Source organism: Cellulomonas sp. NPDC057328 (genome assembly GCF_042667215.1).
Taxonomy (GTDB): Bacteria; Actinomycetota; Actinomycetes; order Actinomycetales; family Cellulomonadaceae; genus Cellulomonas.
On sequence record NZ_JBHUZW010000006.1, the window covers coordinates 1 to 57,671 of the forward strand.

Consider the following 57,671-nt stretch of genomic DNA (forward strand, 5'->3'; position numbering starts at 1 on the left):
GGGCGGAGCGGCGGCGCGTCGAGCGCGTCGATCGACTCGATGAGCGTCATGGCATGGCCCCCGGCGACGTGACGTGCGGTGCGGTGCGCGTCAGAGCGTGACGTCGACGCGGACGGTGCTGCCGGCGGGCGCGTACGGCACGAGATTGCCCTCGACCGGCGTGCCGTCGACCACGAGCCGGCCGCGCGAGCCGCGCGCACCGGAGTTCGTCACCGCGATCTCGTACGTCGCCCCGCGGGCGACGCGCGTGACCGTGAACGACGGGACGTCGGGCCCGATCTGCGGGTCGACGACGAGGCCGTCGTACCCGGGACGGACGCCGAGCAGGTGCTGCGACACCGCGACGAAGTTCCACGCCGCCGTGCCGGTCAGCCACGAGTTCTTCGCCTCGCCGGCGCGCGGCGCCTCCTTGCCCGCGATCATCTGCGCGTACACGTACGGCTCGAGCCGGTGCACGTCGCTGATCTCCTCGCGGTACGCCGGGGTGATCCGCCTGTAGTAGTCGAACGCGCGGTCGCCGCGGCCCAGGACCGTCTCGGCGATGATCACCCAGGGGTTGTTGTGGCAGAAGATGCCGCCGTTCTCCTTGTACCCCGGCGGGTAGGTGGAGACCTCGCCCAGCTCGATCTGGTAGGTCGTGTAGGCGGGGTACTGGAGCACCAGCCCGTGCGGCGTGCCGAGCATCTCGCCGACCGAGTCGAGCGCCTGGACGGCGGGCGCCTCGGTGTCGTCCGGGCCCTCGCCGACGCCGATGCCCGCCATCACGGCGAAGCCCTGCGGCTCGATCCAGATCTTGCCCTCGGGCTTCGCGTCCGTGCCGATCGGGTTGCCGAAGTAGTCGTAGGCACGCAGGAACCAGCGGCCGTCCCAGCCGTGGTCGAGCACCGCCTGGCGCACCTCGTCGACGACCTTGCGCGCCTGCGACGCGACCTCGCCGAGTCCCCGCCGCTCGGCCAGGTCCGCGTACTCGGCGCCGTAGAGCACGAACTGCGCGGCGATGAAGACGGACTCCGCCGCGCCGCCGCCCTTGTTCTCCGTGGTCTGGAACGACTCGCCCGGCTCGGTGGAGAAGCAGTTGAGGTTGAGGCAGTCGTTCCAGTCGGCGCGGCCGATGAGCGGCAGGCCGTGCGGGCCGCGGTGCTGCACCGTGAACTCGAACGAGCGCGTGAGGTGCTCGAACAGCGGCACCTCGGAGCCCGGCTCGTTGTCGAACGGCACGGGCTCGTCGAGGATCGACCAGTCGCCCGTCTCCTTGACGTAGGCCGCGGTGCCGGCGATGAGCCACAGCGGGTCGTCGTTGAAGCCGGAGCCGATGTCGTTGTTCCCGCGCTTCGTCAGCGGCTGGTACTGGTGGTACGCCGAGCCGTCGGCGAACTGCGTCGACGCGATGTCGATGATGCGCTCGCGCGCGCGCTCCGGGACCAGGTGCACGAAGCCGAGCAGGTCCTGGTTGGAGTCGCGGAAGCCCATGCCGCGGCCGATGCCGGTCTCGAAGAACGACGCCGAGCGCGACATGTTGAACGTGACCATGCACTGGTACTGGTTCCAGATGTTGACCATCCGGTCGAGCTTCTCGTCGCCCGAGCGGACGGAGTACGTCGACAGCAGGTCCGTCCAGTACGTGCGCAGCGCCTCGAACGCGGCGTCGGCCTGCTCGGCGGTCGCGAAGCGGCCCAGCAGCGCGTGCGCCTTCTCCTTGTTGACGACCTGGTGGGCGTCGTCGGCCCACTTGGCGTCCTGCGGGTTCTCGAGGTAGCCGAGCACGTAGACGAGGTCGCGGGACTCGCCCGGTGCCAGCGTGACCTTCACCGAGTGCGAGCCGATCGGGTACCAGCCCGACGCGACGGAGTTGCCGGACTCGCCCGCGCGCGGCACCGCGGCCTCGCCGAGGCCGTTGTACGCGCCGACGAACGTGTCGCGGTCGGTGTCGAAGCCGTCCGCGCGCGTGTTCACGCCGAAGACGGCGTAGTGGTCGCGGCGCTCGCGGTACTCGGTCTTGTGGAAGATCGCGGACCCGTGCGGGCCGTCCTGCTCGACCTCGACCTCGCCGATGGAGAGGTTGCGCTGGTAGTTCGTCTGGTCGTCCTGCGCGTTCCACAGGCAGAACTCGACGAAGGAGAAGAGCGAGACGGTCTTCTCGGCGTCGGACGTGTTGGTGACCGTGACCTTCTGCACCTCGGCGTCCTCGCCCAGCGGGACGAAGAACAGCGTCGAGACGCGCAGGCCGCCGCGCTCACCGGTGATCCGGGAGTAGCCGAGGCCGTGCCGGGTCTCGAAGTGGTCGAGCTCCGCCTTCACCGGCAGCCACGACGGGGTCCACACGTCGCCCTGGTCGTGCACGTAGAGGTAGCGGCCGCCCGCGTCGGCGGGGATGTTGTTGTAGCGGTACCGCGTGAGGCGCCGCATCTTGGCGTCGCGGTAGAAGGAGTACCCGCCGGCCTGGTGCGACAGGAGCGAGAAGAAGCGCTCCGACCCCAGGTAGTTGATCCAGGGGTACGGGGTGTGGGGCGTCGTGATGACGTACTCGCGGGCCTCGTCGTCGAAGTGGCCGAACCGCATGGCATGCCTCTCGCGTGCTCCGTCGCACGTGACCGCGGACGCGGGGCGGCACCGGGCGGTGCGCGCCCAGGTCAGCGGCCCTGCTCGGGTACCTGGTCGTGGTCTGTGGTGCTGTGCGGAGTGGTCCCGCCCCGCGGTCCCGCACGGGTCGTGGACCGTGCGGTGCGAGAGCGCTCCCACGCCTGCTGTCGGACAGCATAGCCGCCGGTGGCCCGGCCCGGAACGGGTCGGCACCTTTCACCGCTCGTGCCGGTGCGGCGGCGACGCCACCCCGCGCGTCGTCCGGACGGGTGACGGGCGCCCGGCCCGGTCGAAGCGCTTGCCCGACCCTGCCGCAGACGACGGGTGGGCGCGCGTCGACGGGTCGCGCGGGCCACCGCTCGAGCTGGACCGCTCCGGCTAGGTCGACGTGGCGTCGGCGACGGGCACCCGGTCGGCGTGGTCGTCGGCGGGGCGTCGGGTCCCGCGCGCGAGGCGGACCCCCACGACGAGTGCGAGCACCGCGACCGCGGAGGCCGTCGCGAAGAGCGCGGCGTACCCGCCCAGCTGCGCGATCACCACCGCCGCGAGCGCCGGCGCCAGGGTCTGCGGCACGTTCGTCGCGACGTTGTAGAGCCCGAGGTCCTTGCCGGCCGACGCGCCGCCCTCCGGCAGCACCTCCGTGACCAGCGCCGTCCCCGACGCCACGTGCGCGCCGAACGCCAGCCCCTTGAGCACCGCGAACACGGCCATGCCCGCGACCGTCGGCACGGCCACCGGCACCAGCAGGGCCGCCGCCAGCAGCGCGCACGAGCCGACGAGGAACGGCGTGCGCGTCCCGACGCGGTCGCTCCACCACCCGGTGACCAGCACGGACACGAGGATCGCGCCGAACGCCGTCGCCGTCAGGACGCCCACGACCCGGCCCGCCTCGGGGGCCGGCAGGCCCACGTGGTCCGTCAGCACGTACAGCTGGTACTGGTACACGAGGTGGTAAGCGAGGACGAACAGCAGCCGGGAGACGAACGCCTCGGTGAACCGGCGCTCGCGGCGCGGGTCGACCAGCAGGCCGCGCCAGAAGGGCGCCTGGGCCGCCACGACGGGCGGTGGTGCGGCGTCACCGGCACGGCGGCGCCGGCCGTCGACGACGACGAAGGCGGCCGTCGCGAGCACGACGACGAGCGCCACCGCCGCGTACGCGGTGCCCGGCCGGTCGGTCGCCCGCCCCACCGTGAGCACCGCCACCGCACCGCCCGTCACGGCGCCGAGGCCGATCAGCCCGTAGGCACGGCCGCGGCGCGGCGCCGGCACCTCGTCGGGCACGACCGCCGACGTCGCGACGTCCAGCGCGTTGAGCGCCACCTGCGCCACCACCCACAGCGCGGCCAGGGCCGCCACCGATGACGCCTCGCCCAGGCAGAGCAGCGCGACGGCCGCCGCGAGCGCACCCCCGACGGCCCACGGCACGCGCCGGCCGTGCCGCCCGCGCGTGCGGTCGCTCAGCGCGCCGACCAGCGGCTGCGCGGCGATCGTCAGCGCGAACGACAGCGTGCTGACGAACCCGAGGGCGCGGACCTTGTCGTCCGGGGCGAGCGCCGCGACCTGCGCCGGCAGCAGCACCACCAGCACCGCGGCGTACGCGCCCGCCAGCGCGCAGGCCACCACGGCGAGCGACCCGACGAGAGGAGGGCGCGGGCGCACGCGTCCGCCGTCGGTCCCCACCACGCCGCCACGGTAACCCCGGTCCGGGGCCTGTTCGCGTCGCCCGTCCGGGGGCGACCGGCGCGGGACGGACGATCCGGGCACCCGCCGGACCACTACCGTGGGCGCGTGCTGCTCTCCGACCGCGACATCCGTGCCGAGCTCGAGCAGGGCCGCGTGGCCCTCGACCCCTACGAGCCCGCGATGATCCAGCCGTCCAGCATCGACGTGCGGCTCGACCGGTACTTCCGGCTGTTCGACAACCACAAGTACCCCGTCATCGACCCGGCCGCGGAGCAGCCCGACCTCACGCGGCTCGTCGAGGCGGCCCCGGGCGAGCCGTTCGTGCTGCACCCCGGCGAGTTCGTCCTGGGGTCGACGTTCGAGCAGGTCACGCTGCCGGACGACGTCGCGGCGCGGCTCGAGGGCAAGTCGTCCCTCGGCCGCCTCGGGCTGCTCACGCACTCCACCGCCGGGTTCATCGACCCCGGCTTCTCCGGCCACGTGACGCTCGAGCTGTCCAACGTCGCGACGCTGCCGATCCTGCTGTGGCCCGGCATGAAGATCGGCCAGCTGTGCTTCTTCCGGCTGTCGTCGGCCGCCGAGCAGCCGTACGGGTCGTCGGCGTACGGCTCGCGGTACCAGGGGCAGCGCGGGCCGACGGCGTCGCGGTCCTGGCAGGGGTTCCACCGGACGGAGGTCTGACGTGGCCGGCCTGCCCCCGCTGCCGGTGCGCGACCCCGCGCTGGCCGACAAGCACCTGCTCGCCCTGCCCGACGGCGTCGAGCCCGACGAGGTCGAGGTGCTCGCGTCCAGCCGCTTCCGCAACGTGCGGTGGGAGGACGCGGCCCCGGAGGCGCCCGCGCGCACCGGCGTGCTGCCCGCGGTGACCGCCGCGCTGGGCATCCGCACGGTCGCCGACCGCGCCGCGGGGCCGCGCGCCCTGCGGCTCGCGCGCCTGTCGTCGCTCGCCGGGCCGTACGCGGTGCGCGTCGAGGACGCCGTGGCGCTCGGGCTGCCCGGCTCCACCAGCACCGTCTGGGTGCTCACCGCGCCGCGCGAGCGCGGCGAGCGTCCCTGGCCCGGCGGCGACCGCGACGGGCTCAAGCGCGCGTTCCCCGACGGGCTGCCCGTGCGCGAGGAGGAGCGCGTGCTGCAGTGGCTGGTCGCGGCGGCGCGGCGGCTCGGCGGCGCGGTGCGCACGCAGACCGGCGCGGTCCTCACGCCCGACCCCGACGCGTCGACCGACCTCACCGTCCTCACCGCCCGGTGGCTCGAGCCGGACCACGTCCTCGCGCTCGTGCAGCGCGTGCAGCCGCGCGCGTACCTGTCCGTCGCGACCCCGGGCTCGTGGGCCGGGCCGGCGTCCCGGACCGGGCGCGGGTCGCAGGGCGCCGTCGGCGGCTCGCCGGAGCGCGGCGGCTCCGGCCTGCGTGCGGCGCTCGAGCGCCACGGCGTCGCCGACGAGGAGGAGCGGCACCGCCTCATGGCCGAGGCCGACGCCTACGACGAGCTCATGCTCGCCGCGCCGCCCGCCGCCGAGGCGTTCGGCGTGCTCGTCGACCTGGGCGTCGACGGCATGCTCGCGGTCGAGGTGTCCGCGCACGAGCAGCTGCCGCCGCTGCTCGAGGGTCTCCCGTGGGTCGCCGACGGCGTCGTCGCGTACCGCGTGCGCTGGGAGCCGCGCGAGATCGAGCAGATCGAGCAGGAGCGCCCGACGCTCGAGCACCGCGTCGCGCGCAGCCGGTCCGCGCCGCTCGTGTCCGCGGTCGCGCGCGTGCTGCACGCGGAGCTGGGCGGCGAGATCGCCGACGAGGCCGACTTCCTGGTGGACCCGGCGGACCTCTGACGCCGGGCAGCGCCCCCGGCCGTCGAGGCGCCCCCGCCGTCGAACCGGCCGCCGTCGAACCGGCCGTCGTCGAACCGGCCGTCGTGCAGCGCTCCGGTGCGGTCGTGCTGCACGACGGCCGGGTCGCCGACCGGCGAAGGGCGGACGGGCGGGGCTGAAGCGGGGGGGCGGCGGGACGCGTGTCCGGGTCCTGCCCGCTCGGGATGCCGGGTCGCGCGGGCGCAGGTAGACACGACGCATGGGAGCTCTCGTGCGATCTGCAGCGCTGGGCCTGGCGGCCGGCGGACGGGCGGCGGTCGGGGTGGCGGTCCCCGTGCTCGCCGCGACGGAGGGGAAGCGGGGCGTCGGCGCGGCGCTCGCACGCACGCTCGCGCGGACCGCGATGGTCGGCGAGACCGTCACCGACAAGCTGCCGGGCCTGCCGAGCCGGCTCGTCCCGCCGATGCTGACGGGTCGCGTCCTGTCCGGGGCCGGCGGCGCGATCGCCCTCGCGCTCGTCGAGCGGCGCAAGGTGCCCGCCGTGGTGCTCGCGGGCGTGGCCGGGGCCGCCGGCGCGTTCGCCGGTGCGGTGGGCGGCGCGTCGTGGCGCGAGTGGGCGGCGGACCACGGCCCGTCGTTCCTCAGCGGCCGCGGCGCCGGGTTCGCCGAGGACGCCCTCGTGCTGTCCACCGCCAACAAGCTCGTCGCGACGTCCCGCTGACGCGCCACCGAGCCGACCACAGCCCCGCCACCGGCGGCACGACGCACAGCCCCGACGCCGCGGCCGCACGCCGGCCGGCTGGGTCCGGCATCGTCGCCGACCGCCCGTCCTCACGACCCGACGCCCACGACCACCGACGACCACCACGACAGGAGCGCACCGTGGCCGACCAGTACACGATGACGGACCCGATCGCCCAGTACCCGCAGCCGGAGATCCCCGAGCAGACGCTCGACGGTCCCGGCCTCGACGCCGACCTCACGCCCACCGCCGACCACGGCTTCGACACCTACCGCGGCAGCGGGCGGCTCGAGGGTCGCAAGGCGCTCGTGACCGGTGGTGACTCCGGGATCGGACGGGCCGTCGCGGTGGCGTTCGCCCGCGAGGGTGCGGACGTCGTGCTGTCGTACCTGCCCGAGGAGCAGGAGGACGCCGAGGTCGTGCGGCGCCACGTCGAGGAGGCCGGGCGCCGGTGCGTCCTCGCGCCCGGGGACGTCTCGGACGAGCAGGTCGCGCGCGGCCTGGTGCGGACGACCGTCGACGAGCTCGGCGGCATCGACGTGATCGCGAACATCGCGGGGCGTCAGCAGCACGTCGAGGACCTCGCGGAACTGACGAGCGAGAGCTTCGACCAGACGTTCCGGACCAACGTGCACGCGCTGTTCTGGATCGTGCAGGAGGCGCTGCCGCACCTGCCCAAGGGCGCGTCGATCATCAACACGAGCTCCATCCAGGCGTACCAGCCGTCGCCGAACCTCGTGGACTACGCGACGACGAAGGCCGCGATCAACACGATCTCGAAGGCGCTCGCCGGGCAGCTCGCGCCCAAGGGCATCCGCGTCAACGTGGTCGCGCCGGGCCCCGTGTGGACGCCGCTGCAGGCCGCGGGCGGTCAGCCGCCCGAGGCGCTGCCCGAGTTCGGCGAGCAGACGCCCTACGGCCGCGCGGGCCAGCCCGCCGAGCTCGCGCCCGCGTTCGTGTTCCTCGCCTCGCAGGAGTCGAGCTACGTCAGCGGCGCGACGATCGCGGTGACGGGCGGGATGCCGACCCCGTGATCGACGACGCGACGCTGCCCGACTCGCTGACGGCGGACGACGGCATCCCGGGGTCGGGGCGGCGCGACGCCGACCGGCTCCGGGCGCCGGCGCCGCGCGAGGACGGCTACGTCGCGCTCCGCTCGTACGCGGCGATCGGCGACGGCCGCACCGTCGCGCTCGTCGCCGAGGACGGCCGCATCGACTGGTTCCCGGTGCCGGTGCTCGACGCGCGACCCGTGTTCGCGGCCCTCCTCGACGCCGACCAGGGCGGACGCGTCGAGCTCGCGCCGACCGTCCCGTTCGAGGTGGCGCGCGAGTACGTGCCCGGGACGAACGTGCTGGTGACCCGGTTCGTCACCGGCACCGGCGAGGTCCGCGTCACCGACGCGATGACCACCGGCGTCGCCGGGCGGCTGCCGTGGTGCGAGCTGGTGCGCCGCGTCGAGGGTGTGCGGGGCAGCGTCCCGATGGCGTGGCGCGTCGCACCGGGGACGATGCTCGGGACGGCGTCGCCGTGGGTCCGCCGGACGCGGCGCGGGCCGGTCATCACGGTCGACGGCGTCTCCGTCGTCGTGGCCACGCTGGGCGAGATGACGACGCACGTGGACGACCGCGAGGTCGCGGGCGTGCTCACGACGTCGCCCGGCTCCCGGCACGTGCTGGGACTCGCGGGCACGCGGGACGAGCCGGTGTTCGTGCCCGACCCCGAGCTCATGGACGCCGGCATCGAGCGCACCGTCGAGAACTGGCGCGTGTGGACGCGCGAGTTCCACTACGACGGGCCGTGGGCGCAGGCCGTGCAGCGCAGCGCGCTCGCGCTGAAGCTGCTGGTGCACGCGCCGACCGGCTCCATCGCGGCCGCCGGGACCACGGCCCTGCCCGAGTCGTGGGACGGCGGCAAGAACTGGGACTACCGCTACGCGTGGGTGCGCGACGTCGCGTACGTGGTGGACGCGCTCACCCGGTTCGGCCTGCGCGAGGAGACGCACGCCGCGATGAGCTGGACGCTGCGCACCGTCGCCAAGCACCCGCCGTCGGTCTTCTTCACGCTCGACGGCGAGCTCGCGCACGGCCGCGCCGAGCGTGACGTCCCCGGCTGGCGCGGCATCGGACCGGTCGTCGACGGCAACCGGGCGTCCCGCCAGCTCCAGCTCGGCAGCTACGGCGACCTCATGGGCGTCGTGCGCACCTACGTCGACGCGGGCAACCTCCTCGACGCCGAGACGGGCCGGGTCCTCGCGGGCGTCGCCGACCGCGCCTGCGACGCCTGGCGGCAGCCCGACGCGGGCATCTGGGAGCTGACGGACGCGCACCGGTACACGTCGTCGGCGCTGGGCTGCCGGCACGCGCTGCTGTGCGCGGCGCACCTGGCCGACGAGGGGCACCTGCCCGGCGACGCCGACCGGTGGCGCGCCGAGGCCGACGCCATCGCCGCGTGGGTGCGCGCCGAGTGCTGGTCCGACGCGAAGGGTGCGTACGTCATGCACCCCGGCACGGACGCCCTCGACGCGTCGGTGCTGCTGTTCGTCGACCAGGAGTTCGACACGCCGGAGCGGCTGGGCGCGACGCTCGACGCCGTCCGCGCCGAGCTGGGCGCCGGGCCGCTGCTGTGGCGGTACTCCGGCATGCAGGACGAGGAGGGCACGTTCGTCGCGTGCGCGTTCTGGGGCGTGCGCGCCGCCGCCCTGCTGGGCCGCCTCGACGAGGCACGGACGTGGATGGACGAGCTCCTCGAGCAGGCCAACGACGTCGGGATCTGGAGCGAGATGATCGACGCCCGCACGGGCGACTTCCTCGGCAACGTGCCGCAGGCCCTCTCGCACCTGGCGCTCGTGCACGCCGCGCTCGCGGTCGGCAGCGACGCCGACGCGCACGTCGTCGACCCCGAGCAGGCGCCGTACCCGCCGCCCGAGGAGCCGCCGGAGCACCCGCAGACCCGCTCGCGGGACCCGTGGCGCTCGGCGGCCCCCACCGGCACCTGAGCGGCACGCCCGCGGTGGCCTAGCGTCGGGGCATGGCCTGGCAGACCGTCTCCTCCCGCGTCGTGTACGAGAACCCGTGGATCGTCGTGCGGGAGGACGACGCGCGCGCGCCGGACGGCAGCCCGGCGCTCTACGGCTGGGTCGAGCTCCGGCCGTCGGTCTTCGTGGTCGCGCTGACCGACGACGACGAGGTCGTGCTCGTGACGACCGACCGGTACACGACCGGACCGGCGTCCGTCGAGGTGCCTGCCGGCGGCACGGACGGGCAGGATCCGCTCGTGGCCGCGCAGCGCGAGCTCGCCGAGGAGGCCGGGCTCGTCGCCGCCGAGTGGGTGCACCTCGGCGTCACCGAGGCGCTCAACGGCATCGCCCGTGCGCCCGAGCACGTCTTCGTCGCCCGCGGCCTCGCCCCCGCCGGCGACGCGGCCGCGACCGCCCACGAGCAGGCCCACGAGGGCATCACGCAGGTGCGCACAGTGCCGTTCACCGAGGTGCTCGAGATGGTCCGCGACGGACGCATCCGCGACGGCGAGACGGTCACCGCGCTCGCGCTCGCGGCCCTCCACCTGGGCCGCCTCACCTGACGCCCGCCCGGACGGCCGGGGGCGCACCGCACGCGACGAGGCCCACGCCGAGTGCGGTAGGTCCCGCCGAGTGCGGGTGGTGCACCTGCCGCGCTCGGTGCGAGGTACCGCGCTCGGCGGTCGGCGGGCGCCCTCCGGCAGGTCCACCGCGTGCGCCCACTTCTCACCGAGTGCGGTACGTGCGTCACGACTGCGGTGGTCGTGACACCCGCACTCGCGACGCATCTACCGCACGCGACGAGGCCCACGCCGAGTGCGGTAGGTCCCGCCGAGTGCGGGTGGTGCACCTGCCGCGCTCGGTGCGAGGTACCGCGCTCGGTGGTTCGCTGCGACCGTCCCGCGATCGGTGGACCGGCGTGGCCGTGCCGTGCCCGGCGGACCCGTGCGCCGGCCGGGCTCGCCGGCGCCCGGCGTCAGACGCGCTGGGCGCGCTCCAGCCGCGCGTAGCGGCCGCCCGCCGCCATGAGGTCGTCGTGCCGGCCGACCTCGACCACGCGCCCGGCCTCCAGCACGACGATCCGGTCGGCGTCGCGGATGGTCGACAGGCGGTGCGCGACCACGAGCGTGGTGCGACCGCGCATCAGCCGCGTGAGGGCGTCGCGCACGAGCGCCTCCGACTCGGGGTCGAGCGCGGACGTCGCCTCGTCGAGCAGCAGCACGCGCGGGTCCCGGACCAGCGCCCGGGCGATCGCGATGCGCTGGCGCTGCCCTCCGGACAGGCGCGCGCCGCGCTCGCCGACCACGGTGTCCCAGCCGTCGGGCAGGGCGTCGACGATCTCGGCGGCGTTGGCGTCCTCGAGGGCCGCCCGCACGCGCGCGTCCGGCACGTGCCCGAGCCCGTAGGTGACGTTGTCGCGGATCGACCCCTCGAACAGCACCGACTCCTGCGGCACCACGGACACGTGCCGGCGGAACGTGCGCAGGTCGAGCGTGGCGGCGTCGACGCCGTCGAGCAGCAGCCGCCCGGACGTCGGCCGGAGGAACCCGAGCGCGAGGTTGAGCACGGTGGACTTGCCGGACCCGGACGGCCCGACGAACGCGACGGTCTCGCCCGGGCGCACGTCGAGGTCGATGCCGTCGAGGGCGTGCGCGTCGGCGTCGGGGTAGCGGAAGTGCACGGTCTCGAACGTGAGCCGGCCCTCGACGGCGCGCACGGCGGCCTTGCCGGCGTTCTGCTCGACGTCGGGCTCGGCGAGCACCTCGGCGATCGAGCGCACCGACTCGGTGCCGCGTGCGGCGACCGGCAGGAGCATGAGCAGCTGCGTCACGCCGCCGGTGATGAGCGCGAAGTTCGACGACAGCAGCACGACCTGCCCCGCCGTGACGGGGAACCACCCGGTGAGCGCGGCCGCCGCGGCGAGCACGAGGCAGCCGACGCCGAGCAGCTGCAGCCCCACCCACGACAGCGACGCGAACCGCCCGTTGAGGACGTCGAGCTCGTACCCGGACGTGCGCACGCCCTCCGCGCCCTCGGCGACGCGCTCCTGGGCCGTGGCCTCGAGGCCGTGCGCGCGGGTGATCGGCATGAGCGTCGCCATCTCGCCGACGCGCGCCGAGAACCGCTCGACCTGCTTGCGGAACGCCTCGTTGCGCTCGCGCGAGCGCCGTGCGAGCCCGTACCGCAGCAGCACGGCGAGCGGGATGGTCAGCGCGTACACGGGCAGGAACTGCGGCACCGACGTCGCGGTCGTCACGACGGCGCCCATGACGACCATCGACGAGGACAGCAGCGGGTGGGTGACCTGCTGCAGCATCAGCTCGACGTTCTCGACGTCGCGCACGACCTTGGTCTGCACGATCGACGCGGACGTGCGCGTGTGGAAGCCGATGGACAGGCTCTGCAGCCGCGCGGCGAGCGCGTTGCGCAGGTCGGCGCCGATCTGCCGGACCGCGCCCATGAAGAGCTTCGTGTACATGACGTGGTTCGGGTAGTTCTGCAGCAGCGCGACGAACGCGACGGCCGCCCACAGCCACAGCTCGCGCAGCGGGCCGCCGGCGACGACGACGTCGATGACGCGGGCCGTGATGAACGGCATGAGCCACAGCGGCGTGTCCTTGAGCGCGAAGAAGAACACCGCCGCGCCGACGCGGCGGCGGTGCATGCGCAGGAGGCGGAAGACGGACCGGACGGGGTGCTGCCCGTCGACGTCGACGGACGTTCGCCGCGAGGCGGGGGAGGTCACCGGCCCATCCTCACCCGCGCCCGGCCGCTTGGAAAGCGCAGTCCGCCATCCGGGGTCCGCCGCCACCCCTCCGCCACCCGGCCGCCGCCCCGCCGCCGTTCCGCGCCGACTGCGGTACATGCGTCACGAGTGCGGTAGTCGTAACCACCGCACTCGATGCGCATGTACCGCAGTCGGCGTGGGGGTGGGCGCGGGGAGTGGGGGCGGCCGGAGGGGCGGCGGGGGAAGGGGTCAGGCCTGGGTGACCGTCGTCGTGCTGCGCAGGGCGCGGTCCGCGCCCGGGTGGCGGCGCGGGCCGGTGAGCTCCACCTCGGCGTGCAGCACGTCGCCCTCGCTCGAGCCGCCGACCTGCACGCCGATCGTGCCGGGGTCGACGACGCGCACCAGGTCGACGCCGGTGTACGCGGTCAGGTCGGCGGGCACGGTGAACGTGACGCGCCGCGCCTGCCCGGCCTCGAGCGGCACGCGCACGTACCCGGCGAGCTGCTTGACCGGCCGCGCGACGTCGGCGACGGGGTCGGACAGGTACAGCTGGACGACCTCGGTGCCCGCGCGCCCGCCCGTGCACGTGACGGTGACGGCGACCTCGAACGCGCCGTCCGTCGGCACCTCGCCGGGCGTGACCGTCAGGTCGTCGTACCGGAACGTCGTGTACGACAGCCCGTGCCCGAACGGGAACGCCGGGGTGGGGTCGAGGTTGCTGATCTTGTCGAGGCGGCGCGTCAGCGCGGGCCCGAGGTACGTCTGCGGCCCGCCGCCGGGGTCGCGCGGCACCTGCACGGGGAGCTTGCCGCTGGGGGTGACGCGTCCGCTCAGCACGCCGGCGACCGCCCCGGCGCCCTCCTCGCCCGGCATGAACGCCTGCACGACGGCCGCCGCGCGCCCGGTGTACGCGCCCAGTGCGTACGGCCGCCCGGAGACGACGACGAGCACGACCGGCGTCCCCGTCGCCAGCACGGCCTCGACGAGCTCGTGCTGCACGCCGGGCAGCCGCAGGTCCGCCGCGTCGCAGCCCTCGCCCGACGTCCCGCGCCCGAACATGCCGGCCCGGTCGCCGACGGTCAGCACGCACACGTCCGCGTCGCGCGCGGCCCGCACGGCGGCGTCGACGCCACCCAGGTCGTCGCCCACCACGTCGCACCCGCGCTCGTGCACCACCTCGACGTCGCCGAGCTCGGCGCGCAGGGCGTCCAGGAGCGACGGCACCTCGACGCCCATGCCGAGCTCGGGGTGCCGCGGCAGCACGTGGATCGGGTACGAGTAGCAGCCGAGCAGCACGCCGGGGTCGTCCGCGGACGGCCCGACGACAGCCACGCGCCGCAGCGGCGCGCCCGCACCGGCCCCCAGCGGCAGCACGCCGTGCGGGTTGGCCAGCAGCACCACCGACTCCTCCGCGAGCCGGCGCGCCAGGTCGCGGTTCGCGGGCGGGTCGAGGTCCACGGGGTCGTCGTCGGGGGCGCCGCCCGGAGCCGTGCCGTCGGGCAGCGGCGCGTCGAGGAGCCCGAGCTGCGCCTTCTGCCGCAGCACGCGCCGCACCGCGCGGTCCACGGACGCCTCGTCCAGCCGCCCGTCGCGCACGAGCGGTGCGAGCTCGCCGAAGCACATGGTGTTCGGCAGCTCGACGTCCATGCCGGCGCGCAGGGACCGCGCACCCGCGTCGGCCGCGTCCGCCGCCACGCCGTGCGCCGTCACGAGGAACGCGACGGCCCAGTAGTCCGACACGACGGTGCCCTCGAACCCCCACGTGTCCCGCAGCAGGCCCGTGAGCAGCGACGCCGACGCGGCGACCGGCTCGCCGTCGAGGTCGGCGTAGGAGTTCATCACCGACCGCGCGCCGCCCTCGCGCACCGCCATCTCGAACGGCGGCAGCAGGACGTCCGCGAGCTCGCGCGGCCCGACCGGCACCGGCGCGTGGTTGCGCCCGCCGCGCGAGGCGGAGTACCCGACGAAGTGCTTGAGCGTCGCGACGACGCCCTGCTCCTCCATGCCGCGCACGTACTCGGTCGCGAGCGTCGCCACCGTGTACGGGTCCTCGCCCATCGTCTCCTCGACCCGCCCCCAGCGGTGGTCGCGGACGACGTCGAGGACGGGCCCGAGCCCCTGGTGCACGCCGAGCCGGCGCAGGTCGCGCCCGATCGCCGACCCCACCGCGTGCACGAGCTCCGGGTCGAACGCCGCGCCCCACGCCAGCGGCGTCGGGTACACCGTCGCGCCGTACGACGTGACGCCCGTCAGGCACTCCTCGTGCGCGATCGCCGGCAGCCCGAGCCGGTGGTGCCCGACCAGCTCGCGCTGCGTGCGCGCCAGCTTCGCGCGGCCCTCGTCGGCCGGCACGGGGTCTGTGCCGAGCACGCGCGTGAGGTGGCCGAGCCCGTGCTGCGCGGCCGTCGGGAAGTCCGGGCGCCGGGCGCCGAACGTGTCCTGCATCGGCGCGACGACCTCGCCCGCACCGCGCCGGTCGAACCAGTACGAGCCCAGCTGGGCGAGCTTCTCCTCGAGCGTCATCGCGTCGAGCAGCAGCGCGACGCGCTCGTCGACGGGCAGGCGTGCGTCCTGCCAGGGGCGGTCGGCGGGCGTGGCGGTACCGGTCACCGGTGTCCTCCCGGCCCCGCCGGCGGTGGCGGGGCTGTCGAGTCGCGCACCACGAGGGACGTGGCGAGCTCGATGTGGTGCGCGTCGGGCAGGCGTCCCTCGTCCATGCCGAGGACCGTGCGCAGGGCGACCCGGCCGATGTCCTGCAGCGGCTGGTGCACGCTGGTCAGCGGCGGGTTCGTCCAGGCGGCGAGGTACGTGTCGTCGTAGCCGACGACCGACAGGTCGCGCGGGACGGCGAGCCCGAGCCGGCGGGCGGCCTCGAGCACGCCGAGCGCCTGGACGTCGCTGCTCGCGAGCACGGCGGTGGGCCGGTCGGGCAGGCGCAGCATCGCGTCGGCGGCGTGCAGGGCGGCGTCCCGGTCGAAGGCGACGTGGCGCACGAGGTCCGGGTCGGGCGTCAGGCCGGCGCGCTGGCACGCGGAGCGGAAGCCGTCGACGCGCGCGACGGCGCTGATGGACGCCTCGGGCCCGCCCACCACGCCGATGCGCGTGTGGCCGAGGCCGAGCAGGTGCTCGGTGGCGGTGCGTCCGCCGGACCAGTTGGTCGAGCCGACGGAGACCAGCTCGGGCGTCGTCAGGTGCAGCGGGTCGACGACGACGACGGGCACCCGCGCCCGGGCGATGCTCGCGTACGTCGTGCCCGTGACCTGCGCGGTGACGACGATGGCGCCGGTGCGCCGGGCGGTGACGAGGCGCCGGGTCCAGCTCGACGCGGGCTCCGGCCGGTCGCCGCCGCGCACGCGCGAGACGGTGACGTCGACGTCGACCTCCTCGGCGGCGAGCGTGACGCCGCGCAGCACCTCCATCGCGTACGGGCTGTCGAGCACGTCGACGAGGAACTCGACCGTGCGGCGGCCGTCCGCGCGCCGGGCGCCCGGCGTGCGGTACCCGAGCTCGGCGACGGCGGTCTCGACGCGGGCGCGCGTGGCGGGGGCGACGTCCGTGTGCCGGTTGAGCACCTTGGACGCGGTGGCGATCGAGACGCCGGCGCGGTCGGCGACGGCGGTGAGCGTCGGGCGCGGCCCGGCTGCCGGCATGGCGGTGCCCCTTCCTGTCGCGGGCGACGGTAGCCGCGGCGCGTCGAAAACTTCAAACCGGCCGCGGGCCAGCACGGCACCGATCGGCCCCGCTCGACCACCGTTGACACCGGCAGCGGCCGAAAACTACGGTCCGATGGACGCCGCACTGGGCGAAAGTTTTCGACGACGAGAACCGGAAGAGGCCCGTCCGCATGAGCACCCCCGCCCCCCGCCCGACCAGCCAGGAGTGGCCGATCGCCGCCGCGATGCTGCCGTTCCCCGCGTCGCAGGACGCCCCGGCGGACACCTGGGTCGACCACCTCGCCGAGGTGGCGTACGAGGGCTTCACCGAGGTCGACCTCACGGACTCGTGGGTGCGCCCGGGCGACCTCGCGCCGTCGCGGCTCACCGAGCTCGGCGACGCCGTCGCCGCGGTCGGCCTCGACCCCGTCGCGCTGTCGGCGATCCGCCGCTCCGTCATCGACCCCGCGACGGGCGAGGACAACCTCGCCTACTCGCACCGCACGATCGACGCCGCCGCGGCCCTCGGCTGCCGCGTCGTCAGCGTCGGCCTGCACCGCCCGCTGCTGCCCGCGCAGCGCGACGCCTTCTGGTTCTGGACGGAGCAGGGGCCCGTCGACGAGCGCGACGCCGGCACGTGGGCGCTGGCGGTCACGCGGCTGCGCGAGCTCGGCCGCCACGCCCGCGAGGTCGGCCTCGTGCTCTCGCTCGAGATGTACGAGGACACGCTTCTCGGCACCGCCGGGTCGGCCGTGCGGCTCGTGCAGGACATCGGCGACGACGCGGTCGGCCTCAACCCCGACCTCGGCAACCTGTTCCGCCTGCACCGCCGCATCGAGAACTTCCAGTCCGCGGTGGAGGCGTGCCTGCCCGTGTCGAACTACTGGCACGTCAAGAGCTACCTCCGTGACGAGGACCGCGCCGCCGGCACCGTCGTCGCGCTGCCCGCCCCCATGGAGATGGGCTCGGTGAGCTACCGCACGGCCATCCGCACCGCCCTCGAGGTCGGGTACACCGGCCCGTTCTGCGTGGAGCACTACGGCGGCGACGGCCTGTCGGTCGCCGCGCGCAACGCGCGGTACCTCCGCCGCATGCTCGCGGTGGCCACGGGCGAGGCGCGCGCGTCGGTGCTCGACGCGCGCGCAGCGACGGCGGGCGCCCGGTGAGCGCCCGCGTCGCGGTCCTCGGGCTCGGCGCCATGGGGCTGCCCATGGCGACCACGCTCGCGCGCACCTTCGACGTCGTCGGCTTCGACGTCGCACCCGCGCGGGTCGCGCTCGCCGTCGAGGCGGGGGCCACCGCCGCCGCGTCGGTCGCCGACGCGTGCACGGGCACCGACGTCGTCGTCGTCGGCGTGCGGGACGGCGCGCAGCTCGACGCGCTCGCGCTGGGCCCCGGCGGGCTCGCCGGGTCGCTGCCGGCCGGCGCGGTCGTCGTCGTCACGTCGACCGTGGGGGAGGAGGCCGTCCGCGCCGTCGCCGACGCGCTCGCCGCGCGCGGCATCCGCACCGTCGACGCGCCCGTCTCCGGCGGGCCCGTGCGCGCCGGCGCCGGCGACCTGCTGATCATGGTCGGCGCCGACGACGAGGCCCTCGCGGCCGCCCGGCCCGTGCTCGACGCGCTCGCGTCCTCGCTCACCGTGGTCGGCGGCGTCGGCGCCGGGCAGCAGCTCAAGACCGTCAACCAGCTGCTGTGCGGCATCCACACCGCCGCCGCGTCCGAGGCGCTCGCGCTCGCGCACCGCCTCGGCCTCGACCTCGACGCGTGCATCGCGGTGCTGTCGCAGGGCGCCGCCGCGTCGTTCATGCTCGCCGACCGCGGCCCGCGCATCGCCGCCCAGCTGCGCGGCGAGGAGCCGCCGCTGCGCTCGCGGCTCGACGTCATCGGCAAGGACATGGGCATCGTCGGCGACCTGACGCGCCGGCTCAAGGTCGCGACGCCCGTCGCGGCGGCCGCCGAGCAGCTCTACCGGACCGTGTCCGCGGCCGGCCACGACGCCGACGACGACTCGGTCGTCGCGACCCTCCTCACGCGGGAGCGGACGTGGTGAGCCCGCTCGCCGACGACCCGGCACGGTTCGTCGAGGACGCCCTCGACGGGTTCGTCGACCTGTACGGCGACCAGGTGCGCCGCGTCCCGGGCGGGGTGGTGCGCGCCGTGGCCGCGCCGCGCACGGAGGTCGCGGTCGTGGTCGGCGGCGGGTCGGGGCACTACCCGGCGTTCTGCGGGGTGGTCGGGCCGGGGCTCGCGCACGGCGCCGTCGTCGGCAACGTCTTCACGTCGCCGTCGACCGCCGACGCGGTCTCGGTGGCCGCCGCGGCCGCCGGCGACGCCGGCGTGCTCCTGCTCACCGGCAACTACGCCGGCGACGTCATGAACTTCACGCTCGCGCGCGACGAGCTGCGCCGCCGCGGCATCCCGGCGCACTTCCTCGTCGTGACGGACGACGTCGCCTCCGCGCCCGCCGACGAGGTCGAGCGCCGGCGCGGCATCGCCGGCGACCTCGTCGTGTTCAAGGCCGCCGGTGCCGCCGCGGCGGCGGGCGCGTCGCTCGAGGACGTCGTCGCCGCCGCGACCCTCGCCAACGACCGCACGCGCACGCTCGGCGTCGCGTTCGACGGCTGCACGCTGCCCGGCGCGTCCACGCCGCTGTTCACCGTGCCGGACGGCGTGGTCGGGCTCGGCGTCGGGATCCACGGCGAGCCCGGCATCGGGGAGGTGCCGGCCTGCACGGCGGGCGAGCTCGCGAGCCTGCTGGTCGACCGGCTGCTCGAGGAGCGGCCCCGGGACGCCGGCCCGCGCGTCGCGGCGCTGGTCAACGGGCTCGGGCGCACGAAGTACGAGGAGCTGTTCGTGCTGTGGCGCGCCGTGCGGGCCCGGCTCGACGCCGCGGGCCTGGAGGTCGTCCGGCCCGAGGTCGGCGAGCTCGTGACCAGCCTCGACATGGCCGGGTGCTCGCTCACGCTCGTGTGGCTCGACGACGCGCTGGAGCGGCTGTGGTGCGCGCCGGCGCGCACGCCCGCGTTCCGGCGCGACGGAGACGTGGTGGGTTCGGGAACGGCGGGGTCGGCGGCTGCCGGCGGTGGGTCGTCCGCGGTCAGGACGTCGGGGGCGTCGGACGGGCCGTCGGTCGGAGGGCCGACGGCCGCGTCGCCGCCCGCTCCGGCGACGTCCGCACTCGGGACGTCCGGGACCGCGACGTCCACCGGGTCGCAGCCCGCGGCACCGCCCGTCGTCGACGACCGCGACGCCGCCGAGGCGCCCGCCGTCGTCGCGGCGCTGACCGGTGCCGTCACGGTGCTGCGCGACCTCGAGGTGGAGCTGGGCCGGCTCGACGCGGTCGCGGGGGACGGTGACCACGGCCGCGGCATGGTCCGCGGTGCGGGCGCCGCCGCCGAGGCCGCCACGGCGGCGGCCGACGCCGGCGACGGGGCGGCGGCGTGCCTGCGCGCGGCGGGCCACGCGTGGGCGGACCGGGCCGGTGGGACGTCCGGGGTGCTGTGGGGTGCCGGCCTGGCCGCGGCGGCCGACGCGCTCGGCGCACGCCCGGCGGACGCACCGACGGCCCGGGCCGCGCGGGCGGTGCGCGCCGCGGTCGACGCCGTCGCGGCCCTGGGCGGTGCGCGGCCCGGCGACAAGACGATGCTCGACGCGGGGGAGCCGTTCGCGGCGGCGCTCGAGGCGGCGGCCGCCACGGGGACGTCCGTGGACGACGCGTGGCGCGACGCCGTCGCCGCGGCGGACGCGGCGGCGCGCGCGACGGCCGACCTGCGCCCGCGGGTCGGGCGCGCCCGGCCGCTCGCCGAGCGCAGCGTGGGGACGCCCGACCCGGGCGCCGTGTCGCTGACGGCGCTGCTCGCGTCGGTGCGCGGTGCCGGGGTGGTGGGTGCTGCCGGGGTGGTGCGCGGTGCCGCGGCGGAGCACGACGCCGACCGGACGCACGAGGAGGGGACGCGATGAGCGTGGCGAGGATCGTCGTCGGGGCCGACGACGCGGGGCTGGCGTACAAGGACGCGCTCGCGGACCTGCTGCGGGCCGACCCGCGGGTCGAGGTCGTCGAGGACGTGGGCGTGCACGCCGGCGAGGACACGGACTACCCGCACGTCGCGGTCGCGGCGGCGCGGCGCGTCGCCGAGGGCGCCGCGGACCGGGCACTGCTGGTCTGCGGGACGGGCCTGGGCATGGCGATCGCGGCGAACAAGGTGCCGGGGGTGCGCGCGGTGACGGCGCACGACCCGTTCTCGGTGCAGCGCTCGGTGCTGTCGAACGACGCGCAGGTGCTGTGCCTGGGGCAGCGGGTCATCGGGCTCGAGCTCGCGAAGGTGCTGGTCCGGGAGTGGCTGGACCACGAGTTCGACACGGCGTCGGCGTCGGCGGCCAAGGTCGACGCCATCCGCGGCTACGAGCGTCCCGGCGACGCCGCGGAGAAGATCCCGACGCCTGCGGACGGCTGCTGACCGGCGCCCACCGGGTGCCGGCCGCCGCCGGACCCCCCGGCGCGGCCCCGTGCGACCATGGTCGTGGGGCCGCGCCCGGTCGCACCGTGACGGTCGCACCGCGACGTGAGCGGCCCCCCGGACGAGGGGCGCCGTACCCGGAGAGCGACAAGACGGCAGCCGCGGAGGTCCACCGTGTCCTGGCTCGTGCTCGTCCTGTCGGGTGTCCTGGAGGCCGTCTGGGCGACCGCCCTCGGCCGTTCCGAGGGGTTCTCGAGGGTCGGCCCGACGGTGCTGTTCGCCGTCGCGCTCCTGCTGTCGATGGGCGGCCTCGCGTACGCCATGCGCGACCTGCCGACCGGCACCGCGTACGCCGTGTGGGTCGGCATCGGCGCGTCCCTGACCGTGCTCTACGCGATGGTCACGGGCGCCGAGCCGGCGTCCCTGGTGAAGGTGCTGCTCATCCTCGGCATCGTCGGCTGCGTCGTCGGCCTGAAGCTCACCCACTGACGCCACCGACCCACTCACCCCCCACTCACCCCCACCGACGCCGAACGGAATGCCGGTGGCGTTCTCGCCGGCCGGACGCGCACCGGTATTCCGTTCGGCGCTCGGAGGTGGGGTGTGGGGGTGGGGGTGGCGACGGGCGTGGTCAGGCGGCCGTGGGCTGGTCCGCGAACTGCGTGCGGTAGAGGTCCGCGTAGAGGCCGCCGCGGGCGAGCAGGTCCGTGTGGGTGCCCTGCTCGACGACGCGCCCGGCCTCGACGACCACGATGAGGTCGGCCTGCCGGACGGTCGACAGGCGGTGCGCGATGACCAGCGACGTGCGGCCGGTGAGCGCCTCGTCGAGCGCGGCCTGCACGGCGGCCTCCGACTCGGAGTCCAGGTGGGCGGTCGCCTCGTCGAGCACGACGACGTCGGGCGCCTTGAGCAGCAGCCGCGCGATCGCGAGGCGCTGGCGCTCGCCGCCGGACAGGCGGTAGCCGCGGTCGCCGACGACGGTCTCGATGCCGTCGGGCAGCGACGCGACGAGGTCCCACACGTGCGCGGCGCGCAGGGCGCGCTCGATGTCGGCGTCGGTGGCGTCGGGGCGGGCGAAGCGCAGGTTGCCCGCGATCGTGTCGTGGAAGAGGTGCGCCTCCTGGCTGACGACGCCGACGGTGGCGCGCAGGGAGTCCGCGGTGACGTCGCGCAGGTCCTGCCCGGCGACCCGGACGGCGCCGCGCGTGGGGTCGTACATGCGCGTCACGAGCTGGGAGATCGTCGTCTTGCCGGCGCCGGACGGGCCGACGAGCGCGACCATCGCGCCCGCGGGCACGGAGAAGGTGACGTCGTGGAGGGTGTCGGCGACCGGGTCGTGGCTGAGCGTCGCGACGGACTCGAGGGACGCGAGCGACACCTCGCCGGCCGACGGGTAGCGGAAGCCGACGTGGTCGAGGTCGACGCCGGCGCCCCGCGCCGCGACGGCCGTGCGCAGGTCGGACGCGCCGGGCTTCTCGGCGACGGTCGGCTCGAGGTCGAGCACCTCCAGGACGCGCTCGAACGAGACGAGCGCGGTCATGACGTCGACCTGGACGTTGGACATGGCGGTCAGCGGCCCGTAGAGGCGGCCGAGGTAGGCGGCGAGGGCGACGACGACGCCGACGGTGAGCTCGTCCCTGATCGCGAGGAGGCCGCCGAGGCCGTAGACGATCGCGGTCGCGACGGACGCGACGGTCGTCAGGCCGATGCGGAACCACGTCGAGTACAGCGCGCGCTTGACGCCGATGTCCCGCACGCGCGCGGTCTGCTCGGCGTAGGCGGCGGACTCGCGCGCCGGGTCGCCGAACACCTTGACCAGGTGCGCGCCGGCGACGTTGAACCGCTCGGTCATCGTCTGCGACGCCTCGGCGCCGAGCTCGTAGGACTCGCGCGTGATCGCGGCGATCTTGCGCCCGAACCACCGGGCGGGCAGCACGAAGACGGGCAGCAGGACGAGCGAGAGCAGCGTGAGCTGCCACGACATCGACAGCATCGCGGCCAGCACGAACGCGACCGTGAGCGAGTTGCTCACGACGTTGGAGAGCGTCGACGTGAAGGCCTGCTGGGCGCCGAGCACGTCGCCGTTGAGGCGCTGCACGAGCGCACCCGTGCGGGCGCGCGAGAAGAAGGCGAGCGGCATGCGCTGCACGTGGTCGAAGACCGCGGTGCGCAGGTCGTGGATGAGGCCCTCGCCGATGCGCGCGGAGACCCACCGCTCGGCGACGCCGAGCACGGCCGAGACGACCGCGAGGCCGGCCACCGCGCCGGCGACGCCGACGACGACACCGGTGTCGCCGCGCGTGATGCCGTCGTCGATGAGCCGCTGGAGCAGCCACGGGGTGAGCGCGCCGGCGCCGGCGCCGAGCGCGATGAGGACGAGGAAGACCGCCAGCTGGGGGCGGTAGGGGCGCGCGAACGCGAGGATGCGGCGCAGCGAGCCGCGCTGCAGGCGCTGGGCCTTGACCGACTGGTCGCGCGTGAAGCCGCGGACGGCGGGGTTGCCGCCTCCGCCGGGCATCGAGGGGGGAGTCATGGGGCCTCCTGGGTCCGGAGGTGCGGGACCGGTGGGCCGCCGCTATTAGTGAGGTTACCTCACCATGAGCGCGATTCACTTCGGTTTCATTCCCGACTAGCCTCGACCCGTGGACGACGCCCCGCACGACGACGCCCGACCGGCCGCGCAGCCCGACGCCGCCGGCGCGCGCACGGGCGGGCCGACGAGCCCCTCCGAGGAGTTCCTCGAGCTGCTGCACGACGTGCTGCGCAGCGTCCGCCGCGAGGCGTCCGAGCTGCTCGGCCACGAGATGACGCCCGGCCAGCTGCGCCTGCTGCGCACGCTGGACCGCTGCGACCGGCCGCGCCGGCTCGGCGAGCTCGCCGACGTCCTCGACGTCGCACCGCGGTCCGTCACGTCGAAGGTCGACCAGGCGGAGGAGGACGGGTGGGTGCGGCGCGTGCCGGACCCCGCGGACCGGCGGGCCACGCTCGTCGAGCTCACCGAGGCCGGGCGTGCGCAGCTCGCGCGGCTGTCGGACCGGCGGCAGGAGGGCGCGCGGGCGCGGCTCGACGTGCTGACGTCGGACGAGCAGAGGCAGCTGCTGGGGCTGCTGCGCCGCGTGGCGCGCAGGCGCTGACGCCCGGTCGACGCGGCATCCTCTCGCCAGGCCGCGTGCCGATTCCGGACCCAGGTCCCTCTTTCGGATGACCCGCCCCTTTCGTGGTCATCGAGCCGCTAGTCTCCCGCTCGAGAGGTATGCCTCGTGCGTGCAGCGCGGTGGCCGGAGGCGGTGCTCCTCCTGTCGCGCGGCGTTCTACGTCGTCGCGCACCGTGCTGACACCCGACGTCCGAGCCCTTCGGCTCGCGCGCTCAGGCCGGTGGGGTGAGCGGTGCGTGTGCGTGGGCTCAGGTCAGTGTTGGCGGCGGTGGGGTGCCGTGGCGGCGGCCACGGACGGCCCGAGGGGGTTCTGTGGCGCGCATGGGTGTGCGGTCGTCGGTGGCCTGTGTCGTGGCGGTGCTGCTGGGTGTGACCATGGGCGTGACGCCCGCCGCCAGCAGCGCGACCACCGATCTCGACGACGACCGGTCGTGGGCGGTGTCGTTGGTGTCCTCCGGGACGCCGTCCGTCCGGCGTGCGGCCGAGGCGGCCCTGCTGGGGTCGGACGCCGACCTCCGCGCGTTCGTCGAGTCGGGCTTCGCGGACGCGCACGACGCGGACTACCGCCTGGCCGCCCAGGTGCTCGGCAGCACCGACGGGCCGGCGCTGAGGGCGGCGGCCGCGAAGGCGCTGAAGGGCTCGGACGAGGCGCTGCGCACCTTCGTCGACGGCGGCTTCCGCAGGGCGTGGGAGGCCGACGAGGAGCTGCGCGTCGTGCGCGTGCTCGACAGCGGCGGGCTGCACACCCGCAACGCTGCGGAGGAGGCGCTGAACGGTGACCCGGGCGACTGGTCCACGTTCCTGGCGACGGAGCTGGAGCGGGCGCGCTACGCCGACGACGAGCAAGCCGCCGGCAGGATGCTCGAGGGAGGGCCCGACAACTCCGGCCCCGCCCTCAGCGAGGCTGCGGACCTGGCGCTGAAGGGGACGCCCGAGGAGCTGCACGAATTCCTGACCCGTGGCCAGCACGTCGCGCGGGCGCGCGACGTCGAGATGGCCACCGTCGCGGGGCTCACCGAGCAGGCTCGGGCGGCCGGCGAGGCGACCGCCACGCACGCTGCCGACGCGACGTCGGCGTCGGCACGGGCGGTCGCGGCCGCGGAGCGCGCACGGGCCGCCGCCGAGGAGGCCCTGGCCGAGACCAAGGCCGCGGGCACGGCGGCCGACGGCGCGTCGGCTGCCGCGGGGCGCGCGGCGGACGCCGCCGTGGCGGCGCAGAACGCGGCGGGGGAGGCGTCCGCCGCGTCGAGCGCGGCGTTGCGGGCGGCGCAGACGGCGGCCGACGGTGCACGTCGCGCCACGGCGGCGGCGTCCTTGACGGCGCGCGCGGCGGCGGCGGCGCAGACCGCGGCCGCAGGGGCGCGCACGGATGCGGGGAAGGCGCAGGCGGCGCGGGACGCGGCGCAGGCCGCGCGCGACGCCGCGGCGCAGGCGGCGGTGCTGGACGAGGTCCGCGCCCAGCGGGACGCGGCTCTCGCGCAGGCGCGTGCCGCCGCCGGGGCGGCGGCCCGGGCGAGCGTGAACGCCGACGCGGCCGCCGTAGCCGCGGACCAGGCCTCACGCCAGGCGGGGGTCTCCGCCGAGCAGGCCAAGCGCACGCGGGACGCGGCCGCGGCGGCGAAGACGCAGGCGGCGGTCGCCGCGCAGGCGGCCGCGCGGAGCCTCGCGTTCGCGGAGGACGCCGCGGCGGCGTCCGACGAGGCCTTCACGTTCGCGGCGCGGGCCGCCGAGCACGCGACGGCGGCGGCGGCAGCCGCGGACGAGGCCGCGGCGCAGGCCGGGGTCGCCGGCACGGCGGCGGCGGAGGCGGCTGCCCACGCGGCCGACGCCACGGCGGCCTCGGAGCTGGCGGTCGCGGCTGCGGACCAGGCCGGGCAGGTGGCGGACCTCGCCCGGAGGGCGGACGCGGCGCGTCTGGACGAGGCGACCGACCAGGGGATCGCCGAGGCACGGGAGGCGCGGGCGGCCGAGCAGGCTGCCGGCGGCTCGGGCGAGCAGGTCGGCTGGGACCGGGGCGTGCGGTGGGACACCGAGGAGGAGGACCGGATCCCGGCGGCGACGCGCGCGCTGCTGGACGAGGCCGGCGCGCAGGGTGCGTCCGGCGCGGTCGTCCTGGACAAGGGCCGCCAGGCCGCCCTGGCGCTGATGACCACCGGCGGGGAGTGGACCCGGGCGGCAGCCACGGAGGCGTTGGCCGGAGACGAGGTCACGCTGCGGTCCTGGTTGGACGAGGGGCGCGTGCTAGCCGCGGGGCAGGACAACCGGGCACGTGTGTGGCACCTCGTCGACACCCTGCCCGAGGGACCGGAGCGGACCGCCGCACGGGCGTCCCTGGACGGGGACGACGCGGCCGTGGCGCAGTTCCTGCGCACGCGCGCGTACCCCGGCAAGGCGGCGGCCGACGAGCGCGCGCTGGCCCAGATCCTCGCATCCGACCCGGGCGCACGGCTGTACGGGGCGACGCAGGAGGCGCTCAACGGGACGGCGCAGGACGCCCACGAGTTCCTGCGCGACGGGCAGCACGTCGCGCGGGCGTTGGACCAGGAGGTGGAGATCGGCCGGGTCATGCGCGACGGGGGCCCGGAGGTCAAGGCCGCCGCGCAGGTCGCGCTTGAGGGGCCGGCCTCCTACGGGTCCTACTTCCTCGCCGTGGGCCAGTACGAGGCGGCGCAGCGCGACCTCGAGCAGGCCGCGCACGTCCAGGCCGTCAACAGCCTCGTGGACCAGGCGCGGCAGTACGCCCGGACGGCTGTAGCCGACGCCGCCGAGGCGCGGCGCGTCGCGGCCGTCGCCCAGGGCGCCGCCGCCGACGCCACCGCGTACGCCAACCAGGCCCGGGCTGCGGCCGACGAGGCCGCGGCCTACCAGGCAGCGGCTGCGCAGTCCGCCGCGGCGGCCAAGGTGTCCGCCGACCAGGCCGCCGCCTCGGCAGCGACCGCCCGCACCGCCGCCGCCCAGGCGCAGACGGCGGCGAAGGACGCGGCGCGGTCGGCGGTCACCGCGACGGCGGCGAGCCAGCGGGCGCGCAGCGATGCGGCGGCCGCGCAGGCGGCCAAGGCCGAGGCCCGCGCATCCGCCGCCAGCGCGGGGCTCGACGCCCGCGAGGCGAACCAGGCCGCGCTGGAGGCATCCGCCACGTACCGCAACAGGCTCAAGGAGCAGGAGGTCGCGGTCCGCAACACCGCGCCCGGCACCGGTCCCGACGGCATTACCAGCGCCGACTACATCCACGAGTACAAGAACTGCTTGAACCCGTTCAGCAGCGAGCGCACCGCCCCGAAGTGCGCCAAGGCGTACGGGGAGCTCATCGAGATGGTGCTCAACCCGGGGAGGTGCAGCGCGCCGACGACGCGCGACTCGCTGGGCTGCCGGATGGTGGAGACCCTCGCCGAGGACTACGCGTACCTCGCCGAGCACGAGCCCGAGCTCCTCGACTCGATGGCGGCCGACGCGTTCCAGCTGCTCCTCGGCGCGTGCGGTCTCGTACCGGGTATCGGTGAGCCGTGCGACGGCCTCGACATGGTCATCTCGGGCTTTCGAGGCGACTGGTGGGGAGCGGGGTTCTCGCTGGCCGCCATGATTCCCTTCGGGGGTTGGGGGCTCGGAGGGGTCAAGGTCAGTGCCCGCGCGATCAGGCTGATCCGAGCCTTCGACGCAGCTGAAGGTGCATTGCAGGCGCGGCGGACCATCTGGGACGACGTCCGCGCGACCGATTCACCGATTCCAGGGTCACAAGGCCTCCCTCGCTCATTCGAGCTGACGGCAGGCAATGTGCGGGTCTGGGTGCATCCGAACGTCACGGACCACATCGGTCGGGAGCGTGTGGTGAATTATCAGAGGAGAGGGTTGAGCCCGGAGGCCATCGCCCTCAACGTCCAGCAGCAGGTTCGTAGCCTGCAGGCCGCGGTTGCCGAGGCCACGGCTGACGGGATTCCGTTGAATAAGCCCATGGTGGTGGGCGGATGGGAGCTGGAGTTCTCGCAACGCGACACGGACCTTCTTCCTGTACTTATTCACGGGCAGCTACTCGAATGACGGATCCGATTCACGTCGTCGGTGTTGAGGATTGCTCTACGGTGCTGGTCCGGTCCGACCCGTGGGTTCCGCTCACAGTCGTGTGGAGTGGCGCCGAATCTTCGGCAGAACTGGTCCTCTACCTCCGCGACCCGCACGAGGGCTATGTGAAGGTGAACGTCGACGCAGACTCGGGTGCCCTGCGCCGGCTCGTGTTGATCCACATGCCAGCCTTTGTGGATCATCAACAGCAGTCCGTCGCTCTGCGCGAGGATCTGGTCCCCGCCTTGGACAGGCATATGTGGCCTTGGAAAGAGACGCCGGACTATAGTGAGCCCGTCCATTCCTACATCGACGTCCGGATGCGCCTCACATACTCCATCACCGACGGTCGCTTCGTGCTATGGCTCGGGGAGAGTGAACTAGTAGAATGGCTGCAAGTGGGACCGGTGAGGCTAGGCTTGTCTGGAGCGGGAGGTCTCATGTCGGTCGACGTGCCGGTGGGGCACCTCGACGAGTCCTGGCTGGAAGATTAGGCGCTCGTGCTCGTGGATATGCACGATCGGAAGCTCTCGCGTGAGTTCGTCTCAACTTCTGGGGAGCAGTCCTCCTTCTCGAGCGTCGATGTGATTGCTGTGCAGTGCAAGCGTGGCGCTGCACATTTCGGGAAGCGGTAGACGGAGGTACGGGTTGTGAGGCGTCTGGTGGGGTTCTTGGCTGTCCCGGTGGTGGTGGCCGGCGTAGGAACAGCTGTGTGGGGGAGCGGAGCGGCTGTCGCCGACCCCGAGGTGCAGTCGTCCTTGGTCGAGGACTTCGCGTACCCGGGTGCGGACGCAATCTTCGCCGAGCACGGGCTGCGGGTGTTCGCCGGTGACGGGCACGTGGAGTTCCTGCCGGTGGAGGGCCGGGCGTGCGCGGCGGACCTCATCCAGGTCACCGCGTCGCTGGAGGACGACCCGTACCGAGCCGTCTACTGCTTCCGGACCTCGGGTACGCGTGGCTTCCTGACGATGGAGGTGCCGCACACCTTCCTCGTGCGGGCCGCTGCTCTGCCGGTGCGAGCCACGGCAACGGTCCCGGTGAACGGGACCGAGGGCGAGACCGAGGTCGAGGTCGTCGACGTGCCGCCGAACCGGTCGGTGCCGATCGAGCCGGGTGGCCAGGGAGAGGTGCCGCCCGCGGTGCTGGTCGAGCTGCGGTTCGGCACCTGGTGAGGTGGCCGAGCCCCCGGGAGCAACTCGGGGGCTCGGCGGCAGATGGTGCGTCGCCCACCGGACGCGAGAGGGCACACGCGGTGCCCTCCAGGGGTTGACCTGGACCTCCAGACGTACGTGCTGCACGGATCGCGCGACCGACCCGCAGCCGTGACCGGCGAGGTGCCGGGGCTCAGCCCGGCAGGGGCACCTGCAGCGTCACCACGCCGACCACGGCGGCCGTGCCGACCAGCGCGCTCGCGGCCTCCCACGCGCGCGCCAGCACCCGGTCGGCGTCGTACCCGAGCGCCGTGAGCGACCCGACGGCCACCGCCGCGCCCACGCCGTACGCCGCGTAGGCGGTCAGCGGGGCGACCAGCAACCGCTCCCGCCACGAGCCCGTGGTGCCCAGCACCGGGAGCGCGAGGTTGCCGCCGGCGGTCCAGACGTCGTTGAGCAGCGGGGTGCGTCGCCACCAGCGCGGCGGGCGCGGCTCCCACGGCCACAGCAGTGGGACGCCGCTGCCGGTGAGCATGTCACCCGCGACGTGCACGGCCGCGCCCAGCCCGACGGCCACCGGCAGCCAGTCCCAACCCGTCGGCGCGGCCACCGTGACGAACGTGGCGAGCGCCAGGGCGAGCGCCCACGCGTCCAGGCGCCGCCGCGCGAGCCCGAGGGCGCGTGCCGCGAACGCCACGAGCAGCAGCGACAGGACCCCGGCGCCGACGGCGAGGTCGCCGAGCCGCTCCGTCGTGACCGTGAGCTGCCCGGCGCCCCAGGCGATCGCCGTCAGCACCGCGACGCCCAGCACGGAATGCGTCCCGTTGCGGTGCCCGCCCGCGAGGTGGCCGACGACGTCGCACACCCACTCGGACACCGGCGGCAGGGAGTGCGCGACGGTCGCGTCGTGGTGGTCGGCGTCGGGGGCGAGCGCCGCGCCCGCGCACACGAGCGTGCCCGCCACCACGCCGAGCGGGGAGACGGGGTACCAGCCGAGCGTGTACGGGGCGGTCGACGCGACGGCCACCCAGGCCGCGGCACCGCAGAGTGCGTGGTGGGCGCCCTTCACGAGGCGGCCTCCACGCCGGGCACGCCCAGGCGTCCGCCGCGAACGGGGTGCGGCGTGCGCTCGCGGCCGCCGAGGCGTACGCGAGACCCCGTTAGCCGTGGCCGCGCGCCGGCGCGCGACCGGTCGCGGCGGGCATCGGGGCGCACGGGTACCTCCGGTGCAGGTCAGGGGCGTGGGACGCCGCCCACCTCAGCCGTCCGGGGGACGCGCGTCAAACGTCCGGTGTGTCCGGTGCGGGCGTGTCGCGGCCGACCGGCCACGGCCGACGGGGCGACACCGTGCCGGCTCCACCGGCGCCTGCTGCCCACGCCGCGAGACGCGGCGTCGTCGAACCGGCGGTCGTGCAGCGTCCCGGTGCCCGAACGCTGCACGATCGCCGGTTCGCCGCCGCGTCGTCCCGTCGTCCGTGGTGGGGTGGCAGCGGTGGAGCGGCTCTCCGGGCGGTGCCAGCATCGGGGGATGAGCGACGACGCCGTCCCGTCCGCACCCGCCGGCCGTCCGCCGCGGCTGCGCGCCACGTCGATCACCATCAGCACCGCACGCCCCCACGAGCAGGCCCACTTCTACGCGCGGCTGCTCGGCGGGCGCGTCACCGTCGAGGAGGACGCCGCCCCCGGCGACCCGACGGGCATCACGTGGGCGCAGGTGAAGCCGCCCGAGGGCGAGCCCGGCATGACGATCAACCTCGAGCACGAGCGCGAGTGGACGCCGCCCGTGTGGCCGGCGGCACCGGGCGAGCAGCGGTCCACGCAGCACCTCGACGTGCAGGTCGACGACCTCGAGCCCGCCGTCGCCTGGGCCCTGGAGTGCGGCGCCCGCGAGGCCGACGTCCAGCCGCAGGACGACGTCCGCGTCATGCTCGACCCGGACGGCCACCCGTTCTGCCTGTTCGTCTGACGTCTCGGCCTGGTACCTGCGGACGAGGGGCGCGCCGGGCGATCCCCGCCGCGCGGCGGAGGTCCTCGCGGTGCGCTCCCGGCACGATGGACCGCGGTGGGACGCGCCCGTCCCGTCGCCGCCGCACGGAGGTCCTCGATGTCCCACGCGTCCCGTCCGACGCGCCGCGCCGTCCTGCAGGCCGGCGTCCTCGCCCTGCTCGTCGCCGGGTGCGCCCCGCCGCGCGACGACGCCGCGCCGGCGCCGTCGGGGGGCGGCTCGTCCGGCCGGACGCCCACGCCCACCACGCCGCCCGTCCTCGACCTCACCGCCGCGCTCGCGGACGTCGAGGCGCGGCACGGCGTCCGGCTCGGCGTGCACGCCGTCGACACCGCGACGGGCGCGACCACCGGTCACCGCGCCGACGAGCGGTTCGCCTTCTGCTCCACGGTCAAGCCGCTCGCGGCGGCGGCCGTGCTGGCCGCCCGCGGGGTGGCCGGCCTGGACGAGGCGGTGCCCGTCACCGCCGACGACCTCGTCGACTTCTCGCCGGTCGCGGGGGAGCGGGTGGGCGGGTCGATGACGTGGCGTGAGCTCGGCGACGCGGCCGTCCGGTTCAGCGACAACACGGCGGGCAACCTGCTGCTGCGCGGCGCCGGCGGCCCCGCGGGCCTCACCGCCTGGATGCGCGGCCTCGGCGACGACGTCACGCGCAGCGACCGGTGGGAGCCGGAGCTCAACGCGTTCGTCCCCGGCGACGACCGCGACACCAGCACGCCGCGCGCGCTCGCGGGGACGTACCGCGCGCTCGTCGTCGGCGACGCACTCGGTGCGCCGGAGCGCGACGTCCTCATCGACTGGCTGGTCCGCAACACCACCGGCGACGCGCTGGTCCGCGCCGCCGCGCGGCCCGGGTGGACGGTCGGCGACAAGACGGGCGCCGGCGCGTACGCGACCCGCAACGACGTCGCGGTCGTCTGGCCGGGTCCGGTCGGGACGCCCGACGGCGCGCCCGTCGTGCTCGCGCTGCTCTCCGACCAGCCGTCGCCGGACGCGGAGCGCACCGACGCCCCGCTCGCGGAGGCCGCGCGGGTGGTCCTCGACGCGCTCGTCGCGGCGCGCGCCGGCTGACGCGGCCGGTCCGACGGCGCCGAGATCCGACCGCACCGGCGCCCGGCGGTGTGCCGGTCGCCCGCGCCGACGTCGGACCGCGCCGCTAGCGTCGACACCGGACACCCACGGAAGGATGCCGCGATGGCGCTGCTGACCTGCCACTTCTTCTCCGAGGCGCTCGAGCTGAGCACGAGCGTGACGGTCCTGATGCCCGAGGCGGCGCGCGGCCAGATCGGCATGGGCGGGTCGGACGTCACCGGGCCGCCGCCGGTGCTCTACCTGCTGCACGGCCTGTCCGACGACGAGACGATCTGGCTGCGCCGCACGTCGATCGAGCGGTACGTCGCGGAGCGGGGGATCGCGGTCGTGATGCCCCGCGTGGCGCGGTCGTTCTACACCGACGAGGCGCACGGCGGGCGGTACTGGACGTACCTGTCGGAGGAGCTGCCGCGGGTGGTGCAGCACCTGTTCCGCGTGTCGGACCGGCGGGAGGACACGTTCGTCGCGGGCCTGTCGATGGGCGGGTACGGGGCGTTCAAGTGGGCGCTGCGGCAGCCGGAGCGGTTCGCGGCGGCGGCGAGCCTGTCGGGGGCGCTCGTCGTGGGCGGCCCGCGGGCCGCCGAGCTGCACGTCCGCGTGCCGCACGTGTGGGCGGGCGCCGACCCGGCGGGCACCGACGACGACCTGCTGACGCTGCTCGACCGCGCGGACCCGGCGGCCCTGCCGGCGCTGTACGCGACGTGCGGCTCGCAGGACTTCCTGCTGGAGGCGCAGCACGTCTTCGTGGAGCACGCCGCGGCCCGCGGTGTGACCGTCGACGCGCACGTCCACCCGGGGGACCACGAGTGGGGCTACTGGGACCGGCACATCCGCGACGTCCTCGACTGGCTGCCGCTGCGGGACTGACCCTCGGCCGCTGCGCGGCGGCCGAGGGCGTGACCCTAGCGGCCGGCCGCTGCCAGCACCCCGGCGAGCTCGGCCGGCCGGCTGACCATCGGCCAGTGCCACGTCGGCAGCTCCACGTAGGTCCAGTCGCCCTCGACCATGTGCGCGAACAGCGGCACGTGCTTCGCCATCTCCTGCACCTGGGCGACGCCGAACGTGCACAGCACGCCCGTGCGGGGCAGCCGCTGCCAGGCGCCGGTGAGCGCGACCGGCTCGGTGCCGGTGCGCCACGGCTGCGGCTGCGAGTCCGCGACCAGCGCCGCGACCGCCGCGTCATCGACCTCGGGGACGTCGGCGGCGAGCACGGCCCAGGGCGGCGGCGGGAGCCTCCAGCCGTCGCCGTCCGTCATCACGAGGCGCTCGTCGGCCGCGCGGGCGTCGGGCCCGCCGAAGTCCGCCTGGGCGGTGCCGTCCGGCAGCGGTCCCGTGTCGACGTACACCAGGCGCGCCACGCGCTGCGGCACCCGGTCGGCGGCGCCGGTCGTCACGAGCGCGCCGTAGCTGTGGCCCACGAGCACGACGTCGTGCAGGTCCTGCTCCTCGAGCAGGCGGACGACGTCGTCGATGTGGGTCGAGAGGTCGGTCGCGGGTGAGGCGAGGTGGGCGCGCTCGCCCATGCCGGTCAGGTCGACGGCGTGCACGACGTGGCCGTGCTGGCGCAGCGCGTCGGCGACGGCGCGCCACACCGAGGCGCCGAGCCAGAAGCCGGGAACGAGGACGTAGGTGGTGGTCATGCCATGACGCTAGAGTTGATTGTGGACAGATCCCGCCCGGTATACCGGACTGGCCGCACGAGTCGCCGCCTCCGGCGCGCAGGACCGTCGTGACCCGCCCCACCGCGCGCGTGCTCGCGCTGCTGGAGCTGCTCCAGACGGGCAGGCAGCGCACCGTCGGCGATCTCGCGGAGCGGCTCGGGGTCGACGAGCGCACGGTCCGGCGCTACGCCGAGCACCTGGCCGACCTCGGCATCCCGGTCGAGGCGCAGCGCGGGCGGTACGGCGGGTACCGCCTCGCCCCGGGCCACAAGCTGCCGCCGCTGATGCTCACGGACGACGAGGCCGTCGCCGTCGTCCTGGGTCTCACCGTCGCCGAACGCGCCGGCCTCGTCACCAGCGGCCACGCGGCGACGGCGAGCGCGCTGGCCAAGGTGTCGCGCGTCCTGCCGCGGCCGCTGAGCCGACGGATCGACAGCCTGCTGTCGACCGCGCAGTTCACGGTGCCGGTGCGCGCCGCCGTCCCGGCCGGGACGGACACGCTCCTCGCTCTCGCCTCGGCCGCCCAGGCGCGACGCACCGTCACGATGGACTACACGGCGTGGGACGGCCGTGCGTCGCGGCGCGATCTCGACGTCTACGGCCTGGTCCTGCACTCCGGCCGGTGGTACGTCACCGGGCACGACCACGGCCGTGACGACGTGCGGACCTTCCGCCTGGACCGCATCGCCTCGGTCGACCTGCGCGACGGCACCTACGTCGTGCCCGTCGACTTCGACGCCGGCGCGCAGGTCGTCTCGGGCATCGGGGCGGTCAGGTGGTCGCACCAGGTCGCGGTCGTCCTGCGCACGACCCTCGCGGACGCGCGCGAGACGCTGCCGCCCAGCGTGGGACGCCTGAGCGAGCACGTCGACGGCGTGCTGCTCGAGGCGCGCGCCGAGCGCCTCGACGGCATGGCGCGCCTGCTGGCCGGGCTCGGCTGGGACTTCGAGGTGATCGGCCCGGACGCCCTGCGCGACGAGCTCGTCGTCCTGGCCGAGCGCCTCCGGGTGGGCGCCGCCACCACGCCCGCACCTGGCGCGTGACGCCGGGCTGCGGAACCACTCCCGGCCGGCGGGCGCGGCCGAGCATGGTTCCGGTCCTTGACGGATCGCCCGCTTCGCGTATGTTAGGCACGCCTTACTGAGGCTGACCTCACTACGCGCGTCCCGGCAGCGGGGCGTGCCCGCCGCAGGGGAGTTCCACGCGTGCACGAGCTGCTGTCCGCCGCCACCGCCGACGCCTACGTCGACGCGATGCGCGGCACCGTCGACCGGGTAGCGTCCCGGTTCCGCACCACCACCCAGCCCTTCTCGGGCGCGAGCCGCGAGCACCTCCAGGCGCTCGTCGACGCGGTCGACCTCGACGCCCCCGGCCGCGGCACCGCCGCCGCGATGCGCGAGGTCGACGAGCTGTTCGCGCAGCACGCCGTGTGGTTCCACGACCCCGCGTACACCGCGCACCTCAACTGCCCGGTCGCCGTCCCGGCGGTCGCCGCGGAGGCCGTCATCGCGGCGGTGAACGCGAGCGTCGACACCTACGACCAGTCGACGGTCGGCACGCTCATGGAGCGCCGCCTCGTCGCGTGGACCGCCGGCCGCATCGGCTTCCTCGCCGGCGGCGGCATCTTCACGTCGGGCGGCACGCAGTCGAACCTCCAGGCGCTGCTGCTGGCCCGCGAGCACGCGCTGGCCACCGCGCCCGGCGTCGGCATCCGCGACCTCGTCGTCCTCGCGACGGCGTCCAGCCACTTCTCGGTGCAGAAGTCCGCGCGCCTGCTCGGCCTGGCCCCGGACGCGGTCCGGCTGGTCCCCGTCGACGAGCAGGGCCGCATGCGTCCCGACGCCCTCGCCATCGCCCTGCGCCACGTCGAGCAGGACGGCCGGCTCGCGATGGCCGTCGTCGCGACCGCCGGCACGACCGACCGCGGCTGCATCGACCCGCTCGCCGCGATCGCGGACGCGTGCGACGCCGCGGACGTCTGGCTGCACGTCGACGCCGCCTACGGCTGCGGTCTGCTCGTCAGCCGCACGCGCCGGCACCTGCTGGACGGCATCGAGCGCGCGCGCTCGGTGACGGTGGACTTCCACAAGGCGTTCTTCCAGCCGGTGTCGTCCTCGGCGCTGGTCGTGCGGCACGCGGCCGACCTGCGGCTCGTCGCGCACCACGCCGACTACCTCAACCCGGCGGGCGAGGAGGAGCCCAACCAGGTCGACGTCTCGCTGCAGACGACGCGCCGGTTCGACGCCCTCAAGCTGTGGGCGACGCTGCGCGCGCTCGGCGCCGACGGCATCGGCGACATGGTCGACGCGACCATCGACCTCGCGGCGGCGGTGCACCGGGTCGTCGACGCCGACCCCGACCTGCGCCTGCTCTCGCCGACCGACCTCTCGACGGTCATGTTCCGCTACCAGCCGGACGGCCTCGACGACGCGCGCGCCGACGCCCTCGTCGCGCAGGTGCGCCGCGTGCTGTTCGACTCGGGCCGCGCGCTCGTCGCCCGGACGACCGTCGACGGCCGCCCGTGCCTCAAGCTCACGCTGCTCAACCCCGACACGACCGTCGCGGACGTGCGCCGCGTGCTCGAGCTCGTCCGGCAGGCCGCGGCCGCGCTCGTCGAGGGCGACGACCTGGTCGCCGCCGACGCGGCGGTGGCGCGATGAGCGGGCTTGGTGCGGCGAGCCCGACGGACGGCACGCCCGGCGTCGCCCCGGACGCGCCCGTGCGCGACGTCGTCGGCGTCGGCATCGGGCCGTTCAACCTCGGCCTCGCGGCGCTCGCGGCCCCGCTGGACCTCGACACGGTCTTCCTCGACCGCGCCGACGAGTTCCGCTGGCACCCCGGCATGATGCTCGAGGACGCGACCATCCAGGTCCCGTTCCTCGCCGACCTCGTGACGATGGCCGACCCGACCAGCCCGTACTCGTTCCTCGCGTGGCTGAAGGAGACGGGCCGGCTGTACGCGTTCTACATCCGCGAGAGCTTCTATCCGCTGCGCGCCGAGTACGACGCGTACTGCCGCTGGGTGGCGGGGCAGCTGCCGTCGCTGCGGTGGGGCCGCACGGTGACGGCGGTCGAGGTCGACCCGCACGACGACGACCTCTACGTCGTGCACGCGCGCCGCGCCGACGGCACGGTCGAGTCGCACCGGACCCGGCACGTCGTGCTGGGCGTCGGCACGCAGCCGGTCGTCCCGGCGGCGCTGCGCGGGCTGGACGGGCCGGTCGTGCACTCGTCCCACTACCTGCCGCACCGCGACCGGCTGCGCGCCGCGGCGTCCGTGACGGTGGTCGGCTCGGGCCAGTCGGCGGCGGAGATCTACCGCGACCTGTTGGAGACGACGGGACCGGGCGGGCAGCGCCTGGACTGGGTGACGCGCTCGCCGCGGTTCTTCCCGATGGAGTACACGAAGCTGACGCTCGAGATGACGTCGCCCGAGTACACCGACCACTTCCACGCCCTGCCCGCGGACGTCCGCGACCGCCTCACGCGCGAGCAGCGCGGCCTGTACAAGGGCATCAGCGCGGACCTCGTCGACGACATCTACGACGCGCTGTACCGGCGCAGCGCCGCCGGCCCCGTGCCGACGACGCTGCTCACCGACACCGAGGTGCTCGGCGCGGCGTGGGACGGCGAGCGGTACACGCTGCGGCTGCGGCACGCGCAGCTCGGCGTCGAGCACGAGCGCACCACCGAGGCGCTCGTGCTGGCCACCGGGTACGCGGCGCAGGTGCCGGACGTCGTCCTCGGCATCGCGCACCGGCTCGCGTGGGATGAGCGCGGGCGGCTCGACGTCGCGCGCGACTACTCGGTCGACGGCGGGCGCGGGCGCGTGTTCGTGCAGAACGGCGAGGAGCACACGCACGGGCTCACCGCGCCGGACCTCGGCTTCGGCGCGTGGCGCTCGTCCGCGATCCTCGCGGCCGTGTGCGGGCGCGAGGTGTACCCGCGCGAGCAGCGGATCGCGTTCCAGGAGTTCGGCGTGCCGACGGGGACGCACCCGGCGCCCGCGGGCACGGTCCGGCCGGTCGCGCCGGCCGGCGAGGCGGCCCGGTGACGGGCTGGCGCTCGCAGGCCACCGAGCCGCTGTCGGCCGCGACGGTCCGCGACGAGGCGTGGCGGCGCATCGGCCCCGTCCGGCTCGACCGCGTCGTCCCCGAGCGCGACGCCCTCGTGCTGCACCACTGGCTGACGCACCCGGCGTCGGCGTTCTGGCAGATGACCGACCTCGGCCTGGACGAGGTGCTCGCGTACGAGCGGCGGCTCGCGGACTCGACCGACGAGCACGCGTGGATCGGCCGCGTCGCCGGCCGCCCGACGTTCATGGTCGAGACGTACGACCCGTCGCGCGTCCTGCTCAAGGGCATCTACCGCGCCCGCACCGGGGACGTGGGCATGCACCTGCTGGTCGCGCCCGCCGACGGCCCGCGCCTGCACGGCCTCACCGACGCGGTCATGGCCGCGACCATGCGCTTCTGCTTCGGCACGCTGCGCGCCCAGCGCGTCGTCGTCGAGCCCGACGTGCGGAACACCGCCATCGCCGCCAAGAACGCCGCCGCGGGCTTCCGCGTCGTGCGCGAGGTCGACCTGCCCGGCAAGCGCGCGGCGCTGTCCGTGTGCACGCGCGACGACTTCGCCGCGAGCCGGCTCGGCGCCACCACCACCCACGAGGACCCCCGATGACGCTCACCGACCTGCCCGTCGCGGCGGCGCCCGCGCGCGCCCCGCACCCGGCCGACCACCTCACGCCCGAGCACCTGGCGGCGGCGCAGCGGCACCTGGTCGCGAAGGCGCTCGCGGAGTTCGCGCACGAGCGGCTGCTCGCGCCGTCGCTCGACCGGTCGGCGCCCGCGGGGCCGGGGGAGGACCGCGCGTACGTCGTGACGCTCGACGCCCCGGGCGGCGGCCGGGCCGTCTACCGGTTCCGCGCCCGGCGGCTCGCGCTCGAGCACTGGGCGGTCGACCGGGCGTCGCTGACGCGCTCGCTCGACGGCGCCGAGGCCCCGCTCGACGTCCTCGACCTCGTGCTCGAGCTGCAGCCCCTGCTGCAGATCCCCGACGACCTGCTCGCGCTGTACCTCGAGGAGCTGTCGTCGACGCTGGCGTCGGCCGCGTACCGCCGGGCCCACCCGGCGCCGACGTCCGCCGAGCTCCTGCAGGCCGACCTGGCGACGGTCGAGCAGGCGATGACCGAGGGCCACCCGTCGTTCGTCGCGAACAACGGCCGCATCGGGTACGGGGTGTCCGAGCACGACGCCTACGCCCCCGAGGCCGGCCGCCCGGTCCGGCTCGTCTGGCTCGCGGCCCGCCGCGCCGTCAGCCACGTCGCCACCGGCGCGGGGCTCACCGAGGACGCGCTGTACCGGCACGAGCTCGACGCGGCGACGCGCGAGCGGTTCGAGACCCGCCTGCGCGACCTCGGCCTCGACCCGGCGGACTACCGGTACCTGCCCGTGCACCCGTGGCAGTGGGAGCACCGCGTCGCGGTGACGTTCGCGCCGGACGTCGCCCGCCGCGACCTCGTCCTGCTCGGCGAGTCCGAGGACGAGTACCGCGCGCAGCAGTCGGTGCGCACGTTCCTCAACGCGAGCCGGCCCGACCGGCACTACGTGAAGACGGCCGTCGCGATCCAGAACATGGGCTTCCTGCGCGGCCTGAGCCCGGCGTACATGCGCGCGACGCCCGCGATCAACGACTGGGTCGCCGACCTCGTCGACACCGACCCCGAGCTCGCCGCGTGCGGCGTGCGCGTGCTCCGCGAGCGCGCGTCGATCGGCTACACCGGCGACGTCTACCACCGCACGCCGCGGCCCAACGCGCACCGCAAGATGCTCGCCGCGCTGTGGCGCGAGCAGCCGCACACGCTGCTCGCACCCGGGCAGCGCGCGACGACGATGGCCGCGCTGCTGCACCGCGACGCGGCGGGCGACGCATTCGCGACGGCGGCCGTGCGGGCGTCCGGGCTGGACCCCGCCGACTGGCTGCGCGCCTACCTGCGCGTGTACCTGCGCCCGCTCGTGCACTGCCTGCGCGCGCACGACCTCGCGTTCATGCCGCACGGCGAGAACGTCATCCTCGTGTGGCAGGACCACGTGCCGGTCGGCGCGTTCCTCAAGGACATCGGCGAGGAGGTCGCCGTCCTCTCCGACCGCCCGCTGCCGGCCGCGGTCGAGCGGATCCGGGCCGTCGTGGACGACGAGGAGAAGGCGCTCGCGATCTTCACGGACGTGCTCGACGGCGTGCTGCGGCACCTCGCCGCGGTGCTCGTCACGGACGGGGTGCTCACCGAGGGCGCGTTCTGGGGCGTCGTCGCCGAGACCATCGACGCGCACGCCGCCGACCACCCCGACCTGCCGTCGGGCGTCGACCTGCGCGCGCCGCGGTTCGCGCACTCCTGCCTCAACCGGCTCCAGCTGCGCAACACGCTGCAGATGGTCGACCTCACCGACCAGTCGTCGTCGCTGATCTACGCCGGGACCCTGGCGAACCCGGTGGCGCGCGGGGCCGTCGCGGGCCAGGAGGCCGAGGACCCGGCGGGTGCGTCCCCTCCCGCGGGCGACGACCGGACGGCTGACGCGCCCACCCGCGCCGACGGCCGGCGGGCCGCCCCCGGCACCGCGGACGAGACTGCCTGACGTGGGGTTCGAGGTCTTCCGCGACGCGCTCGGCGTGCCGCACGTGCGCGCGTCCGACGAGCGCGCGCTGGCGTACGGCCAGGGCTGGGTGACCGCGCGCGACCGGACGTGGCAGGTGCAGACGGACCGGTGGCGCGCCGAGGGGCGGCTCGCCGAGCACGTCGGCGAGGCCGGGGTCGCGTGGGACGTCGTCGCACACCGCCTGCGCCTGCCCGACACCGCGCAGCGCGCCTACGCGGCGCTCGGCGACGACGACCGCGCGTGGGTCGACGCGTACACGGACGGCGTGAACGCCGGGCTGGCGTCGGCCGGTCCGCCCGTGGAGGTCGAGGAGCTCGACCGCCTCCTCGGCGGCGCGACGCCGGACGACCCCTGGCCCGCGTGGGCGCCGCTCGGCGTCTTCCTCGTCAACCACGCGCTCTTCTCGACGTTCCCACGCGTGCTGTGGCACGACCACGTCGTGCGGGCGGCGCGGGGGTCCGGGCACCCCGGGCTCGCCGCGGTCGGCCCGCTCGACCTCGTCCGGCTGTTCGACCCCGCGTCCGACGGGCCCACCAGCGGGTCCAACGCGTGGGCGCTGCACGGCTCGCGCACCGCGTCGGGTGCGCCGCTGCTCGCCGGCGACCCGCACCGCGTGCTGGAGCTGCCCGGCGTCTACCAGCAGATCCGCCTCGCCTGCCCCGAGTACGACGTGCTCGGGCTCGCGTTCCCCGGCGTGCCGGGGCTGCCCCACTTCGGGCACGCGGGCGCGGCGGCGTGGGGCATCACGAACGCGGTCGCGCACGCCGCCGAGGTGTTCCGCGAGCGGCTGCGCCGGGCCGGGGGCGGGGCGTGGGAGGCCCTCGGGCCGGACGGCTGGGAGCCCGTCGCGCGGACCGCCGCGCACGTGCGCGTGCGGGGCGGGGAGCCGCTGACGGTCGACGTGCTCGAGACGGCGCGCGGTCCCGTCGTCGTGCGGGGGATGACCGTCGACGGGGCCGACGGACCGGACGCCGACGGACCCGGCCCCGCGCCCGCCGGTGCGAGGGTCGCCGCCGGCGGTCCGGGCCCCGGGCACGGCGGGGCCACGGCCGGCGACGCGGCACCCGAGGACGCGCTCGCCGACGGCGTGCTCGCGTCCGGCGGCTCCGCGGCGGGTGCCCGCACCGACCAGGACGACGTGGCCACCGGTGCCCTGCCGCGCGTCGGGGCGGAGGAGGCGCGGTCCGTGCGGATGCAGCCGCGCGTCGACGCCGACCTCGGGTTCGCGTGCCTGCGGCCGCTGCTGCGCGCGCGCACGGCGCACGACGTCGCCGCCGCGCTCGCGGGCTGGGTCGACCCGGTCAACCGGGTCGTCGCCGCCGACGCGGCCGGCACCGTGCTGTCGTTCGACGCGGGTCGGGTCGCCGACCGCCACCCCGACGACCGCCTGCTGCCCCTGCGCGCGTGGGACCCGGCGCACTCGCCGCGGCCGTGGCGCACCCTGGCCGAGCCGCGCGTCGTCACCGACGCCGTGGCCGACGCCAACGAGTGGCCGTCCGCGCCCGACCGCGACCACGGGGCCGTCTACGCGCCCGACCGGGCGGTGCGGCTGCGCACCCTGATCGCCGAGCGCCGAGGGCGCGCGCTCGGCCCGGCCGACATGGCGGAGATCCACGGCGACACGCACTGGGCCGGCGCGGGACGCCTGCTCCGGCACGTCGCCGGCATCGAGGGCCTCACACCGGCGGCCGCCGCCGTGCGCGACCGCCTGCTCGCGTGGGACCTGCACATGGACGCCGACTCCACCGAGGCCGCACTGCTCGCCGACCTGCGCGCGGCGCTCGTCGCGCGGCTCGTGACCGAGCCCGCGATCACCGCGCTCGACGTCCCCCACCACGCCGGCCCGGCGTTCGACGCCTGGTTCGGCGTCCGCGGACGGGTGGGCGCCGCGCTCGCCGCGCTGCTGGCCCGCACCGACCTCGGCATCGACGGCCCGGCGCACGTGCGCGCCGCCCTGGAGGAGGTCGCCGCCCGCGCGACGCCCGGGGAGCGCTGGGGCACCCGCCACACGGTCCTGCCCGCGCACGTGCTGGCCGACGTGCCCGGCGCGCGCGTCCCCGCCGTGCCCGCCGTGGCGCTCGCGGGCGACCAGGACACCGTGCGCTGCACCGGCACCGTGCCCGGCGTGACCGACCGCGCGTTCCGCGGCTCCGTGGCGCGGTGGGTGTGGGACCTCGGCGACCGGGCGCGCAGCCGCTGGGGCGTGCCGTTCGGCGCGAGCGGCGACCCGCGCAGCCCGCACTTCGCCGACCAGCACGCGACGTGGGCCGTCGCGCGGACCGTCGAGGTCGTCACCGACTGGGACGCGCTCACGCCCGAGCCGCTGCCCGCAGGGGTGGGGGAGTGACGGGCGGGGCGGGGGCGACGAGCTCGGAGGTGGCCGCCGGGGGCGCGGGGCTGACGGCCGCGTGGACGGGCCTGGCCGGCGGGACGGTCGTCGACGAGCGTGCGGTCGACGGCCTGGGCGTCGTCACGACGTCCGTGCTCGACCTCGACGCCGACCTCGCGACCCTGCACGCGTGGTGCACCGCGCGCGGCACCGCGTTCTGGGGGCTCGGCCACCTGACGGCGGACGAGCTGCGCGAGACCTACGGGTTCGTGGCGTCGCTCGACCACCACCATGCGCTGCTCGCGCGCGTCGACGGCGTGCCGGTCGCGCTCGTGCAGGTCTACGAGCCGGCGCACGACCCGGTCGGCGACGTGTACGACGTGCGGCCGGGTGACCTGGGCGTGCACGTGCTCGTCGGTGCGCGGCCGGCCGGGCACGGAGGCGGCTTCTCGCAGCGGCTCATGCTCGCGCTGCTGCGCGTGGTCGTGGAGCGCACGGGGGCGACGCGGGTCGTCGGCGAGCCCGACGCCCGCAACACCGCGATGCTGCGCCGCGCCGAGCGCCTCGGGGCGGTCCTCGGCCCGGAGGTCGACCTCCCGACCAAGCGCGCCCGGCTCACCTTCCTCGACGTCCCCCACCCCCCACTGCGGTAGATGCGTCACGAGTGCGGGTGTCACAACACCCGCACGCGTGACGCATGTACCGCACTCGTCCCCGCCGGTCACCGGCCGCCGCCTGCCGTCGCGCCGACTGCGGCACGTCCCGCCGACTGCGGTAGGTCGCGCCGACAGCGGTAGGTGGACCACCCGCACTCGGTGGGAGGTACCGCACTCGCCGGCCGCCGCGCGCCGCCGGTCGCCTTCTCGCCGACTGCAGCAGGTTGCACCGACAGCGGTAGGTGGACCACCCGCACTCGGTGGGAGGTACCGCACTCGCCGGCCGCCGCCTGCTGTCGCGCCGACTGCGGCAGGTCGCGGCGACTGCGGCAGGTCGCGGCGACTGCGGTAGGTCCCCCCGACTGCGGTAGGTGCAACACCCGCACTCGGTGGGAGGTACCGCACTCGGCGAGGGAGGGAGGGCGGGCGGGGAGGGGAAGCGGGCGGTCAGGTGGCGACGACGACCACGGCGCCGACCGACGTCGCCACCACCGGTGCCGCGAGGAGGAGGCCCTGGCGGACGATCGCGCCGGCGGGCACGTGCAGCATCAGCGCGCGGCAGCGCTGCCACCACAGGATCGTCGCGAGCGAGCCCCACGGCGTGAGGACCGCGCCCGCGCCCGTGCCGATGAGCAGCGCCGCGAGCCGCAGCGGGTCGCCGGTGGCGGCGGGCTCGAGGGCCAGGTACGCGGGCAGGTTGTTGACGGCGTTCGACGCGAGCGCCGCGGTCGCCGCGAGGCGCAGCAGGGCGCCGAGGTCGTCACCGTCCCCGGCCGCCGACGCGGCCAGCACCGCACCGCCGTGCACGCGCAGCGTCTCGACGACCACGAACAGGCCGGCCACCACGAGCACGGTGCGCCAGGGCACCAGCCGGGGGAGCGGTGCCGGCCACGGCCGCCGGCGCACGACCGTGGCGACGGCGAGCACGACGGCGGCCGCCCCGCCGGCCACCACCGGCTCGACCCCCGCGACGAACGCCACCGCCATGACGGCCGTGACCGCCGCCGCGACGACGAGCAGGGGGCGGTCCGGTGCGGGACGCGCGGGTGCGGCCTCGTACCGCCCGGCGAGGGCCCGCCGGTCGCGCACCGCGAGCAGTGCGACGGTGACGACGACGGCGGTCAGCGCGGGCGCCCACATGAGCGCGAGGTAGTCGGCCCCGGTCGCGCGCAGCGCCCGGTCGGCGAGCAGGTTCGTGAGGTTGGAGACCGGCAGCACGAGCGACGCCGTGTTGGCGAGCGCGACGACGACGAGCGCGAACCGCAGCGGGTCGGACCCGGTGCGCCGGGCGAGCGCGACGACGACGGGCGTCAGCAGCACCGCCGTGGTGTCGAGCGAGAGGACGGCCGTCGAGAGGGTCGCCAGCACGACGACGAGCAGCCACAGCACCCAGCGCCGCCCGCCCGCGAGCCGCGACGTGGCCGCGGCGGCCGCCTCGAACAGCCCGGCGCCGGCGCACAGCTCCGCGACCACGGTCAGCGCGACGAGGAAGAGCAGCACGGGCCCGGTGCGCTCGAGCAGGTCCCGGGCGTCCCCGCCGGGCAGCGCACCCGTCACCACGAGCACGGCACCGACGACGGTCGCGAGCAGCCACCAGGGCACCCGCCGGACCGCACGCACACGCGGACGCTACGGCACGGGCCGGGGCGCCACCCACCGGCGCCGCGGACGCCTCCGCCGAGCTCGCCCCTCGGCTCCCGAGGTCGCCGCCCGCGACCGGCGACCTCGCCACCGGACCGGCGAGCTCGCCGGATCTGCCGAGCGGGACGGACGTGGGCACGCGGGGGCGCCACGGCGGACCGACGCCTTTGGCAACCGCGGTTGACACACGTCGAACCAGCAACCTAGGTTGACAGGCATGGAGGAGCCCCGGGTCGCCGTCGCTGCGGGCGACACCTCCGACCCGCTCACCGGGCTCCGCGCCGTCTCGTCCCTGCGGGTGCTCGTCGAGTCGTACGAGCTGCGCCAGGTCGAGGCCGCGCTGCGCGCCGGCATGAGCTGGCAGGAGGTCGCCGACGCGCTCGGCGTCACCCGGCAGGCCGTCCACAAGAAGTACGCCAAGCGGATCGACCCGACCATCGCCGTCCCCCGGAGGAACCGCGCATGAGCCGCCTGACGGACGCCGTCGTCCTGTCCCAGCAGATCGTCGTCACCGCCACGGAGGAGGCGTACCGCGCCGGTCACGCCGAGCTCGACGTCGACCACCTGCTCGTCGCGCTCGCCGCGGTCGGTGGACCGGCCGGGCAGGTGCTCCGCTCGCTGGGGGTCACCGTCGACCGTGCGCGCGCCGCCGTCGCGCAGGTGCACGCCGACCGGCTGGCCCGCGCCGGCGTCGCGGTGCCGCCGGTGCCGCCGCGCGACATGCCCCGGACGGGTGGCGGGCTCCCGTGGTCGCCGCGCGCCGACCGGGTGCTGTCGGCAGGTCGGTGGGAGCTGCCCTCCGCCGACGACCGGCCGGACCTGCGCGCGCTCGTGCGTGAGCCGGGCGGGTTCGTCGCCGAGGCGCTCGCCGTGCTCGAGCTCGACCCGGACCGTGTGCTCGCGGCCGTCGACGCATGGCGGGCGACCGCCCCCGGGCCGTCCGGGGCGCTCGTCAGCCCGGACCCGCGGCCGTGGCGCACGGTCAGCCGCTCCGGCTGGGTCCCCGCGCCGGCGGCGGAGGTCTGGTCGCTGGTCACGGACCCGGCCCGCCGGACGACGTGGGACCCGTGGTACTCGACCGTCGACGAGCAGCCCGACGGGACCCTGCTCGCCACGGTCGTCGGCCCGGCGGACGGTGCCAAGCGCGTGCCCGACGGCTTCGAGCGGCAGCATGTCGTCCCGGTCGCGCGCGAGGAGGGCCGGCTCGTCGAGTGGGAGCTCCGCCGCCCCGACCGGCCCGGCGGCGCGCCCGTGCAGCGGCTGGCGGTCGCGCTCACGCCGTCCGGCGACGGCACGCGCGTGGACCTGACCGTGCGGTGGCTCGGGAGTGGCGGCTGGCGCGCGGTCGTCGGGACGCTGCTGCGCCCGGTCGCTCGGTTCACCTGGGGGCAGATGCTCCTGGCCAAGCACGCCGGCATCGCCCGCGCGGTGCGCTGACGGCCGTCAGGACCCCAGCAGCCCCAGGTCCAGCGCGCGCAGCACCGCGCGCGTGCGGTCCCGGACGCCGAGCTTGAGCAGCACCGCCGACACGTGGTTCTTCACGGTCCCCGGCGCGAGGTGCAGCGTGTCCGCGATCTCGCGGTTGGACCAGCCGGCGGCGAGCAGCCGCAGGACGTCGAGCTCGCGTGCGGTCAGCGGCTCGGGCCGGTCGATGCCCTCGACCACGACGGGCCGCTCGAGCAGCGCCCGCAGCAGCCGGTCCGTCACCGCGGGCTGCCACAGGCGCTCGCCGGCGGCCACGCGCCGCACCGCGTCGACGAGCTGCGCGAGCGTGACGTCCTTGAGCAGGTACCCGCGCGCGCCGGCACCGAGCGCGCGAGCGACGAGCGTGTCGTCGTCGAAGGTCGTGAGGACGAGCACGGGCGTCGGGTCGTCGGCCTCGCGCAGGGCCTCGAGGGTCGCGATGCCGTCGCGGCGCGGCATCTGCAGGTCGAGCAGGAGGACGTCGGGCCGGTGCTCCGCGACGAGCGCGAGCGCCTCGTCCCCGTCGGCGCCCTCGGCGACCACGTCGACGGTGTCGGACAGCCCGAGCAGCCCGCGGACGCCCTGCCGCACGAGCGTCTGGTCGTCGACCAGGACGACGCGGATCACGTCGGCACCCGCGCCGTCACGCGGAACCCCCGGCCCGGCCCCGGGTCGACGACGAGCGTGCCGCCCAGCGCCGTCACCCGCTCCTGCATGCCGCGCAGCCCGTGCCCGGGCTCCCACGCGATCGCGCCGGGCCCGTCGTCGTGCACGTCGACCTCGACGACGCCGTCGCCGTCCCGTCGCACGTGCACCGCCAGCCGCGTCGCACCGGGCGCGTGGCGCAGCGCGTTCGTCGCCGCCTCCTGCACGCACCGGACGACGGCGACGAGGTGCGCGTCGTCGAGGTGCACCGCCGCGTCGACCGACAGCGACGTCGCGAGCCCGGGCAGGTCGAGGACGTCGCGCAGCGCCGGCTCCAGCCCGCCCGCCGCGCCGCCGCGCAGCTCGCCGACGACCGTCCGCACGTCCCGCAGCAGGTCCTTGGCCACCGTGCGCGCCCGGCCGACGTGCTCCGCGGCCGCGCCGTCGACGCGGTGCGACGCGATCTCCAGCTCGAGGGCGAGCGCCGTGAGCTGGTGCCCGATGACGTCGTGCAGGTCCCGCGCGATGCGCAGCCGCTCGGCGTCCCGGCTGGTGACGGCGAGCAGGGCGCTCGTGGCGCGCAGGTCGGCGTGCGCGGCGGCGAGGTCCGCGTGCACCGCGGCGAGGTCGGCGTGCGCGGCGTCGGCCTCCGCCCGGGCCTGCGCCTCCCGCAGGGCCGTCCGGACGGTGATGGCGGCGAACGTCTGGAACGCCGCGTAGACGACCACCGTGAACGGCACGCCCACCACGCCCCGGCCGGCGAGCGCCGCGCCCACCGCCGTCGCGAGCGACTGCACCGTGACGAGCGCGACGAGCCCGGGCGTGCCGAGCGCCGCGCTCGCGGCGGCCGTGGTCACGACGAAGAGCACGGGCGTCCAGTCGGCCGTCGGGTTCGCGACCCACGCGACCGACGCCGCCACGACGAGGACGACGACGAGCACCCGCTCCGGCGGCGGCCGGCGCAGCCGCACGACCTCCGCGTCGACCGCGAACACCGCCGCGTACACGAGGAAGGCCGCCCACCAGACGGTGCGCGCGGCGACCGGCACGTCGGAGAGCGCCACGTCCGCCACGAGCTGCGCGACGCCGACGGCGAGGACGGCGACCACGCCGGCGCCGGCCCCGAGGCGGTCGGCGGGGGTGGGTGCGGCGGGCGGGCCCGGGTCCGGGCCGTCGGCCGCCGCTCCCGCGCCCGCCGGCGTGCCCCTCCGCACGGCGTCCACCCGGCGACCGTAGCGCGGTGCCCGCGGGCCCGGGAGTGCCGGAGGTCATGGTCGGACCCGGTGACCGCCGGCACGTCCGCGGCACCTCTGCGCGTCCCTAGCGTCGATCGCGTCGCACCGGCACCCGCAGGGGGGTGGCGGGCGGACGAGGGAAGGGGCCGGCCGTGGGCGCGGTGCTGGAGCTGGAGGGCGTGCACAAGGAGTACGCGGGCGTCCCGGCGCTCGACGGGCTCGACCTGCGGGTCGAGGAGGGGGAGCTGGTCGCGGTGCTCGGGCCCAACGGCGCGGGCAAGACGACGACGTTCGAGCTGCTGCTGGGGCTCGTGCGGCCGACGCGGGGGAGCGTCCGGGTGCTCGGCGGGCGACCGGGGGCGCGGCGGGGGCGCGTCGGCGCGATGCTGCAGGGCGCCGGCCTGCCGGAGCAGGTCACCGTGCGCGAGCTCGTCGGGCTCGTGGGCCGCGCGTACCCGCGGGCGTACCGGACCGACGACGTGCTGGCGCGCACCGCGCTGACCCGGCACGCCGACAAGGTCGTCACGGCCCTGTCCGGCGGCGAGCGCCAGCGGCTGCTGCTGGCGATGGCGCTGGTCGGCGCGCCCGACCTGCTCCTGCTCGACGAGCCGACGGCCGCGATGGACGTCGCGTCCCGGCGCGCCTTCTGGGACCGGGCCCGCGAGAGCGTCGCCGACGGCGCGACCGTCGTGTTCGCCACGCACGACCTGCTCGAGGCGCAGGGCGTCGCGGACCGCGTCGTGGTCGTCGCCGACGGCCGGGTGCGCGCCGACGCCACCCCCGACGCCCTCACCCACCACGGGCGGGACGACCTCGAGGAGGTCTTCCTCACCCTCACGCAGGAGCGCACGAGCGCCGGACCGGACGGAGAGGACCGATGACCACCACCGCACGCACGACCCCGGGCTCGCCGGGGCCCGGCTCGCGCCACGCCGGGACGCAGCACGCCGGCACGCGTCGCACCGGGGGCGTCGCCGGGCTGCTGGCCCGGACCGTCGTCGTCGGCCTGCGCTCGTCGTTCCGCGACGCGGAGTTCGCGGTCGGTGCCGTCGCCGTGCCGGTGCTGCTGTACGCGATGTTCGGGCTGCCGAACGCGTCGTCGACCCTGCCCGGCGGCACCCGCGTCGGGCTCGCGATGCTCGTCTCGCTCACCGCCTACGGGGTGGTGTCGCTCGCGCTCTTCACGTTCGGCGAGAACGTCGCCAAGGACCGCGGCCGCGGGTGGCTGCGCACGCTGCGGGCGACGCCGTTCCCGACGGGCGTGTACCTGGCCGGGACGTCCCTGACCGCGGCGGTGCACGCCGTGCTCATCGTGCTCAGCACGGGGCTGCTCGCCGCGACCGCCGGCGGCGTCCGGCTGGACGCGGGCCGGTGGCTGGCGTTCGGGGCGTTCATGTCCGCCGGTGTGCTGCTCTTCAGCACGCTGGGGTTCGCCATCGCGTTCCTCGCGCGGCCGCGGGCGGCGACGGTCGTCGCGAACCTGCTGTTCCTGCCCCTGGCGTTCGCGTCCGGGTTCTTCATGCCGCTGTCCGAGCTGCCCGCCGTGATGAGCGACGTCGCGCCGTACCTGCCGACGTTCCACTTCGGCCAGCTCGCGTACGGGCTGGTCATGCCGGCGGACGACGTCGTGGCGTTCACCGGGGCGGCGACGCAGCCGGTGGCGCTGCACCTGGCATGGGTGCTCGGCAGCGCGGTGCTGCTCGGGGCGGTGGCGCTGCTGGCGGCGCGGCGCGAGGCGGTCACCCGCCGCGGCTGACGGCAATCCCGGGCCCGCCGTCCCCGGCCGCTCGAGCCTGTCGACGTGGTCGTCGCCGGGGACCACGTCGACAGACTTGCGCCGACCTCCTCGGCGTCAGGCGGACGGGCGGCCGGTCACCCGGTCGAGCAGGAGGACGGCGATGTCGGCCACCTCCGGCACGCCCGGGCGGGCCACCGGTGCGCCGGGGGTCGCCGTGCCGCGGGGGTCGCCCGCCGCCGGCGCGGCGACCGGCTCGCCGGCGTCCGCCGCCCGGGCGGTCGCCGCGACGCCGTCCGACAGCATCACCGTGCAGAACGGGCACGCGGTGGCGATGGCGCCCGCCCCCGTCGCGACCGCCTCGGCGGCCCGGACCGTGCCGATGCGCTCGCCGAGGCTCTCCTCCATCCACATGCGGGCGCCGCCGGCGCCGCAGCAGAAGGACGTCTCCTTGTTCCGGGGCATCTCGGCCAGCGTGACGCCGGGAACGGCCGCGACGAGGTCGCGCGGCGGCGTGTAGACCTCGTTGTGCCGGCCGAGGTAGCAGGGGTCGTGGTAGGTCACGGTCGTGCCCGTGCCGTCGTCCCCGGTGCCGGGGGCGAAGCGCAGCCGCCCCTCGCCGACGAGCCGGTCGAGCAGCTGCGTGTGGTGCACGACGTCGAACCGGCCGCCCATCGCGGGGTACTCGCGGGACAGCGTGTTGAAGCAGTGCGCGCACGTCACGACGACGCGCTGCGCGCCGACCTCGGTGAGCGTCTCGACGTTCTGGCTCGCGAGCATCTGGTAGAGCAGCTCGTTGCCGGCGCGGCGGGCGGGGTCGCCGGTGCACGTCTCGCCGTCGCCGAGCACCGCGAACGAGACGCCCGCGACGTGCAGCAGCTCCGCCACCGCGCGGGTCGTCCGCTTCGCGCGGTCCTCGAACGCGCCGGCGCACCCGACCCAGAACAGGTAGTCGACCTCCGCGGCCGACTCGACGTCGACGCCGACCACCGGGACGTCGAACGGCAGCCCCTTCGCCCAGTCGAGGCGCTGCCGCGCCGGCAGCCCCCACGGGTTGCCGCGGCGCTCGAGCTTGGTGAACGTGCCGCCGAGCTCGGCGGGGAACGCCGACTCCATGAGCACCTGGTAGCAGCGGATGTCGACGAGCGTGTCGACGTGCTCGATGTCGACCGGGCACTGCTGCACGCAGGCGCCGCACGTCGTGCAGGACCACAGGACGTCGGGGTCGATCACGCCCGCGCCGACGAGGTCGACGCCGAGGTGCGGGTCGGCCGTGGCCTCCGGCGTCGCACCCGCGGCCCGTGCCGCCGTCACCCAGGGCGCGGTCGCGGCGGCGTGGTCGCGCAGCGCGGTCATGACGAGCTTGGGGTTGAGCGGCTTGCCGGTGGCCCACGCCGGGCACTGCTCCTGGCAGCGGCCGCACTCGGTGCAGGTGGACGTGTCGAGCAGCTGCTTCCAGGTGAGGTCCTCGACCGCGCCGGCGCCGAGGCGGAGGTCGTCGGGCAGGTCCTCGGCGGCCGTGAGGTCGAGCGGCTCCCCGTCGGGACCGCGCAGCGGCGCGAGCGGGCCGAGCGCCGGTGCGCCGTCGGGCTCGCGGCGCGCGTACACGTTCACGACCGCGAGGAACCGGTGCCACGCGATGCCGGCCGTCGGCGAGAGGCCGACGAACACGAACCAGCCCATCGACACGAGGATCTTCACGGTGGCGACCACGAGGACCGCCGCCTCGAGCGTCGCCGCCTGCGTCCCCGTCCACGCCGCGCCGAACCACGCGGTGAGCGGGAAGTGCAGCGCGGTCGCCCACGGCTCGCCGTCCTGCACGCCCAGCGCGTACTCGAGGCCGCGCAGCACCAGCACCGCGAGCACGACGAGCCAGATCGTCGCCTCGACGACGTACGCCCAGCGCATGTTCGACCGGAAGAACCGGGACCGCCGCTGCTGCGCGGTCGCGGGCTGCGGCGCGCCGCCCGCGTGCGGGACGGCCTCGTCGCCCGCCTCGGCCCCCGTCGTCACCGGCACCGCCGGACGCGGCCGGGCGCGCAGCCGGACCGACGTCAGGTAGGCGATGCCCACGAGGCCCAGCCACGCGAACGCCTCGACCGCCCACTCGAGCGGCGGCCAGTGCCCGAGGACCGGCAGCCCGTACCGGGGGTCGACCAGCTGCCCGTAGCCCGTCAGCAGCGTGACGACCAGGACGGGGAACGACACCATGACGACCCAGTGCGCCGCGCGGACCGCCGGCCGCTGCTGGAAGCGCCCGTGCCCGACGACCTCGCGCACCAGCGTGCCCAGCCGCACACCCGCCGGCCCCGACCGCCCGGGCGCCGCGCGTCCGATGCGCACGGTCCGCACGATCACCACGACGCCGCGCACGAACGCGGCCACGCCGACGGCGGTGGCGACCGACGCCAGCACGACGCACACCAGCTGCAGGGGGCTCACCCGGCTCACGCTAACGGCCGCCGACGACGGGGGACCCGGCCGTCCGACCCAGGTGCACGGGTGCCGCGTCCCGCAGGGCTGTGGGCGGCTCGACGGCGCGACGGGCGGCCCCCACGACCGCTCGACCCGCCCACAGCCCGCGCGACGGCGACCTCGTCCACCGGCATCCCGGCGCCCGCTTGCCGACGCCACGGGTGCGCGCAGCATGGACGGCATGGAGACCTACGTCATCCCCGTCACGTTCCCCGACCTCGACACGGCCAAGCGGGACGGGGACACGTTCCTCGACCGGCTGCGCACCGCCGGCCTCACCGCCGAGATGCCGGACGGCCTGCACGACGACGGCGAGGAGGGTGCGGGTCGCCCGGACCCCGGCCCGACCACGGTCGAGCTGCGCGTGCGCGCCGCCGACGGCGACGAGGCGCGGCGGCAGGTCCAGACCGTCATGGACGGCCAGTTCCCGCCCGGCATGCTGCTGCTCGGCGACCCGATCCAGGTCTGACGGCACGCCGCCGCAGCGGGCGTGCCGTCGCCGCCGACCCCGCCGGGTCGGCATGGTCCCGGGTCGGGGTGCCCGTCGATGTCACAAGGAGTGCTCGACGATCGCTTGGTAGAGTGGTGACGTCCCCCTTGCCCATCTCGACGGCGCTCTCGCGTCGCCGTGCATGGCCGCACCTTCGACACCCGGCCGCCGGCTCCCCCCGGACGGTCCCGGGGCGCGCGCCCCCCGCCGCCGCCCCGGTCGGGCCACATCGCACCACCCCGACCACCGCCCCCGACCAGGACGGAGAGCCGGACGTTGCTGCTGCTGCTGACCGTGCACCTCGCAGCGGCCCTCGTCGCGCCCGCGCTCGTCTCCTGGCTGGGACGCAAGGCGTTCCTGCTGCTGGCCCTCGTGCCCGCGTCCGCCGCCGCCTGGGCGCTGGCGCAGACCGCCGCCGTGCGCGACGGCCGCGGCGCCGTCGAGGTGGTCGAGTGGATCCCGACGCTGGGGCTCGAGCTCGCCTTCCGTCTCGACACGCTGTCGTGGCTGATGACGGTCGTCGTGGGCGGTGTCGGGGCGCTGGTCCTCGTGTACTGCTCGGCGTACTTCACGTCGACGGCGTCGGGCCTCGGCCGGTTCGCGGGCGTGTTCACGGCCTTCGCGGGCTCGATGCTCGGGCTGGTCACGGCCGACGACATGCTGCTGCTGTTCGTGTTCTGGGAGCTGACGACGGTGACGTCGTACCTGCTCATCGGGCACTACGCGGACCGCAAGGCGAGCCGCCGGGCGGCCATGCAGGCGATCGTCGTCACCACGGCGGGCGGCCTGGCGATGCTCGTCGGCGTGGTGCTGCTCGGCGAGCAGGCCGGCACGTACTCGCTGTCCGGGCTGCTGGCCGACCCCCCGCGCGAGGGCGGGCTCGTCGTCGCCGCGGTCGCGTGCCTGCTGGCCGGCGCCGTCACGAAGTCGGCGCTCATCCCGTTCCACTTCTGGCTGCCCGCCGCGATGGCCGCGCCGACGCCGGTCAGCGCGTACCTGCACGCCGCGGCGATGGTGAAGGCCGGTGTGTACCTCGTCGCGCGCTTCGCCCCCGCGTACGCCGACCAGCCCGTGTGGCAGTGGTCGGTCGTGCTGCTGGGCGGCGGCACCCTGCTCCTCGGCGGCTACCGCGCGCTGCGCCAGCACGACCTCAAGCTGGTCCTCGCGTTCGGCACGGTGAGCCAGCTCGGCCTCATCATCCTGCTCGTCGGGCAGGGCACGCAGGGCGCGGCGCTGGCGGGCCTCGCCATGCTCGGCGCCCACGCCATGTTCAAGGCGGCGCTGTTCCTCGTCGTCGGCGTCGTCGACGCCGCGTGCGGCACGCGCGACCTGCGCCGCCTGTCGGGCGTCGGGCGGGAGCTGCCGTGGACGGCCGCCGCCGGCGCGCTCGCCACCGCGTCGATGATCGGCCTGCCGCCGTTCGCCGGCTACGTCGCCAAGGAGGCCGGGCTCGAGGCGCTGCTGCACGCGGAGGGCGACCCGCTCGGCTGGGTCGTGCTCGGTGCGGTGGTCGTGGGCTCCGCCCTCACCGTGGCGTACGGGCTGCGGCTGTGGTGGGGCGCGTTCGCGACCAAGTCCGCGGTGCTCACCAAGGCGCAGACGGACGACGGCGAGGGCGGCACGACGACGACGTCGCTCGCCGACGGCGGGCACGAGTCGTCGACGCCCGCACGGATCACGCACCCCTCGATGCTGCTGGTGTGGCCCGCGCTCGTGCTGGCGGTGCTGGGCGTGCTCGTCGCGCTGCTGCCGGGGCTCGGGGAGGAGCTGCTGCTGCCGCACGCGTCGACGTACCCGCACGGCGAGCCGGGGCACCTCGTGCTGTGGGCCGGGATCACGCCGGCGTTCTGGCTCACGGTCGCGATCCTCGGCACCGGTGCGCTGCTGTTCGTGGCGCGGGACCGGGTCGAGCGCTGGCAGGCGCGCGTGCCGGGCGTCCTCGAGGCCGACCGCGTCTACCGCCGGTCCATGCGGCGCCTGGACGACCTCGCCGCGGACGTCACCGCGCTCACCCAGCGCGGCTCGCTGCCCGTGTACCTCGGCATCATCCTGGTCGCCTGGGTGACGGTCGTCGGCACGGCCCTGCTCACGGGCACGTCGTGGCCCGTCGCGGTGCGCCCGTGGGACTACGCCGCGCAGGGCGTCTTCGGCGCCGTCGTCGTCGTGTCGGCGGTGCTCGCGGCGCGCGCGCGTCGCCGGCTGAAGGCGATCATCCTGCTCGGCATCGGCGGGTACGCGCTCGCCGGGCTCTTCCTGCTGCACGGCGCCCCCGACCTCGCGCTCACGCAGGTGCTGGTCGAGACCATCTCGCTCGTCGTCTTCGTGCTCGTGCTGCGACGCCTGCCCCCGTACTTCTCCGACCGGCCGCTCGCGCTGTCCCGGTACGTGCGGCTCGCGATCGGGGTCGCCGTGGGCGTCGCCGTCGCCGGGATCGCGCTGGTCGCCCCCTCCGCGCGCGTGCACGCGCCCGTGTCCGCCGACTTCGCGGAGGAGGCGTACGAGTTCGGCGGCGGCAAGAACATCGTCAACGTGACCCTGGTCGACATCCGCGCGTGGGACACGATGGGCGAGATCTCGGTGCTGCTGGTGGCCGCGACGGGCGTCGCCTCGCTCGTCTTCCTCTCCGCGCGCTCGGGCCGGATCTTCCGCGAGCGCGAGGCGCCCGCGGACCGCGCCGTGTGGGGCGGGGTGCCCGACCCGATGGCGGCGATCCGCCGTCCCGCCGGATCGGTGACGGCGACGCCGGACGCCGAGCCCGGCACCGGGCGGGCCGGCGTCGGCACCGGGTCGCGCGCCCGGGAGTGGCTGCGCGCGGGCCGCACGCTGGCCCCGCAGCGCCGGTCCGTCATCTTCGAGGTCGTCGTGCGGCTGCTGTTCCACACGATGATCGTCTACTCGCTGTACCTGCTGTTCAGCGGCCACAACCAGCCGGGCGGCGGGTTCGCCGCGGGTCTCGTGACGGGCATCGCGCTCGCCGTCCGGTACCTCGCCGGCGGGCGGTACGAGCTCGGCGAGGCGGCGCCCGTGCAGCCGGGCGTGCTGCTGGGACTGGGCCTGTTCCTGTCGGCCGGCGTCGGCCTGGGCGCGCTCGTGCTCGGCGGGACCGTGCTGCAGTCGTGGATCCTCGAGTTCAGCCTGCCGGTGTGGGGCGAGGTCAAGCTCGTCACGAGCCTGTTCTTCGACGTCGGGGTGTACCTCGTGGTCGTCGGCCTCGTGCTCGACGTGCTGCGCAGCCTCGGCTCGGAGATCGACCGGCGCGCCGAGTCGGGCGAGGACGAGGTCGCGGCCGACGCGGTGGGCGGCGAGGACGCGGTGCGGCTCGAGGCCGGCGAGACCGTGCCGGCGCGCGCGGCGGGCCACGCCGTGGAGCGCGGGTCGGACGACGGGCCGGAGGTGGTCCCGTGATCGACATGAGCCCGAACCTGACGCTCGTCGTGGTGATCGGCGTGCTGTTCGCCGCCGGCACGTACCTCGTGCTCGAGCGCAGCCTGACGCGCGTGCTCGTCGGCATCGCGATGCTCAGCAACGGCGCGAACCTGCTCATCCTCGTGGCGGGCGGCGCCGCGGGCGGGCCGCCGCTCATCGGCGTGACGCCCGAGGGCGAGATGTCCGACCCGCTGCCGCAGGCGCTCGTGCTGACGGCCATCGTCATCACGCTGGGGCTGACGGCGTTCCTGCTGGCGATGGCGTACCGCTCGTGGCAGCTGCACCGCCACGACGAGGTGCAGGACGACGTCGAGGACCGCCGCATCGCCCGGCTCGCCGCGCGCGACGAGCGCGCGTTCGAGGACACCGACACGGAGGGCGACGGCGAGAGCCTCGCCGAGGAGGCGGCGCTGGCGCGCGACGAGACCGACCGCGGCGGACCGGGCACCGGCGGCACCGACCACGGGCCCGCGCACGACGACGACCGCGGGACGGGGGTGGCGCGATGACGACGGACTGGACATGGCTCGTGCCGCTGCCCGTGGTCCTGCCGCTCTCGGGCGCCGGTCTGGCGCTCGCGCTCGCGCGGCGGCCCCGGCTGCAGCGCATCGTCACGGTCGTCGTGCTGTCGCTCGTGCTCGTCGTCTCGGCGGGGCTCCTCGTCCTCGCCGACGGCGGGCCGGTCGTCGTCGACGTCGGCGGCTGGGCCGCCCCGGTCGGCATCGACCTCGTCGCGGACCGGCTGTCGGCGCTCATGCTCACCGTCTCGTCGGCCGTGACGCTGTGCGTCCTGCTGTACTCGCTCGCCCAGGGCCAGCAGGACGGCGAGAGCGGCGCGCCCGTCTCGATCTACCACCCGACGTACCTCGTGCTGTCCGCGGGCGTCGCGAACGCGTTCCTCTCGGGCGACCTGTTCAACATCTACGTCGGCTTCGAGATCCTGCTCGCCGCGTCGTACGTGCTCATCACGCTGAGCGGCACGGGCGAGCGGATCCGCGCGGGCACCGTGTACGTCGTCGTGTCGATCCTGTCGTCGATCCTGTTCCTCGTCGCGATCGCCGGGATCTACGCCGCGACCGGCACGCTGAACCTCGCCCAGCTGGCGCTGCGCCTGCCGGAGATCGACCCCGGCGTGC

At 75.9% G+C, this 57,671-nt stretch carries 45 protein-coding genes and 1 riboswitch (1 of these 46 running past the window's edge); of the genes, 33 read left to right on the forward strand and 12 right to left on the reverse strand.

Annotated features, from left to right (window positions below; all coding sequences use genetic code 11):
• Positions 1-90: 90 nt before the first annotated feature.
• Entirely contained in the window at positions 91-2,559 is a 2,469-nt protein-coding gene (locus ACFUMH_RS02200) for a GH36-type glycosyl hydrolase domain-containing protein (protein ID WP_378199695.1), read from the reverse strand.
• 399 nt (positions 2,560-2,958) lie between these two features.
• Positions 2,959-4,263 (reverse strand): MFS transporter, encoded by a 1,305-nt coding sequence (locus tag ACFUMH_RS02205; protein ID WP_378199697.1) that lies wholly within the window; start codon positions 4,261-4,263, stop codon positions 2,959-2,961.
• Positions 4,264-4,368: 105 nt separating this feature from the next.
• On the opposite strand from ACFUMH_RS02205, the gene dcd reads away from it, so the two are divergent.
• The 6 genes from dcd (at position 4,369) to ACFUMH_RS02235 (ending at position 10,391) form a co-directional block, all read left to right on the forward strand.
• A complete protein-coding gene (dcd, locus tag ACFUMH_RS02210) occupies positions 4,369-4,944 on the forward strand; it encodes a dCTP deaminase (protein ID WP_378199700.1) in 576 nt (191 codons plus the stop codon).
• Position 4,945: 1 nt separating this feature from the next.
• A complete protein-coding gene (locus ACFUMH_RS02215) occupies positions 4,946-6,088 on the forward strand; it encodes a hypothetical protein (protein ID WP_378199703.1) in 1,143 nt (380 codons plus the stop codon).
• 238 nt (positions 6,089-6,326) lie between these two features.
• Entirely contained in the window at positions 6,327-6,788 is a 462-nt protein-coding gene (locus ACFUMH_RS02220; RefSeq protein ID WP_378199706.1) for a hypothetical protein, read from the forward strand.
• A gap of 161 nt (positions 6,789-6,949) precedes the next feature.
• Entirely contained in the window at positions 6,950-7,843 is an 894-nt protein-coding gene (locus ACFUMH_RS02225) for an SDR family oxidoreductase (RefSeq protein ID WP_378199709.1), read from the forward strand.
• On the forward strand, positions 7,840-9,807 hold the full coding sequence (locus ACFUMH_RS02230) for a glycoside hydrolase family 15 protein (RefSeq protein ID WP_378199712.1): 1,968 nt from the start codon (positions 7,840-7,842) through the stop codon (positions 9,805-9,807). The genes ACFUMH_RS02225 and ACFUMH_RS02230 overlap by 4 nt, the downstream gene beginning before the upstream one ends.
• Before the next feature lie 32 nt (positions 9,808-9,839).
• The gene (locus tag ACFUMH_RS02235; RefSeq protein WP_378199715.1) at positions 9,840-10,391 is read left to right on the forward strand and encodes an NUDIX domain-containing protein; all 552 of its coding nucleotides are present in this window, start codon (positions 9,840-9,842) and stop codon (positions 10,389-10,391) included.
• 413 nt (positions 10,392-10,804) lie between these two features.
• Here the strand turns inward: ACFUMH_RS02235 and ACFUMH_RS02240 are convergent, their stop codons facing one another.
• The 3 genes from ACFUMH_RS02240 to ACFUMH_RS02250 form a co-directional block, all read right to left on the reverse strand.
• Positions 10,805-12,574 carry an ABC transporter ATP-binding protein gene (locus tag ACFUMH_RS02240; protein WP_378199718.1) on the reverse strand — a complete coding sequence of 590 codons (1,770 nt, stop codon included), beginning with the start codon at positions 12,572-12,574 and terminating at the stop codon, positions 10,805-10,807.
• Between the two features lie 231 nt (positions 12,575-12,805).
• Positions 12,806-15,166, reverse strand: a complete 2,361-nt coding sequence (locus ACFUMH_RS02245; protein WP_378199721.1) for a glycoside hydrolase family 3 N-terminal domain-containing protein — start codon at positions 15,164-15,166, stop codon at positions 12,806-12,808.
• Positions 15,163-16,206 (reverse strand): LacI family DNA-binding transcriptional regulator, encoded by a 1,044-nt coding sequence (locus ACFUMH_RS02250; RefSeq protein WP_378199724.1) that lies wholly within the window; start codon positions 16,204-16,206, stop codon positions 15,163-15,165. The genes ACFUMH_RS02245 and ACFUMH_RS02250 overlap by 4 nt, the downstream gene beginning before the upstream one ends.
• Before the next feature lie 194 nt (positions 16,207-16,400).
• Here ACFUMH_RS02250 and ACFUMH_RS02255 point away from each other — a divergent pair, with 194 nt between their 5' ends.
• From ACFUMH_RS02255 to ACFUMH_RS02275, 5 genes are all read left to right on the forward strand, one after another.
• Entirely contained in the window at positions 16,401-17,375 is a 975-nt protein-coding gene (locus tag ACFUMH_RS02255; protein ID WP_378199727.1) for a sugar phosphate isomerase/epimerase family protein, read from the forward strand.
• Positions 17,372-18,259, forward strand: coding sequence for an NAD(P)-dependent oxidoreductase (locus tag ACFUMH_RS02260; RefSeq protein ID WP_378199730.1), 888 nt, complete (start codon positions 17,372-17,374; stop codon positions 18,257-18,259). Before ACFUMH_RS02255 ends, ACFUMH_RS02260 begins: the two co-directional genes overlap by 4 nt.
• A complete protein-coding gene (locus tag ACFUMH_RS02265) occupies positions 18,256-20,169 on the forward strand; it encodes a dihydroxyacetone kinase family protein (RefSeq protein ID WP_378199853.1) in 1,914 nt (637 codons plus the stop codon). Before ACFUMH_RS02260 ends, ACFUMH_RS02265 begins: the two co-directional genes overlap by 4 nt.
• Positions 20,166-20,666, forward strand: coding sequence for a ribose-5-phosphate isomerase (locus tag ACFUMH_RS02270; protein WP_378199733.1), 501 nt, complete (start codon positions 20,166-20,168; stop codon positions 20,664-20,666). Before ACFUMH_RS02265 ends, ACFUMH_RS02270 begins: the two co-directional genes overlap by 4 nt.
• Positions 20,667-20,758: 92 nt before the next feature.
• Positions 20,759-20,829, forward strand: a riboswitch (guanidine-III (ykkC-III) riboswitch).
• An 11-nt stretch (positions 20,830-20,840) separates the two neighbouring features.
• Positions 20,841-21,155 (forward strand): DMT family transporter, encoded by a 315-nt coding sequence (locus tag ACFUMH_RS02275; RefSeq protein WP_378199736.1) that lies wholly within the window; start codon positions 20,841-20,843, stop codon positions 21,153-21,155.
• A gap of 142 nt (positions 21,156-21,297) precedes the next feature.
• Here the strand turns inward: ACFUMH_RS02275 and ACFUMH_RS02280 are convergent, their stop codons facing one another.
• A complete protein-coding gene (locus tag ACFUMH_RS02280) occupies positions 21,298-23,199 on the reverse strand; it encodes an ABC transporter ATP-binding protein (protein WP_378199739.1) in 1,902 nt (633 codons plus the stop codon).
• 109 nt (positions 23,200-23,308) lie between these two features.
• On the opposite strand from ACFUMH_RS02280, the gene ACFUMH_RS02285 reads away from it, so the two are divergent.
• The 4 genes from ACFUMH_RS02285 to ACFUMH_RS02300 all read left to right on the forward strand — a co-directional run bounded on the left by ACFUMH_RS02285 (position 23,309) and on the right by ACFUMH_RS02300 (position 29,049).
• Positions 23,309-23,800: a MarR family winged helix-turn-helix transcriptional regulator gene (locus ACFUMH_RS02285; protein ID WP_378199742.1), complete on the forward strand. Its 492-nt coding sequence runs from the start codon at positions 23,309-23,311 to the stop codon at positions 23,798-23,800.
• Positions 23,801-24,142: 342 nt separating this feature from the next.
• Positions 24,143-27,856, forward strand: a complete 3,714-nt coding sequence (locus tag ACFUMH_RS02290; protein ID WP_378199856.1) for an ALF repeat-containing protein — start codon at positions 24,143-24,145, stop codon at positions 27,854-27,856.
• Entirely contained in the window at positions 27,853-28,371 is a 519-nt protein-coding gene (locus ACFUMH_RS02295; RefSeq protein ID WP_378199745.1) for a hypothetical protein, read from the forward strand. Before ACFUMH_RS02290 ends, ACFUMH_RS02295 begins: the two co-directional genes overlap by 4 nt.
• Before the next feature lie 216 nt (positions 28,372-28,587).
• Complete coding sequence (locus ACFUMH_RS02300) at positions 28,588-29,049, forward strand: hypothetical protein (RefSeq protein WP_378199749.1); 462 nt, start codon at positions 28,588-28,590, stop codon at positions 29,047-29,049.
• Between the two features lie 172 nt (positions 29,050-29,221).
• Here the strand turns inward: ACFUMH_RS02300 and ACFUMH_RS02305 are convergent, their stop codons facing one another.
• Complete coding sequence (locus ACFUMH_RS02305) at positions 29,222-30,097, reverse strand: metal-dependent hydrolase (RefSeq protein WP_378199751.1); 876 nt, start codon at positions 30,095-30,097, stop codon at positions 29,222-29,224.
• 459 nt (positions 30,098-30,556) lie between these two features.
• On the opposite strand from ACFUMH_RS02305, the gene ACFUMH_RS02310 reads away from it, so the two are divergent.
• From ACFUMH_RS02310 to ACFUMH_RS02320, 3 genes are all read left to right on the forward strand, one after another.
• Complete coding sequence (locus ACFUMH_RS02310; protein ID WP_378199754.1) at positions 30,557-30,994, forward strand: VOC family protein; 438 nt, start codon at positions 30,557-30,559, stop codon at positions 30,992-30,994.
• Between the two features lie 138 nt (positions 30,995-31,132).
• Positions 31,133-32,104 (forward strand): class A beta-lactamase, encoded by a 972-nt coding sequence (gene bla, locus ACFUMH_RS02315; RefSeq protein ID WP_378199757.1) that lies wholly within the window; start codon positions 31,133-31,135, stop codon positions 32,102-32,104.
• A gap of 123 nt (positions 32,105-32,227) precedes the next feature.
• Entirely contained in the window at positions 32,228-32,992 is a 765-nt protein-coding gene (locus ACFUMH_RS02320) for an alpha/beta hydrolase (protein ID WP_378199760.1), read from the forward strand.
• A gap of 35 nt (positions 32,993-33,027) precedes the next feature.
• On the opposite strand, the gene ACFUMH_RS02325 is transcribed toward ACFUMH_RS02320, so the two are convergent.
• Positions 33,028-33,765, reverse strand: a complete 738-nt coding sequence (locus tag ACFUMH_RS02325; protein ID WP_378199763.1) for an alpha/beta fold hydrolase — start codon at positions 33,763-33,765, stop codon at positions 33,028-33,030.
• A gap of 89 nt (positions 33,766-33,854) precedes the next feature.
• On the opposite strand from ACFUMH_RS02325, the gene ACFUMH_RS02330 reads away from it, so the two are divergent.
• The 7 genes from ACFUMH_RS02330 to ACFUMH_RS02360 all read left to right on the forward strand — a co-directional run bounded on the left by ACFUMH_RS02330 (position 33,855) and on the right by ACFUMH_RS02360 (position 43,421).
• Positions 33,855-34,829 (forward strand): helix-turn-helix transcriptional regulator, encoded by a 975-nt coding sequence (locus ACFUMH_RS02330; protein ID WP_378199766.1) that lies wholly within the window; start codon positions 33,855-33,857, stop codon positions 34,827-34,829.
• 162 nt (positions 34,830-34,991) lie between these two features.
• A complete protein-coding gene (locus ACFUMH_RS02335; RefSeq protein ID WP_378199770.1) occupies positions 34,992-36,446 on the forward strand; it encodes a pyridoxal phosphate-dependent decarboxylase family protein in 1,455 nt (484 codons plus the stop codon).
• Positions 36,443-37,840, forward strand: a complete 1,398-nt coding sequence (locus tag ACFUMH_RS02340; protein ID WP_378199773.1) for a lysine N(6)-hydroxylase/L-ornithine N(5)-oxygenase family protein — start codon at positions 36,443-36,445, stop codon at positions 37,838-37,840. Before ACFUMH_RS02335 ends, ACFUMH_RS02340 begins: the two co-directional genes overlap by 4 nt.
• Positions 37,837-38,466 (forward strand): GNAT family N-acetyltransferase, encoded by a 630-nt coding sequence (locus tag ACFUMH_RS02345; RefSeq protein WP_378199776.1) that lies wholly within the window; start codon positions 37,837-37,839, stop codon positions 38,464-38,466. The genes ACFUMH_RS02340 and ACFUMH_RS02345 overlap by 4 nt, the downstream gene beginning before the upstream one ends.
• Positions 38,463-40,418, forward strand: coding sequence for an IucA/IucC family protein (locus ACFUMH_RS02350; RefSeq protein WP_378199779.1), 1,956 nt, complete (start codon positions 38,463-38,465; stop codon positions 40,416-40,418). Before ACFUMH_RS02345 ends, ACFUMH_RS02350 begins: the two co-directional genes overlap by 4 nt.
• Position 40,419: 1 nt before the next feature.
• A complete protein-coding gene (locus tag ACFUMH_RS02355; protein ID WP_378199782.1) occupies positions 40,420-42,786 on the forward strand; it encodes a penicillin acylase family protein in 2,367 nt (788 codons plus the stop codon).
• A complete protein-coding gene (locus ACFUMH_RS02360) occupies positions 42,783-43,421 on the forward strand; it encodes a GNAT family N-acetyltransferase (protein WP_378199785.1) in 639 nt (212 codons plus the stop codon). Before ACFUMH_RS02355 ends, ACFUMH_RS02360 begins: the two co-directional genes overlap by 4 nt.
• Positions 43,422-43,871: 450 nt before the next feature.
• Here ACFUMH_RS02360 and ACFUMH_RS02365 read toward each other — a convergent pair whose 3' ends face one another.
• Positions 43,872-45,044, reverse strand: coding sequence for an SLC13 family permease (locus ACFUMH_RS02365; protein WP_378199789.1), 1,173 nt, complete (start codon positions 45,042-45,044; stop codon positions 43,872-43,874).
• Between the two features lie 238 nt (positions 45,045-45,282).
• On the opposite strand from ACFUMH_RS02365, the gene ACFUMH_RS02370 reads away from it, so the two are divergent.
• On the forward strand, positions 45,283-45,531 hold the full coding sequence (locus tag ACFUMH_RS02370) for a hypothetical protein (RefSeq protein ID WP_378199792.1): 249 nt from the start codon (positions 45,283-45,285) through the stop codon (positions 45,529-45,531).
• The gene (locus ACFUMH_RS02375; RefSeq protein WP_378199795.1) at positions 45,528-46,502 is read left to right on the forward strand and encodes a Clp protease N-terminal domain-containing protein; all 975 of its coding nucleotides are present in this window, start codon (positions 45,528-45,530) and stop codon (positions 46,500-46,502) included. The genes ACFUMH_RS02370 and ACFUMH_RS02375 overlap by 4 nt, the downstream gene beginning before the upstream one ends.
• Before the next feature lie 6 nt (positions 46,503-46,508).
• On the opposite strand, the gene ACFUMH_RS02380 is transcribed toward ACFUMH_RS02375, so the two are convergent.
• Positions 46,509-47,156, reverse strand: coding sequence for a response regulator (locus ACFUMH_RS02380; protein WP_378199798.1), 648 nt, complete (start codon positions 47,154-47,156; stop codon positions 46,509-46,511).
• Entirely contained in the window at positions 47,153-48,397 is a 1,245-nt protein-coding gene (locus tag ACFUMH_RS02385; protein WP_378199801.1) for a sensor histidine kinase, read from the reverse strand. The genes ACFUMH_RS02380 and ACFUMH_RS02385 overlap by 4 nt, the downstream gene beginning before the upstream one ends.
• A gap of 164 nt (positions 48,398-48,561) precedes the next feature.
• On the opposite strand from ACFUMH_RS02385, the gene ACFUMH_RS02390 reads away from it, so the two are divergent.
• Together ACFUMH_RS02390 and ACFUMH_RS02395 are read left to right on the forward strand one after the other, a co-directional pair.
• Complete coding sequence (locus ACFUMH_RS02390; RefSeq protein ID WP_378199804.1) at positions 48,562-49,290, forward strand: ABC transporter ATP-binding protein; 729 nt, start codon at positions 48,562-48,564, stop codon at positions 49,288-49,290.
• Entirely contained in the window at positions 49,287-50,165 is an 879-nt protein-coding gene (locus ACFUMH_RS02395) for an ABC transporter permease (RefSeq protein WP_378199807.1), read from the forward strand. Before ACFUMH_RS02390 ends, ACFUMH_RS02395 begins: the two co-directional genes overlap by 4 nt.
• A gap of 96 nt (positions 50,166-50,261) precedes the next feature.
• Here ACFUMH_RS02395 and ACFUMH_RS02400 read toward each other — a convergent pair whose 3' ends face one another.
• Positions 50,262-52,586, reverse strand: a complete 2,325-nt coding sequence (locus tag ACFUMH_RS02400; RefSeq protein WP_378199809.1) for a (Fe-S)-binding protein — start codon at positions 52,584-52,586, stop codon at positions 50,262-50,264.
• A gap of 214 nt (positions 52,587-52,800) precedes the next feature.
• On the opposite strand from ACFUMH_RS02400, the gene ACFUMH_RS02405 reads away from it, so the two are divergent.
• The 4 genes from ACFUMH_RS02405 to ACFUMH_RS02420 all read left to right on the forward strand — a co-directional run.
• Positions 52,801-53,088 (forward strand): hypothetical protein, encoded by a 288-nt coding sequence (locus ACFUMH_RS02405; RefSeq protein WP_378199811.1) that lies wholly within the window; start codon positions 52,801-52,803, stop codon positions 53,086-53,088.
• 297 nt (positions 53,089-53,385) lie between these two features.
• Positions 53,386-56,514 carry a Na+/H+ antiporter subunit A gene (locus ACFUMH_RS02410; protein ID WP_378199814.1) on the forward strand — a complete coding sequence of 1,043 codons (3,129 nt, stop codon included), beginning with the start codon at positions 53,386-53,388 and terminating at the stop codon, positions 56,512-56,514.
• Positions 56,515-56,519: 5 nt separating this feature from the next.
• Complete coding sequence (locus ACFUMH_RS02415; protein ID WP_378199859.1) at positions 56,520-57,044, forward strand: Na(+)/H(+) antiporter subunit C; 525 nt, start codon at positions 56,520-56,522, stop codon at positions 57,042-57,044.
• Positions 57,041-57,671, forward strand: the 5' portion of a protein-coding gene (locus tag ACFUMH_RS02420) for a Na+/H+ antiporter subunit D (RefSeq protein ID WP_378199817.1). It continues 953 nt past the right edge of the window; only the first 631 of its 1,584 coding nucleotides appear in the window; its start codon is at positions 57,041-57,043; the stop codon falls past the right edge of the window. The genes ACFUMH_RS02415 and ACFUMH_RS02420 overlap by 4 nt, the downstream gene beginning before the upstream one ends.

What these genes read in the sequence shown, in the direction of transcription:
- ACFUMH_RS02200 (WP_378199695.1), bottom strand. Translation starts at nt 2,559, where the DNA reads ATGCGGTTCGGCCACTTCGACGACGAGGCCCGCGAGTACGTCATCACG.
- ACFUMH_RS02220 (WP_378199706.1), top strand. Translation starts at nt 6,327, where the DNA reads ATGGGAGCTCTCGTGCGATCTGCAGCGCTGGGCCTGGCGGCCGGCGGA.
- ACFUMH_RS02235 (WP_378199715.1), top strand. Translation starts at nt 9,840, where the DNA reads ATGGCCTGGCAGACCGTCTCCTCCCGCGTCGTGTACGAGAACCCGTGG.
- ACFUMH_RS02250 (WP_378199724.1), bottom strand. Translation starts at nt 16,206, where the DNA reads ATGCCGGCAGCCGGGCCGCGCCCGACGCTCACCGCCGTCGCCGACCGC.
- ACFUMH_RS02255 (WP_378199727.1), top strand. Translation starts at nt 16,401, where the DNA reads ATGAGCACCCCCGCCCCCCGCCCGACCAGCCAGGAGTGGCCGATCGCC.
- ACFUMH_RS02270 (WP_378199733.1), top strand. Translation starts at nt 20,166, where the DNA reads ATGAGCGTGGCGAGGATCGTCGTCGGGGCCGACGACGCGGGGCTGGCG.
- ACFUMH_RS02280 (WP_378199739.1), bottom strand. Translation starts at nt 23,199, where the DNA reads ATGACTCCCCCCTCGATGCCCGGCGGAGGCGGCAACCCCGCCGTCCGC.
- ACFUMH_RS02290 (WP_378199856.1), top strand. Translation starts at nt 24,143, where the DNA reads ATGGGTGTGCGGTCGTCGGTGGCCTGTGTCGTGGCGGTGCTGCTGGGT.
- ACFUMH_RS02295 (WP_378199745.1), top strand. Translation starts at nt 27,853, where the DNA reads ATGACGGATCCGATTCACGTCGTCGGTGTTGAGGATTGCTCTACGGTG.
- ACFUMH_RS02310 (WP_378199754.1), top strand. Translation starts at nt 30,557, where the DNA reads ATGAGCGACGACGCCGTCCCGTCCGCACCCGCCGGCCGTCCGCCGCGG.
- bla (WP_378199757.1), top strand. Translation starts at nt 31,133, where the DNA reads ATGTCCCACGCGTCCCGTCCGACGCGCCGCGCCGTCCTGCAGGCCGGC.
- ACFUMH_RS02320 (WP_378199760.1), top strand. Translation starts at nt 32,228, where the DNA reads ATGGCGCTGCTGACCTGCCACTTCTTCTCCGAGGCGCTCGAGCTGAGC.
- ACFUMH_RS02325 (WP_378199763.1), bottom strand. Translation starts at nt 33,765, where the DNA reads ATGACCACCACCTACGTCCTCGTTCCCGGCTTCTGGCTCGGCGCCTCG.
- ACFUMH_RS02340 (WP_378199773.1), top strand. Translation starts at nt 36,443, where the DNA reads ATGAGCGGGCTTGGTGCGGCGAGCCCGACGGACGGCACGCCCGGCGTC.
- ACFUMH_RS02350 (WP_378199779.1), top strand. Translation starts at nt 38,463, where the DNA reads ATGACGCTCACCGACCTGCCCGTCGCGGCGGCGCCCGCGCGCGCCCCG.
- ACFUMH_RS02370 (WP_378199792.1), top strand. Translation starts at nt 45,283, where the DNA reads ATGGAGGAGCCCCGGGTCGCCGTCGCTGCGGGCGACACCTCCGACCCG.
- ACFUMH_RS02375 (WP_378199795.1), top strand. Translation starts at nt 45,528, where the DNA reads ATGAGCCGCCTGACGGACGCCGTCGTCCTGTCCCAGCAGATCGTCGTC.
- ACFUMH_RS02395 (WP_378199807.1), top strand. Translation starts at nt 49,287, where the DNA reads ATGACCACCACCGCACGCACGACCCCGGGCTCGCCGGGGCCCGGCTCG.
- ACFUMH_RS02405 (WP_378199811.1), top strand. Translation starts at nt 52,801, where the DNA reads ATGGAGACCTACGTCATCCCCGTCACGTTCCCCGACCTCGACACGGCC.
- ACFUMH_RS02415 (WP_378199859.1), top strand. Translation starts at nt 56,520, where the DNA reads ATGAGCCCGAACCTGACGCTCGTCGTGGTGATCGGCGTGCTGTTCGCC.